The sequence below is a fragment of the Dactylosporangium salmoneum genome (assembly GCF_039532525.1).
Taxonomy (GTDB): Bacteria; Actinomycetota; Actinomycetes; order Mycobacteriales; family Micromonosporaceae; genus Dactylosporangium; species Dactylosporangium salmoneum.
On the sequence record NZ_BAAARV010000079.1, the window covers coordinates 21,050 to 76,823 of the forward strand.

At 71.9% G+C, this 55,774-nt stretch carries 59 protein-coding genes and 1 tRNA gene (1 of these 60 only partly in view); 31 read left to right on the top strand and 29 right to left on the bottom strand.

Going from position 1 to position 55,774, the window contains the following annotated elements; all coding sequences use genetic code 11:
* The 3 genes from ABD352_RS40235 to ABD352_RS40245 form a co-directional block, all read right to left on the bottom strand.
* The coding region (locus ABD352_RS40235; protein ID WP_425553856.1) for an alpha/beta hydrolase family protein at window positions 1-1,355 on the bottom strand (1,355 nt) is incomplete at its 3' end.
* Window positions 1,356-1,591: 236 nt separating this feature from the next.
* Window positions 1,592-2,254, bottom strand: coding sequence for a response regulator (locus ABD352_RS40240; protein WP_344617839.1), 663 nt, complete (start codon window positions 2,252-2,254; stop codon window positions 1,592-1,594).
* Window positions 2,251-3,384: a sensor histidine kinase gene (locus ABD352_RS40245; RefSeq protein WP_344617840.1), complete on the bottom strand. Its 1,134-nt coding sequence runs from the start codon at window positions 3,382-3,384 to the stop codon at window positions 2,251-2,253. The genes ABD352_RS40240 and ABD352_RS40245 overlap by 4 nt, the downstream gene beginning before the upstream one ends.
* Window positions 3,385-3,561: 177 nt before the next feature.
* On the opposite strand from ABD352_RS40245, the gene ABD352_RS40250 reads away from it, so the two are divergent.
* The 3 genes from ABD352_RS40250 to ABD352_RS40260 are packed head-to-tail and all read left to right on the top strand — an operon-like array spanning window position 3,562 to window position 5,887.
* Window positions 3,562-3,963, top strand: coding sequence for a hypothetical protein (locus ABD352_RS40250; protein WP_344617841.1), 402 nt, complete (start codon window positions 3,562-3,564; stop codon window positions 3,961-3,963).
* Between the two features lie 38 nt (window positions 3,964-4,001).
* The gene (locus ABD352_RS40255; RefSeq protein ID WP_344617842.1) at window positions 4,002-4,418 is read left to right on the top strand and encodes a hypothetical protein; all 417 of its coding nucleotides are present in this window, start codon (window positions 4,002-4,004) and stop codon (window positions 4,416-4,418) included.
* Window positions 4,419-4,447: 29 nt separating this feature from the next.
* Window positions 4,448-5,887 carry a multicopper oxidase family protein gene (locus ABD352_RS40260; RefSeq protein WP_344617843.1) on the top strand — a complete coding sequence of 480 codons (1,440 nt, stop codon included), beginning with the start codon at window positions 4,448-4,450 and terminating at the stop codon, window positions 5,885-5,887.
* 102 nt (window positions 5,888-5,989) lie between these two features.
* Here ABD352_RS40260 and ABD352_RS40265 read toward each other — a convergent pair whose 3' ends face one another.
* From ABD352_RS40265 to ABD352_RS40295, 7 genes are all read right to left on the bottom strand, one after another.
* Window positions 5,990-7,864: an adenylyl cyclase gene (locus tag ABD352_RS40265; RefSeq protein WP_344617913.1), complete on the bottom strand. Its 1,875-nt coding sequence runs from the start codon at window positions 7,862-7,864 to the stop codon at window positions 5,990-5,992.
* Window positions 7,865-8,693: 829 nt separating this feature from the next.
* A tRNA-Ala gene (locus ABD352_RS40270) sits at window positions 8,694-8,770 on the bottom strand.
* Between the two features lie 71 nt (window positions 8,771-8,841).
* On the bottom strand, window positions 8,842-9,525 hold the full coding sequence (gene sepX / locus ABD352_RS40275; RefSeq protein WP_344617844.1) for a divisome protein SepX/GlpR: 684 nt from the start codon (window positions 9,523-9,525) through the stop codon (window positions 8,842-8,844).
* A gap of 191 nt (window positions 9,526-9,716) precedes the next feature.
* Complete coding sequence (locus ABD352_RS40280) at window positions 9,717-10,334, bottom strand: GNAT family N-acetyltransferase (protein ID WP_344617845.1); 618 nt, start codon at window positions 10,332-10,334, stop codon at window positions 9,717-9,719.
* On the bottom strand, window positions 10,331-11,617 hold the full coding sequence (locus ABD352_RS40285) for a molybdopterin molybdotransferase MoeA (RefSeq protein WP_344617846.1): 1,287 nt from the start codon (window positions 11,615-11,617) through the stop codon (window positions 10,331-10,333). Before ABD352_RS40285 ends, ABD352_RS40280 begins: the two co-directional genes overlap by 4 nt.
* Entirely contained in the window at window positions 11,614-12,546 is a 933-nt protein-coding gene (locus tag ABD352_RS40290) for a UTP--glucose-1-phosphate uridylyltransferase (protein ID WP_344617847.1), read from the bottom strand. The genes ABD352_RS40285 and ABD352_RS40290 overlap by 4 nt, the downstream gene beginning before the upstream one ends.
* Before the next feature lie 9 nt (window positions 12,547-12,555).
* Complete coding sequence (locus ABD352_RS40295) at window positions 12,556-14,610, bottom strand: GGDEF domain-containing protein (RefSeq protein ID WP_344617848.1); 2,055 nt, start codon at window positions 14,608-14,610, stop codon at window positions 12,556-12,558.
* A gap of 29 nt (window positions 14,611-14,639) precedes the next feature.
* Here ABD352_RS40295 and ABD352_RS40300 point away from each other — a divergent pair, with 29 nt between their 5' ends.
* On the top strand, window positions 14,640-15,317 hold the full coding sequence (locus ABD352_RS40300) for a 5-formyltetrahydrofolate cyclo-ligase (protein WP_344617849.1): 678 nt from the start codon (window positions 14,640-14,642) through the stop codon (window positions 15,315-15,317).
* A 3-nt stretch (window positions 15,318-15,320) separates the two neighbouring features.
* Window positions 15,321-15,623, top strand: coding sequence for an FmdB family zinc ribbon protein (locus tag ABD352_RS40305; RefSeq protein ID WP_344617850.1), 303 nt, complete (start codon window positions 15,321-15,323; stop codon window positions 15,621-15,623).
* 63 nt (window positions 15,624-15,686) lie between these two features.
* Here the strand turns inward: ABD352_RS40305 and ABD352_RS40310 are convergent, their stop codons facing one another.
* A complete protein-coding gene (locus ABD352_RS40310) occupies window positions 15,687-15,869 on the bottom strand; it encodes a hypothetical protein (protein WP_344617915.1) in 183 nt (60 codons plus the stop codon).
* Window positions 15,870-15,955: 86 nt separating this feature from the next.
* Here ABD352_RS40310 and ABD352_RS40315 point away from each other — a divergent pair, with 86 nt between their 5' ends.
* Together ABD352_RS40315 and ABD352_RS40320 are read left to right on the top strand one after the other, a co-directional pair.
* On the top strand, window positions 15,956-16,105 hold the full coding sequence (locus ABD352_RS40315) for a hypothetical protein (RefSeq protein WP_344617851.1): 150 nt from the start codon (window positions 15,956-15,958) through the stop codon (window positions 16,103-16,105).
* A gap of 69 nt (window positions 16,106-16,174) precedes the next feature.
* On the top strand, window positions 16,175-16,474 hold the full coding sequence (locus tag ABD352_RS40320) for a translation initiation factor 2 (RefSeq protein WP_344617852.1): 300 nt from the start codon (window positions 16,175-16,177) through the stop codon (window positions 16,472-16,474).
* A gap of 6 nt (window positions 16,475-16,480) precedes the next feature.
* Here ABD352_RS40320 and ABD352_RS40325 read toward each other — a convergent pair whose 3' ends face one another.
* Window positions 16,481-16,963 (bottom strand): hypothetical protein, encoded by a 483-nt coding sequence (locus ABD352_RS40325; RefSeq protein ID WP_344617853.1) that lies wholly within the window; start codon window positions 16,961-16,963, stop codon window positions 16,481-16,483.
* 132 nt (window positions 16,964-17,095) lie between these two features.
* Between ABD352_RS40325 and ABD352_RS40330 the strand changes: the two genes are divergently transcribed.
* From ABD352_RS40330 to ABD352_RS40340, 3 genes are read left to right on the top strand one after another with little or no spacing between them, the layout of a single operon-like run.
* The gene (locus ABD352_RS40330; protein ID WP_344617854.1) at window positions 17,096-17,527 is read left to right on the top strand and encodes a Fur family transcriptional regulator; all 432 of its coding nucleotides are present in this window, start codon (window positions 17,096-17,098) and stop codon (window positions 17,525-17,527) included.
* Window positions 17,524-18,345 (top strand): oxygenase MpaB family protein, encoded by an 822-nt coding sequence (locus ABD352_RS40335; RefSeq protein WP_344617855.1) that lies wholly within the window; start codon window positions 17,524-17,526, stop codon window positions 18,343-18,345. The genes ABD352_RS40330 and ABD352_RS40335 overlap by 4 nt, the downstream gene beginning before the upstream one ends.
* 27 nt (window positions 18,346-18,372) lie before the next feature.
* The gene (locus ABD352_RS40340; RefSeq protein ID WP_344617856.1) at window positions 18,373-20,448 is read left to right on the top strand and encodes a hypothetical protein; all 2,076 of its coding nucleotides are present in this window, start codon (window positions 18,373-18,375) and stop codon (window positions 20,446-20,448) included.
* Here ABD352_RS40340 and ABD352_RS40345 read toward each other — a convergent pair.
* Together ABD352_RS40345 and ABD352_RS40350 are read right to left on the bottom strand one after the other, a co-directional pair.
* A complete protein-coding gene (locus tag ABD352_RS40345) occupies window positions 20,397-23,192 on the bottom strand; it encodes a glycoside hydrolase family 9 protein (protein ID WP_344617857.1) in 2,796 nt (931 codons plus the stop codon). The genes ABD352_RS40340 and ABD352_RS40345 overlap by 52 nt on opposite strands.
* Before the next feature lie 321 nt (window positions 23,193-23,513).
* A complete protein-coding gene (locus tag ABD352_RS40350; RefSeq protein WP_344617858.1) occupies window positions 23,514-23,900 on the bottom strand; it encodes a thiol-disulfide oxidoreductase DCC family protein in 387 nt (128 codons plus the stop codon).
* Between the two features lie 105 nt (window positions 23,901-24,005).
* On the opposite strand from ABD352_RS40350, the gene trxA reads away from it, so the two are divergent.
* Window positions 24,006-24,389 (top strand): thioredoxin, encoded by a 384-nt coding sequence (gene trxA / locus ABD352_RS40355; protein WP_344617859.1) that lies wholly within the window; start codon window positions 24,006-24,008, stop codon window positions 24,387-24,389.
* Between the two features lie 61 nt (window positions 24,390-24,450).
* A complete protein-coding gene (locus tag ABD352_RS40360) occupies window positions 24,451-26,415 on the top strand; it encodes an intein-containing Rv2578c family radical SAM protein (protein ID WP_344617860.1) in 1,965 nt (654 codons plus the stop codon).
* A 317-nt stretch (window positions 26,416-26,732) separates the two neighbouring features.
* Here the strand turns inward: ABD352_RS40360 and ABD352_RS40365 are convergent, their stop codons facing one another.
* From ABD352_RS40365 to ABD352_RS40375, 3 genes are all read right to left on the bottom strand, one after another.
* Window positions 26,733-27,233, bottom strand: a complete 501-nt coding sequence (locus ABD352_RS40365; RefSeq protein ID WP_344617861.1) for a hypothetical protein — start codon at window positions 27,231-27,233, stop codon at window positions 26,733-26,735.
* Between the two features lie 564 nt (window positions 27,234-27,797).
* Window positions 27,798-28,562 carry a DUF695 domain-containing protein gene (locus tag ABD352_RS40370; protein WP_344617862.1) on the bottom strand — a complete coding sequence of 255 codons (765 nt, stop codon included), beginning with the start codon at window positions 28,560-28,562 and terminating at the stop codon, window positions 27,798-27,800.
* Between the two features lie 30 nt (window positions 28,563-28,592).
* Window positions 28,593-29,087, bottom strand: a complete 495-nt coding sequence (locus tag ABD352_RS40375) for a MaoC family dehydratase (RefSeq protein ID WP_344617863.1) — start codon at window positions 29,085-29,087, stop codon at window positions 28,593-28,595.
* Between the two features lie 285 nt (window positions 29,088-29,372).
* Between ABD352_RS40375 and ABD352_RS40380 the strand changes: the two genes are divergently transcribed.
* The 10 genes from ABD352_RS40380 (at window position 29,373) to ABD352_RS40425 (ending at window position 36,870) form a co-directional block, all read left to right on the top strand.
* Window positions 29,373-29,807, top strand: a complete 435-nt coding sequence (locus ABD352_RS40380) for a hypothetical protein (RefSeq protein WP_344617864.1) — start codon at window positions 29,373-29,375, stop codon at window positions 29,805-29,807.
* A complete protein-coding gene (locus tag ABD352_RS40385) occupies window positions 29,804-30,658 on the top strand; it encodes an MFS transporter permease (protein ID WP_344617865.1) in 855 nt (284 codons plus the stop codon). The genes ABD352_RS40380 and ABD352_RS40385 overlap by 4 nt, the downstream gene beginning before the upstream one ends.
* A gap of 12 nt (window positions 30,659-30,670) precedes the next feature.
* Entirely contained in the window at window positions 30,671-31,300 is a 630-nt protein-coding gene (locus ABD352_RS40390) for a TrmH family RNA methyltransferase (protein WP_344617866.1), read from the top strand.
* A 19-nt stretch (window positions 31,301-31,319) separates the two neighbouring features.
* Window positions 31,320-32,000 carry a DUF6758 family protein gene (locus ABD352_RS40395; protein ID WP_344617867.1) on the top strand — a complete coding sequence of 227 codons (681 nt, stop codon included), beginning with the start codon at window positions 31,320-31,322 and terminating at the stop codon, window positions 31,998-32,000.
* Between the two features lie 97 nt (window positions 32,001-32,097).
* Entirely contained in the window at window positions 32,098-32,289 is a 192-nt protein-coding gene (locus ABD352_RS40400) for a hypothetical protein (RefSeq protein WP_344617916.1), read from the top strand.
* Between the two features lie 6 nt (window positions 32,290-32,295).
* Complete coding sequence (locus ABD352_RS40405; protein ID WP_344617868.1) at window positions 32,296-33,252, top strand: PH domain-containing protein; 957 nt, start codon at window positions 32,296-32,298, stop codon at window positions 33,250-33,252.
* Between the two features lie 85 nt (window positions 33,253-33,337).
* Window positions 33,338-33,997 carry a SigE family RNA polymerase sigma factor gene (locus ABD352_RS40410; RefSeq protein ID WP_344617869.1) on the top strand — a complete coding sequence of 220 codons (660 nt, stop codon included), beginning with the start codon at window positions 33,338-33,340 and terminating at the stop codon, window positions 33,995-33,997.
* Window positions 33,998-34,005: 8 nt separating this feature from the next.
* Complete coding sequence (locus tag ABD352_RS40415) at window positions 34,006-35,235, top strand: hypothetical protein (RefSeq protein ID WP_344617870.1); 1,230 nt, start codon at window positions 34,006-34,008, stop codon at window positions 35,233-35,235.
* Window positions 35,236-35,254: 19 nt separating this feature from the next.
* Window positions 35,255-36,103: a PHP domain-containing protein gene (locus tag ABD352_RS40420; protein ID WP_344617871.1), complete on the top strand. Its 849-nt coding sequence runs from the start codon at window positions 35,255-35,257 to the stop codon at window positions 36,101-36,103.
* The gene (locus ABD352_RS40425; RefSeq protein WP_344617872.1) at window positions 36,100-36,870 is read left to right on the top strand and encodes a TetR/AcrR family transcriptional regulator; all 771 of its coding nucleotides are present in this window, start codon (window positions 36,100-36,102) and stop codon (window positions 36,868-36,870) included. The genes ABD352_RS40420 and ABD352_RS40425 overlap by 4 nt, the downstream gene beginning before the upstream one ends.
* Window positions 36,871-37,248: 378 nt before the next feature.
* Here ABD352_RS40425 and ABD352_RS40430 read toward each other — a convergent pair whose 3' ends face one another.
* Window positions 37,249-38,493: a glycoside hydrolase family 18 protein gene (locus ABD352_RS40430; RefSeq protein ID WP_344617873.1), complete on the bottom strand. Its 1,245-nt coding sequence runs from the start codon at window positions 38,491-38,493 to the stop codon at window positions 37,249-37,251.
* A gap of 116 nt (window positions 38,494-38,609) precedes the next feature.
* Here ABD352_RS40430 and ABD352_RS40435 point away from each other — a divergent pair, with 116 nt between their 5' ends.
* The 3 genes from ABD352_RS40435 to ABD352_RS40445 all read left to right on the top strand — a co-directional run bounded on the left by ABD352_RS40435 (window position 38,610) and on the right by ABD352_RS40445 (window position 41,401).
* A complete protein-coding gene (locus ABD352_RS40435) occupies window positions 38,610-39,227 on the top strand; it encodes a MarC family protein (RefSeq protein ID WP_344617874.1) in 618 nt (205 codons plus the stop codon).
* Window positions 39,228-39,266: 39 nt separating this feature from the next.
* Complete coding sequence (locus ABD352_RS40440; RefSeq protein WP_425553857.1) at window positions 39,267-40,100, top strand: RecB family exonuclease; 834 nt, start codon at window positions 39,267-39,269, stop codon at window positions 40,098-40,100.
* Between the two features lie 95 nt (window positions 40,101-40,195).
* Entirely contained in the window at window positions 40,196-41,401 is a 1,206-nt protein-coding gene (locus tag ABD352_RS40445; protein WP_344617876.1) for an acyl-CoA dehydrogenase family protein, read from the top strand.
* On the opposite strand, the gene ABD352_RS40450 is transcribed toward ABD352_RS40445, so the two are convergent.
* The 5 genes from ABD352_RS40450 to ABD352_RS40470 form a co-directional block, all read right to left on the bottom strand.
* Window positions 41,379-41,792 carry a CoA-binding protein gene (locus tag ABD352_RS40450; protein WP_344617877.1) on the bottom strand — a complete coding sequence of 138 codons (414 nt, stop codon included), beginning with the start codon at window positions 41,790-41,792 and terminating at the stop codon, window positions 41,379-41,381. The two genes, ABD352_RS40445 and ABD352_RS40450, sit on opposite strands and share 23 nt — an antisense overlap.
* A gap of 24 nt (window positions 41,793-41,816) precedes the next feature.
* The gene (locus ABD352_RS40455) at window positions 41,817-42,518 is read right to left on the bottom strand and encodes a hypothetical protein (protein ID WP_344617878.1); all 702 of its coding nucleotides are present in this window, start codon (window positions 42,516-42,518) and stop codon (window positions 41,817-41,819) included.
* A 43-nt stretch (window positions 42,519-42,561) separates the two neighbouring features.
* Entirely contained in the window at window positions 42,562-43,281 is a 720-nt protein-coding gene (locus tag ABD352_RS40460; protein ID WP_344617879.1) for a hypothetical protein, read from the bottom strand.
* Between the two features lie 67 nt (window positions 43,282-43,348).
* Window positions 43,349-44,260, bottom strand: coding sequence for an SDR family NAD(P)-dependent oxidoreductase (locus ABD352_RS40465; RefSeq protein WP_344617880.1), 912 nt, complete (start codon window positions 44,258-44,260; stop codon window positions 43,349-43,351).
* 53 nt (window positions 44,261-44,313) lie between these two features.
* Entirely contained in the window at window positions 44,314-45,267 is a 954-nt protein-coding gene (locus ABD352_RS40470) for an HpcH/HpaI aldolase/citrate lyase family protein (protein ID WP_344617881.1), read from the bottom strand.
* A 75-nt stretch (window positions 45,268-45,342) separates the two neighbouring features.
* Here ABD352_RS40470 and ABD352_RS40475 point away from each other — a divergent pair, with 75 nt between their 5' ends.
* Entirely contained in the window at window positions 45,343-46,167 is an 825-nt protein-coding gene (locus ABD352_RS40475) for an SDR family NAD(P)-dependent oxidoreductase (protein WP_344617882.1), read from the top strand.
* Here the strand turns inward: ABD352_RS40475 and ABD352_RS40480 are convergent.
* The 3 genes from ABD352_RS40480 to ABD352_RS40490 are packed head-to-tail and all read right to left on the bottom strand — an operon-like array spanning window position 46,145 to window position 47,921.
* Entirely contained in the window at window positions 46,145-46,639 is a 495-nt protein-coding gene (locus ABD352_RS40480; protein ID WP_344617883.1) for a hypothetical protein, read from the bottom strand. The two genes, ABD352_RS40475 and ABD352_RS40480, sit on opposite strands and share 23 nt — an antisense overlap.
* Window positions 46,640-46,644: 5 nt before the next feature.
* Complete coding sequence (amrA, locus tag ABD352_RS40485; protein ID WP_344617884.1) at window positions 46,645-47,232, bottom strand: AmmeMemoRadiSam system protein A; 588 nt, start codon at window positions 47,230-47,232, stop codon at window positions 46,645-46,647.
* The gene (locus tag ABD352_RS40490) at window positions 47,229-47,921 is read right to left on the bottom strand and encodes an HAD family hydrolase (protein WP_344617885.1); all 693 of its coding nucleotides are present in this window, start codon (window positions 47,919-47,921) and stop codon (window positions 47,229-47,231) included. The genes amrA and ABD352_RS40490 overlap by 4 nt, the downstream gene beginning before the upstream one ends.
* 80 nt (window positions 47,922-48,001) lie before the next feature.
* On the opposite strand from ABD352_RS40490, the gene ABD352_RS40495 reads away from it, so the two are divergent.
* Window positions 48,002-48,955 (top strand): DMT family transporter, encoded by a 954-nt coding sequence (locus tag ABD352_RS40495; RefSeq protein WP_344617886.1) that lies wholly within the window; start codon window positions 48,002-48,004, stop codon window positions 48,953-48,955.
* On the opposite strand, the gene ABD352_RS40500 is transcribed toward ABD352_RS40495, so the two are convergent.
* The gene (locus tag ABD352_RS40500) at window positions 48,901-49,758 is read right to left on the bottom strand and encodes a PhzF family phenazine biosynthesis protein (RefSeq protein WP_344617887.1); all 858 of its coding nucleotides are present in this window, start codon (window positions 49,756-49,758) and stop codon (window positions 48,901-48,903) included. The two genes, ABD352_RS40495 and ABD352_RS40500, sit on opposite strands and share 55 nt — an antisense overlap.
* Window positions 49,759-49,840: 82 nt before the next feature.
* Here ABD352_RS40500 and ABD352_RS40505 point away from each other — a divergent pair, with 82 nt between their 5' ends.
* The 3 genes from ABD352_RS40505 to ABD352_RS40515 all read left to right on the top strand — a co-directional run bounded on the left by ABD352_RS40505 (window position 49,841) and on the right by ABD352_RS40515 (window position 53,029).
* A complete protein-coding gene (locus tag ABD352_RS40505) occupies window positions 49,841-51,127 on the top strand; it encodes a magnesium transporter MgtE N-terminal domain-containing protein (protein WP_344617888.1) in 1,287 nt (428 codons plus the stop codon).
* A complete protein-coding gene (locus ABD352_RS40510) occupies window positions 51,120-51,719 on the top strand; it encodes a DUF1003 domain-containing protein (RefSeq protein ID WP_344617889.1) in 600 nt (199 codons plus the stop codon). The genes ABD352_RS40505 and ABD352_RS40510 overlap by 8 nt, the downstream gene beginning before the upstream one ends.
* 167 nt (window positions 51,720-51,886) lie before the next feature.
* Entirely contained in the window at window positions 51,887-53,029 is a 1,143-nt protein-coding gene (locus ABD352_RS40515) for a P-loop NTPase (RefSeq protein WP_344617890.1), read from the top strand.
* 473 nt (window positions 53,030-53,502) lie between these two features.
* On the opposite strand, the gene ABD352_RS40520 is transcribed toward ABD352_RS40515, so the two are convergent.
* Both ABD352_RS40520 and ABD352_RS40525 read right to left on the bottom strand, forming a co-directional pair.
* A complete protein-coding gene (locus tag ABD352_RS40520; protein WP_344617891.1) occupies window positions 53,503-53,931 on the bottom strand; it encodes a Sec-independent protein translocase subunit TatB in 429 nt (142 codons plus the stop codon).
* Window positions 53,932-54,001: 70 nt separating this feature from the next.
* Entirely contained in the window at window positions 54,002-55,321 is a 1,320-nt protein-coding gene (locus ABD352_RS40525) for a S1C family serine protease (protein ID WP_344617892.1), read from the bottom strand.
* Between the two features lie 175 nt (window positions 55,322-55,496).
* Between ABD352_RS40525 and ABD352_RS40530 the strand changes: the two genes are divergently transcribed.
* Window positions 55,497-55,774, top strand: the start of a protein-coding gene (locus ABD352_RS40530) for an O-methyltransferase (protein ID WP_344617893.1). Its footprint extends 313 nt past the window's final position; the window shows 278 of its 591 coding nt (coding positions 1-278); its start codon is at window positions 55,497-55,499; the stop codon falls past the right edge of the window.

A 55,774-nucleotide genomic window follows, 5' to 3' on the forward strand; every position in this document is an offset into this window, starting at 1 on the left:
CCGGCCATGTACGCGGTGCCGACGGCGCGCTGCTCGGCGCTCGTCAGCCGGGTCGGGGCGCTGCTGCCGCAGACCCCGTCGGTGGAGGCCGACCAGTCGTCGCTCGAAGGCGCGACGGAGACGCCCGGGGTCCACTCGGTGTTGAAGAAGTTGTGGTCGGCTCCCATGACCATGAGGGAGGAGCGCAGCACGTCGTCCTGCACCGAGTAGCGGGTGTCGTCGTAGAAGTGCTGCCCCTGCTGGTTGGAGACGTCGCCGTCGCAGTACGGCAGCATCACCAGCATCGGCACGTCGGGCAGCGTCGGCCGGCCGAAGTCGACCGGGGCGAGCGGCAGGACGGCGCGGATGCCGTAGGGGTGCGCCCGGTCGGCGTTGAGCAGCGCGGCCTCGACCACGCCCTCGCCGCCCCGCGAGTGCCCCATCAGGCCGACGTTGGTCAGGTCCAGCCGGCCGGCCAGCGGGTTCTTGCCCGGGCCGGTTTCGGCGTTCCACTTCGCGAGCAGGTCGAGGTGGTCCATGACCAGCTGACCGCGGGCCACGGCGCCGTTGTCGTCGGTGAAGCTCGCGTCCTTGGCGTTGATGCCGTCGGCGCTGACGGACACGACGACGTACCCGTGCGTCGCCAGGGCCTGGGCGGTCTCGGTGTAGCCGAGGTAGCTGTCGATGGGCTGGAAGCCGGTCGCGCAGGGCCAGTTGGTGTTGTTGGTCTGCCGCGTGGCCGGGTTGTAACACGCCGAGTGCCGGCCGTGCAGGAAGATCACGACCGGGCGGGCGCCCTTCGCTCCGGCCGGCGCGTAGACCGCGGCGCGCATCTCGACGGGCAGGTCGCTGAGGCCGGACAGGGTCACGGCGGTGTCGCCGAGGTTGTAGTCGAGCCGCTCGACCTGGAACGGCCCCGGCTGCGCGGGGTCGGTGTAGAGCTGCTTGCGGGCCAGCCCCTTCGGGGTGGTGGGCGCGGCGGCCGACTTCGGCGGCGCCGCCTGGGAGCCGGGCACCACGCCGTTCCAGGCGACGTCGACGCGCTTGGCGGCGGCTACGCCGGTGTCGGTGGTCTCCACGGTGAGGGTGAGACCGTCGGCGGACTCCTTGGCCGCGCCGATGACGCGACCGTCGACGGCGAGCTCCGGCACGGCGTCGCGGACCGGCAGCGGCTCGTCGAGGCGCAGCGACACCCGCGCGCCGCCGTCCGCGAGCTTGTCGACGGTGAAGCCGTCGGTTTTCACGGTCTCTTCGCCGGGGTCGGCGCCGGCGGGCGTGGCGGTGAGGCCGGTTGCGGCGATGCAGCCGGCGAGGATCGCGAGCGGAACCGCGGCCGCCATTCGGCGTCGAGCCGGTGACGGGGCGAAACGAAACATATGCGCTCTCCTTCACGCACTGAAATCTTTCAGTGCGCGAGGGAACCTATGAGCGTCGTGTTCCAGAATGCCGCCGGTGATGCGACGGAACGGTTACCGGGGGGCACGGAATTGTTTCCCGCTCCCCGAATTCACGACGCACGGCAAAATGCCAGGTGGCAATGCCTCGCGAATCATTTCGTCGGCCCCGCGAGGAGCCCCCAGAAATGTAACGCAAATACGTCGCGTCCCGCTTCTTAACCAATTCCGGCGGAGCCGGGAGTGACCAGGCCGGTCTCGTAGGCGAGGACGACGGCCTGGGCACGGTCGCGGAGGTCGAGCTTCTGCAACAGGTGCCGGACGTGGGTCTTCACCGTGGCCATCGAGATCACCAGTTCCGCGGCGATGTCGGTGTTCGACAGGCCGCGGCCGATGAGCTGGAGGATCTCGCGTTCGCGGGGCGTCAGGTCGGCGAGGCCGGTGGCCGTCGGCGGGGCCGGTGGGCGGTTGACGTAGTGGCTGACCAGGCGGCGCAGCACGGTCGGGGCGAACAGGGCCTCACCGGCGGCCACGACCCGCACCGCCTCCACCAGCTGCTGCCGGCCGACGTCCTTGAGCAGGAAGCCGCTGGCGCCCGCCCGGAGGGCCGCGAAGACGTGCTCGTCCAGGTCGAACGTCGTCAGGATGAGGACCCTCGTGTCGAGGCCGGCGTCGACGATGCGGCGGGTCGCCGCGATGCCGTCGGTCCCGGGCATCCGGATGTCCATCAGCGCCACGTCCGGCCGCAGGCGCTCCGCCTCCGCGAACGCCTCGGCGCCGTCCACGGCCTCGGCGACCACCTCCAGGCCGGCGACCTCGAGCACGAAGCGGAGGCCGGAGCGGACGAGGTCCTGGTCGTCCGCGATGAGGACGCGCGTCATGTCGCCTCGATCGGCAGCAGCGCGTGGACGGCGAACCCGCCGTCCGGGGCATTGCCGGCCTGGAGGCTGCCGCCGTGAATCCGCACCCGCTCACGCATGCCGACCAGGCCGTGCGCGTCGGGTGAGGGCACGCCGCTGGCTCCGGGGCCGCGGTCGCACACCTCGATCCGCAGCGCGTCGGGCACCCAGCGCAGGCTGACCGACACCGGCGCGCCGGGTGCGTGCTTGGTCGCGTTGGTCAACGCCTCCTGCACGATGCGATACGCGGAGAGGTCGAGGCTCGGTGGCAGCGGTACCGGCGTGCCGTCCACGGCCAGGTCCACCGCCTGGCCGCCGTCGCGGGCCCGGCCCACCAGCGCGGGCAGCTGGGCCAGCCCCGGCAGCGGCTCCCGGTCCGTGTCGCCGGCGTCGGCGCGCAGGACGCCGAGCAGCCGGCGCATCTCGGTGAGCGCCTCGACGGCGGAGCCGCGGATCACGGCGATCGGCCGCTTCGCGAGCTCGGGATCGTACTCGAGCGCCGCCTCCGCGGCGTCGGCCTGCACGGCGATGACGCTCACCGCGTGGGCGACCAGATCGTGCAGCTCGCGGGCGATGCGGGCACGCTCGTCCGCGACCGCCGACCGTTCGCGCCGGTCGCGCTCCTGTTCCAGGTGCTGGGTCAGCTCCTCCAGCAGGCGGTTGCGCCCGCGCTGGCGGCGCACCAGCACCCCGACCCCGGCCGGGGCCAGGACGACGAGGACGGCGCCGACGTACTCCCCCACGACCACCCGCTGCTCGGCGGAGGCGACGATGCCGAAGATGGTCCCGATGAGGACCGTCGCGGCCGCCAGGTGCCGGTCGTTCACGTGCGCGGTCACCGCGTAGAACAGCAGCAGCGCGGCGGGGTAGCCGACCAGCAGGAACCCGTCGGTCGGAATCAGCCAGACGGCCGAGCCGACGAGCGCGGCAACCACCGGGTGGATGCGGCGCCAGGCGATCGGCGCGGTCGAGCCGACGGCCACGAGCACGCCGATCGGGGCGGGCGCGATCGGCAGGAACACGAGGACCTGCGCCAGCGCAACGACCGCCAGCAGCGTCGCGACCACCCTGTCCGTGGTCCCGAGCTGCACGAACCGCCGCCATGGTGACACGTGGCCACGGTAGGCGGGCGGCGCGTTGCGTGTCATCAGCCCCTGGGCTGAGGCCGCACTCCGCCCGCCGGATCGGCGACGGTTCCGCCCGTGGGTCGATGAACGGAGGCCCTGCCGGGCCGCACGATCAGCGGCGACAAACGCACCGACTTCAAATTCGAATTTCCGGAGGTTCCCATGACCACGACCACCACCACCGAGGCGCCCACCACCGCGCGGCGCCGGGTTCCGATCGCCGTCCGCGGGGCCCAGCTCCTGCTGCTGGTGCCGCTCGGCGCGTTCCAGCTCGTCGCGACGATCGTCTTCTCGATCGTCATGCCGCTGCACGGCAAGGACTACATCGCCGCCGGCTGGGCGCCCGTCATGGCGCTCGCCTGCATCGTCACGGCGCTGCGCCTCGGCCGCGGCTCCGCACGGACGCTGCGCACGGCGCTGATCCTGCTCGCCGCGCAGACCGCGTTCTGCCTGCTCAAGCTCATCGCGTTCGGCGAGTCGGCCGCCCTGGTGTTCCTGGCCGTGACCGCGGCCTGCGCCGGCCTGCTCGCGCTGCCGGCCGCCCGGCGGCACTTCCGCGCCTAGCACCCACTCGCCCCCACAACCTTCCAGGAGACAGAGCCATGCGATCCACCTACCGAGTCTTCGCCTATCTCGTCGCGGCCGGGGTACTGGTGCAGGCGGCCAGCGTCGCCTACGCCTGGTTCGCGGTCCTGCAGACCATTGATGCCGGCGGAGTCTTCGACAAGAACGCCGGCGCCAATCCCGGCCACTTTGCGCACGGCATCATCGGCATGGCGGTCATCCCGCTCATCGCGCTGATATTCCTGATCCTGTCCTTCTTCGCCGGGATTCCCGGCGGCGCCAAATGGGCGGGGATCGCCTTCGGCCTGACGGCCCTGCAGGTGGCGTTGGCGTTCGTGTCGTTCAGCGCGCCGCTGGTCGGCACGCTGCACGGCCTCAACGCCCTCGCCCTGCTGGCCGCCGCGCTCGTCGCCGCGCGCCGAGTTCAGCGTCCCGCCGTGCCCGCCACAGCGTGACCATGGGACGCAGGCGTTGGAGAGCCGCCGTGCCGATCGCGGCGGCTCTGGCCGTTCTGGGCCCGCTGGGCTGGTGGTGGCAGGACAGCTTGATGCCGGACACCTACTCCGTCATGGACATGGGGTACCCCGACTACGGCGGCGGCGCCCGCGTCGACCACGCCACCATGCATCACGGCGGCGCCGAGGTCACCGCCCTCACCGGCCCGCGCGACCGGGCCGCCGACGTGTCGATCACGCTGGTGGCCCGCGCCGAGCGGATCGGCCTTCCCGACGGTCGCGGCGTGGCGGGGTACACGCTCAACCACGCCTCGCCGGGGCCGGAGATCCGCGCCCGGCAAGGGCAGCTGGTCGAGGTACGGCTGGTCAACGAGTCCGTGCCGGACGGCGTCACCCTGCACTGGCACGGCTACGACGTGCCGAACGCGGAGGACGGCGTGGCCGGCGTGACCCAGGACGCCGTCGCCCCGGGCCAGTCCCACGTGTACCGGTTCGTCGCCGCGGACGCCGGCACCTACTGGTACCACTCCCACCAGGTCTCGCACGAACAGGTGCGGCTGGGGCTGTTCGGCGCGCTCGTGGTCGACCCGCCGACCGGCGCGCCCGCCGCCGTCGACCGGCTCGCGCTGGTGCACACCTATGGCGGCCGTCGCACCATCGCCGGCCGCCCGGACGAGACCAGCGTCGCCGCCGCCCCCGGCAGCACGGTGCGGGTCCGCCTGGTCAACACCGACCAGGGCACCGCGCGCGCATGGGTGTCCGGCGCGGCCTTCCGACTCGTCGCCGTCGACGGCCGGGACCGCAACGCGCCGCCACCGGTCACCGGCGCCGCCATCGTGCTGCCGGCGGGTGGCCGGGCCGACGTGGAGTTCGCGGTGCCGGACGCGGGCGGCGCCGTGCGGGTCGACGTCGGCGCGGGAACGGCGCTCGTGGTGGGCCCCGAAGGCGCCGTGGCCCCGGTGACGCCGGAGCCCAAGGCCTCGATCGATCTGCTGTCGTACGGCACCCCGGCGCCCATCGGCTTCGACCCCGCCACCGCGACGCGGCGGTTCGACTACCGCATCGGCCGGCGCTTCGGTTTCCTCGACGGGCGCCCCGGACTGTGGTGGACCATCAACGGCAAGCTGTACCCGGACGTGCCCATGTACATGGTCAGCACCGGAGACGTCGTCCGCATGACGATCGCCAACAGCAGCGGCGAGACCCACCCGATGCACCTGCACGGCCACCACGCGGTGGTGCTCAGCCGCAACGGCGTCGCCGCGACCGGCAGCCCGTGGTGGACGGACTCACTGGAGGTCGCCGACGGCGAGACCTACGAGATCGCGTTCATCGCCGACAACCCCGGCGTGTGGGTCGACCACTGCCACAACCTGTCCCACGCCGCGGAGGGACTCCTGGCCCACCTCGCCTACACGGGCGTCACCACCCCGTACCGCATAGGCAGCGCCCACAATCACCCCGAGTAGACCCGACGTAGGGCTCGGCGAGGCTCCCCCACTGCGTCGCGAACGGAACAGGGCCGCAGCGCGGAGGCTGCGGCCCTGCCGGTGGTTCGGTGGTGCTGCCGCTTACGGGGTCGGGTAGTCGTTCACGAAGACCGGCGACCCGATCCTGGTCGTGTCGGCCGGGCCGCCCACGCCGTTGACGACGTGGTCGATCGTTCCAGCGCTCAGGTTGACCGTCATGATGTGGTGCAGCTGGACGCCCGGGGTCTGCGGGACCTCGAAGCCGTTCTCGGTGTGGATCGACGGGTTGTTCTGGTTGAACACGTAGGCGCCGCCGCCGTAGAGGTGGTGCGACTTCACGTTGCCGGCGATCTTGTACGCGGCCCAGCCCTTGATGTTGCCGTTCATCCAGTCGGCCTGGGTCGGCGGGTCGTAGGCCAGCTCGTTCTGGAAGAAGACCGTCGTGCCGCCGTTGCCGTTCCAGACGACGTTGTGCTGCTGGAAGTGCTCGACGAACAGGCCGGTCGCGGTGACGTTGTCGCCGTTGACGACCACGCCGTTGCGGCTGGTGTTGGTCTTCCAGCGCTGGGTGTCGGTGAGGCCCTCGACGCCGTGGTCGGCGCGCCACACCCAGGTGTGGTCGATGAGGACGTTGTCGCTGTTGATCTCGAGCGCGACGTCGGTCTTGCCCACGTGCGGGCCGCCGACGCGGAAGTACACGTCGGACAGCGTCGTCGGGTTGCCGGCCGAGGTCTGGCGGTTGCCGTGCGGCTTGCCGACCCGCAGCAGCGCCGGCGAGTTGGTCAGGCCCGCGTCGAACGAGACGCCGGCGACGACCACGCCGGAGACGTCGGCGACGTCAAGCGGGACCGCGCCGTTGACGGAGGTGAGCGTCGCGTGGCCGAGGCCGAGGACGACCGTGTCGGCCCGCTTGACCTCGATGCTGCGCGCGATGTCGTACATGCCGGGGGTGAGCAGCAGGTTCAGGCCGCGGGCGAGCTGGTTGTTGATGACCTGCACCGAGTCGGCCGGGGTCGCGACGAAGAAGTCCGTCAGCGGGACCGTGCGGCCCGGCGTCATGCCGTTGGCCCACGAGACGCCGCGGCTGTTCTTCTGGGCGGACGGCACGCGGACGTTGTACTTGCCCTGCGCGTCGACGAACAGGTACGGCTTCTCCCGGCTCACCGGGGTGGTGTCCAGCGTCGTGTACGGCGGGTCGGGGAACCCGGCCTCGCTGGGCGCGCCGACGACACCGGAGAAGACCTGGTTCCACACGCCGTTGGACCAGCCGGCGACCTCGCTGTTACGGGTCAGCCACTGCTGCTGCGATCCGCTGATGACGAACGGCAGCTTGGAGTCGGCGATGAAGCCACCGCTGGCGTACTGCGGGCCGTCGGTGCAGTAGTCCATCAGCGACAGGTTGGCGCCCGTGATGTTGAGGCGGCGCATGGACACGGCCTGGGAGACCGCCCAGAAGTCCGCCGAGCCGCGGCAGCCGTCCTGCCCGGCGCTGTTGACGTTGATGGACAGGTTGGACAGCGTCCGCCAGAAGTTGACGAGCGCGAGGCAGTTGCTCGTGCCCCCGTTCTCCAGGCAGCGGTTGTAGACCTCGACCTTGCCGTTGATGACCACGTCGGTGGGCGACGCGCCCAGACCGCTGATCTCGGTGTAGTAGCCGACCTTGATCTGCAGCGGCTGCTGCGCCGTGCCGTACGTGCCCGGCTTGAAGAGGTAGGCGTGGCGGGCGGTGCCCATCTCGTTGTCGACCTGCGCGGCGTTCGCCGCGTCGAGGGTCGCCTGGATGCTACTGACGGGCATGCTGGGGTCGAAGACGGTGACGTTCGATCCGAGGTCCCAGCTGCTGGGCGGCGGCGCGGCGGCGGCCGCTCCCGCGGTCGTGATGGCGGTGGTCAGCACGAGCCCGGCCGTGAACGCCCGGCCGAGTTGCCGACGACCGGACCGCAGGCTTGCCAGACCCCGTCTACCAGGGGCGTGCATTGTCATGCAGTTCGTCCTTCCTGCTGGGGGGGCAGTGGTACGTAACGAAGCGTCGGATCCGGTGAAGTGGCCTGAACAGGCGGCGAGGGTGGTCACCGGACGGGCGAGCGCTCTCTCATCCCGTCGGGTTCGCGACCCTCATGGAGCCGCCTATTCAGGGGACTTGCGGCCCGATTTGGGCGGCTCGGCACGGAGAGCGCTCTCACCGCACCGACACTTGTATCAGGGCCTGAAAGAAGTGGGTGGAATGTTTCTACCGTGTAAACGGGCTCGGCGCTACGTCAGGCGGCCCTTGACTTTCGCGCAGTAGCCCTGGTGGCCCATCTCCACGGCGGCGAATGAGCACCAGAATCGGACGCAATGGTGTCGACCACCCTCAACGCCGACCATATGGGGCGCCCGACCCACGCAAATCCTCAAACATATCGATGCCTTCCCACCACCCGCCGATCCGCGTGAAGCGAAGCGAGCGCGAAGCAGGCCGCACCGTGCGGTTTCGGGGCCGCGGGTGGAGCCGAGCAAGCGCGAGCCAGGCCAACTCAAACCCCGACGTAGAACGCGCCAAGCAGTTTCGGGGCCGCGGGTGGAGCCGAGCAAGCGCGAGCCAGGCCAACTCAAACCCCGACGCAGGCCGCACCGTGCAGTTCCGGAGGCGCGGGTGAAGCCGAGCAAGCGCGAGCCAGGCCAACTCAAACCCCGACGTAGAACGCGCCGAGCGGTTTCGGGGGCGTGGGTGGCGAAGCCCCCACTGGGGAGCGAGCGAAGCGAGCGCGAAAAATGACGGAACCACAAACGCAAGCGGCCCCCGCCGCGAAGCAGGAGCCGCCAGTGGTGGAGTTGAGGGGACTCGAACCCCTGACCCCCTCGATGCGAACGAGGTGCGCTACCAGACTGCGCCACAACCCCTGGTCATCGGTTCGCTTTGCAGCGGACCGGCGCTAAGAGTAACAGGTCGCCTGGAGGGTTCGCGAATCAGATCACTGCCCCGAGGCCCGCGTGTCGTACGGGCGCCCCCGCAAGGCGGACAGGCGGGCCGCCTCACGCCGGGCGCGGTCGCGTTCGGCCAGCTGGCGGGCCACGGCCTCGCGGCGGGCGGCGGCGCGGCGCAGCTGCTCGCGGCGGACCTGGGCCTGGCGGCGGGCGATCCAGGCGGCGTAGCGGGCCTCCTCGCGGCGGCGCCGGCGGTCGGCCAGGGCGCGGGTGCGCAGGTGGGCCAGGTAGGTGACCAGCAGGACGCCGGTGACCGCGAAGCTCACCCAGAAGCCCGGGCTCACCAGCGTGATCCCGCACACCTCCACCAGGTTGAGCAGCACCAGGGCGAGCAGCACCCGGCGGCGGCGGTACATCGCGCGCGGGCCGCGGCGGCGGGGCGGGCGGCGGCGGACCGTGGGCGGAACCGGGGTCAGGTTGCGCCGGGGCGGCGGCAGCGGGCCCGACGCCGACGAGACGCGCGTGACCAGCAGGCGCGGCGGGTTCACCGGGCGGCGGCCGGGCACGGTACGGCGGCGCCGGTCCACGCGGGACAGCACCCGCGCGGTCGACAACGCCCGCTCCGCCACCAGCCGCTCTGTTGCGTCGTATCGGCGCACCAGTGCGGGCGCCAGGGCGAGGAGCCCAGCAGCGGCGAGGACGGCGAGGAGCACCGAGGTCGGCACCCTCACGCCTCCTTGTTCAGCCTTCCGCGTCCCCCCGGGCGCGGAAGTCAATCGAAGTCTATGGAAGTTACACAGTGGTAACTCCGACTCATGACCATACGTCGCGGCGGGGCTTCTACCACGTCAACACGCAGGGCGACACGCCCGTTCGAGCTAACCGGGCGTAAACGGAAAGTCGGGAAAAGCTCCCCAAACGGTCAGGCGTTGGCCTTGGTCTTGTGCCAGCGCTCGAGCAGGCCGCCCTCGGTGGCCAGGTCCTCGGTCGTCATCGCGTAGCCGAGGTGGTCGCGCCAGTCGCCGTCGATGTGGAGGTACCGGTGGTGGTACGCCTCCTGGCGGAAGCCCAGCTTCTCGACGACCCGGCGGCTGGCCAGGTTGTCGGGGCGGATGTTCACCTCGATGCGGTGCAGCCCGCCGGCCCGGAACGCGTGGTCGACGACCAGGGCCAGGGCGGTGGGGATGATGCCCTTGCCGGCCTGGCGGGAGTCGACCCAGTAGCCGGCGTACCCCGAGCAGAAGGCCCGCCGCACGATGTTGCCCAGCGTCAGCTGCCCCACGAGCTGGTCCTCGTAGCAGACCGCGAACGGCATCGCGGTGCCGTGCCGGGCGGCCCGGCGCAGGTCGGCGTGCACGGCCCGGAAGGCGGCCACGGAGTTGAGGTCGTGCCAGGTGCCGTAGGGGGTCGGCTCCCACTTGCCCAGCCACTGCTCGTTGGCCCTGCGCACCTCGGACCAGGTCCGCGCGTCGGAGCGCCGATACGGGCGCAGCGTGACCGGCCCGTCCGAGAGGACTGCGGGCCATCCGGGCTGACTCATCGCCGCCTATCCAAAAGTATGACGTCCACGGTGGAGCCGGCGGCCGCGCTGATCACCTTCTCGCCCAGCACCATGAGGCCGTTGGCGTCGGCCAGGCCGGAGAGGGTGTACGGACCACCGGCAAGCGGAGCGACAGTGTACCCGCCGCCGCGGCGCTCCGTGATGTACGCCGGCCGGAACTCGCGCATCCCGGACGGAGAGTTGACGGTTTCCAGCAGGTGGGCGCGCACGCTCGGGCGGAAAACCGGGTCGGCGCCGGCGAGCAGCTGGATGACCGGGCGGGCGAGGACCTCGAAGCCGATGAGCGCGGCGCCGGGGTCGCCGGGCAGGCAGACGATCGGCACGCCGTTGGGGCCGCCGACGTTGCCGTAGCCGAGGGAGGAGCACGGGTACACCGACAGGTCGGAGAAGACGACCGTGCGCGAGAGGATGCGCCGCACCATGTCGCCCGGGCCGTGGCCGGTGCCGCCCGTGGTGATGATGAGGTCGGCCCGCAGCATCTGGTCATCGAGCAGGCCGCGCAGGCCTTCGGGGTCGTCGTCGCAGATGCCGACCCGGTAGGCGTGGGCGCCGGCCTCGGCCGCGGCCGCCGTGAGGGCGTGCGAGTTGGCGTCGACCACCTGGCCCGGCTGGCTCGCCCGGCCCACGTCGACGAGCTCGTCACCGGTGGCGATGACCACGACCCGCGGGCTGGGGCGGACCACGACGTGGCCGATGCCGCTGGCCGCGAGGACCGACACCAGCGGCGGGGTGACGTAGGCGCCGGCCCGGGCCAGGATCGCGCCGGCCGGCAGCTCGTCGCCGGCCCGCCGCACGCCGTGCCCGCGCTTGGTCGGGTGGTAGACCTCGACCGCGGCCATCCCTTGGTCGGTGAGGCCGGGCGGCACCACCACGTCGGCGGAGACCGGCATGAGCGCGCCGGCGGCGACCGAGAAGCAGGTGCCGGGGGTGAGGCGGACCGGCCGCCAGCTGGACGCGACCAGGTCACCGACGACGCTCAGCCGGACCGGCCGGCCCGGCTGAGCGTCGCTGATGTCGTCGAAGCGCGCGGCGTAGCCGTCGATGGCGGCGTGGTCGAACGCGGGCACGGGGCCCGGTCCGACCACGTCCTCGGCCAGCACGTTGCCGTGCGCGGCGGTGATCTCCAGGTCCAGCGGGGGCAACGGGCGCAGCCCTCGGAGCACGCCGGCGAGGTAGTCGGCGAGTGGGACGCGCGCGTTCGACCCGACGCCGGCGTCGCGCGCCGCGTCGTGGTGGGAGCCCGTCGCTGGAACCGCTGTCACCCGAGCAAATCCTTCTCCACGAACTGGGTCAGCCACTCGCTGAACGCCTTCCCGAGGTCGTCGCGCTTCACGGCGAGCTGGACGACCGTCTGCAGATACCCCAATGGCATGCCGGTGTCGTACCGCGTGCCTCGGTAGACGATGCCGTGCACGGGCGTGCCCTCCGCCAGCAGCAGCGCCATGGCGTCGGTGAGCTGGATCTCCCCGCCGGCGCCGGGGCCGATGCGGCGGATCGCGTCGAAGATCTCCGGGGGCAGGATGTAGCGGCCGACGATGGCCAGGTTGCTGGGGGCGTCCGCCGGCTGGGGCTTCTCGACCAGTGCGGTGACCTTCACCGTCTCGCCGGCCTCGACGGTGAACTCGGACGGCTCTACGGCGGCGATGCCGTATCGGTTGGTCTCCTCCGGCTCGACCTCGATGAACGCGAGCACGATGCCGCCGGTGCGCGCCTGCAGGTCGAGCATCGCCGGCAGCAGCGGCTCGTTCTCGTCGACGAACTCGTCACCCAGCAGCACCGCGAACGGCTCGTTGCCGACGTGCGACTCGCCGTACGACACCGCGTGCCCGAGGCCGAGGGGTTCGCCCTGCCGGCACGTGTAAATTTCGGCGAGCTCGGCCGGGCGCTTGATCGCCTCCAGGCGCTTGGTGTCGCCCTTCTCGGCGAGGCGGGCCTCCAGGTCGGGGCGGCGGTCGAAGTGGTCGACCATCGAGGTCTTGCCGCGGCCGGTCACCAGGAGGATGTCCCGGATGCCGGAGTCGGCGGCCTCCTCGACGATGTACTGCAGGACCGGCCGGTCGACCACCGGCAGCAGTTCCTTCGGGACGGCTTTGGTCGCAGGGAGGAAGCGGGTGGCTAGCCCCGCCGCCGGGATCACGGCTTTGACAGCCCGCTGGCGCGGTGCGGACTGGTGAGGAGTCGTGTCAGGCATGTAGAAAGGCTAGCCGCCGCGGCTCTGTCGCGGTGGTTGCGCCGCCTTCGCCGCGCCGGGCGTCACCTCGGCACTCGCCTTCCCGCTGGTCGCGCTGCCCGCCAGGCGATATGTGTCCCGACCTCCCGCCTTGGCCGCGTAAAGGGCGTCGTCAGCCGCCTCCAGCACCGCCGCCCCGGTCGCGCCGTGCACCGGAAATACCGCGATGCCGATCGATACGGTGACCGGAATCCGGCGCGGCGGCTGGCCGGCGGTGGAAGAAATCACAAGGACCGGGCTGCGCCGCACGGCCGCGCCCAGCCGCTCGGCGAGCACGGCCGCGCCGCCCGCGTCGGTCTCCGGCAGCAGCACCACGAACTCCTCGCCGCCCTGCCGGAACGCGAAGTCGACCTCGCGGATCTCGGCCCGCAGCCGGCGGGCGAACTCGGCCAGCACGGCGTCACCCGCGGCGTGCCCGTGGGTGTCGTTGACCTCCTTGAAGTGGTCCAGGTCCAGCGCCAGCACGGCCAGCGCGCGGCCGAAGCGGCTGGCCCGCTCGACCTCCCGGCGCAGCGACTCGCGCAGGTAGCGGTAGTTGGACAGGCCGGTCAGCGGGTCGGTGAGGGAGAGCCGCTGGGCCTCCTCGTGCACCCGCACGTTGTCGACCGCGACCGCGGCCTGGCCGGCGAAGGTGCGCAGGGTGACGAGGTCGGCGTCGTCGAACTCGTCGAAGCCGTGCCGGTCGTAGAGGGCCAGTACCCCGCGGGCGGCCGGCGGGCGGTCCGACTGCGGCTCCAGCCCGGTGGTCGGGCCGGCCGCCGGGGCCGCGATCGGCACGGCCACGTAGGTCACGCAGCGCGGCTCCTGCGGCGAGAGCGCCGGTCCGTCGCGGTCGACCCGCCCCCGCATCGGTTCGCCGGTCGCGGCGACCGTGCCGAGCAGCCCCTCCCCCGGCGAGAGCCGCAGCTCGGTCACGTCGATCCCGGCGAGGCCCTCGCCGACCTGGCCGCGCAGGTCCACCCCGGCCTGGTCGACCATGAGCACGACGCCGGCCTGCGCGCCGGTCGCGGCGGTCGCGGTCTGCAGGATCACCTGCAGGATGCGGTCGAGGTCGTGGGTGCCGGCCAGGGTGTCGCCGAGCACGCCGAGCTGACCGCGCAGCTGGTCGCGGCTGGCCGTGAGGGCCTGAACGTACCCCTGCATCTCCCGCGTCATGCGGTTGAACGTCTGCCCGAGCCGTCCGACCTCGTCCTGGCTGCGCACGGGCACCCGGGCCCCCAGGTCGCCGCCGGCCACCCGCTCGACCGCCTGGGCGAGCTCGGTCAGCGGCTGGGTGGTCGAGCGGGCCAGCCACCAGGCCACGCTGATCGCGACGAGGCCGGCGCAGACCACCACGGCCACGAGCACCGCGTAGAGCCCCTGCATGTCGGGCTCCGGCACGCTGACGGCGAGGGTGAGCGGCTGGCCGGGCTGGGGATCGAGGCGGCGGACCAGCAGCCCGGCCTCGGTGGTGCCGGTCGTGCCCGGCACCAGGTCGCGGGCCAGGTTCACGACCTTGGTGTCGTCCGCGGTGAGCTGCGGGCCGGCGAGCGAGCTGACCCGGACCCCGGTGGCCGCGCCCAGCCACTGCAGCAGGGTGGCGTCGACCGGCTCGACGGCGGACGCGCGGCCGACGCGCCGGCCCTGGGCGTCGAGCACGTCGACCGAGGCGGCGATGGCGGCGAAGGCGGAGCCGGTCGGGGCGGCGCAGTCGGCCCACGGCCGGGCCGGCAGGTCGCCGGCGACCGCGACGGGGGTCCCGTTGGCCCCGGCGACCTCGATCGCGCGGGCCAGGCCCCGGCCGACGGCCACCTGGGCCGCGTCGGGGCGCTCGCCGAGCAGCGCCGCGGCCTCGGCCGCGATGCGCAGCCGCTGGCAGGTGACGCCGAGGGCGGCGCGCAGGTTGTCGGCGCCGGCGGTGAGCCGCTCGGTGGCCCGCTGGTCGCTCACCGCGGCCACGGCGACCCCGACGAACACCGCGCCCAGCAGCACCGGACCGAGCACGACGGCGAGGAAGGCAGCGGTGAGCCGCGCACGCAGCGTCACGTCCGTCCTCCCGTACTTCGGTTGATGCGATGCTGTCACAGAGAGGAGGAATTCGAGTGGTGCTGCCCGGGGTGTCCCCCAAATCCGAGCTCAGAGCGCACATCCGGTCCGTCCGGCGGGCCCTTCCCGAACACGTGCGGGGCAACGCCGATCGTTCCCTGGCTGTCGCGGCTGTCGATCTGGTACGGCAGTCAGCCGCCGAAACCGTGGCCGCCTACGTCCCGCGCCGCTTCGAGCCGGGCGGCGACCTGCTCGTGCCCGCCCTGGCCGCGGCCGCCCCACGCCTCCTGCTGCCCGTCCTGCTGGACGACGACGACCTGGACTGGGCCGCCTACGACGGCCGCCTGGCCCCCGGCCGGCTCGGCCTGCTGGAGCCGGTCGGCCCGCGCCTGGGCCCGGAGGCGGTCGCCGAGGCCGGGCTGGTCCTGCTGCCCGGGCTCGCCGCCGCGCCGGACGGCACCCGGCTGGGCCAGGGCGGGGGCTCCTACGACCGGGTCCTGCGCCGGGTCGAGGCGCCGGCGGTCGTTCTGCTTCACCCGGGGGAGTTTCTGGCCGATGTCCCCTCGGAGCCGCACGACCAGCGCGTCTGCGGGGCCGTGGAGGGTGCCCGTGAGGGTTATGACACCGCGCACGTCCACTGGACGAAGGGGTGTCCGATGCCGCAACATTGGCACTCGAAGTATCGGAGTGCCAATGATGGAGGCTGAGCGTTGCCTACCTACCAGTACGCCTGCACAGAGTGCGGCCACCAGCTGGAAGCTGTGCAGTCGTTCACCGACGAGTCGCTGACCGTGTGCCCGGAGTGCCAGGGCCTGCTGCGCAAGCAGTTCTCGGCGGTGGGTGTGGTGTTCAAGGGCTCCGGTTTCTACCGCACCGACTCGCGCTCGTCGTCCTCGAAGTCGCCCAACGGCTCGTCCTCGTCCGCCAAGACGGAGACCAAGACCGAGACGAAGTCCGAGAGCACGACCAGCACCACGACCAAGCCGGCGGCCAGCTCGACGCCGGCCGCCTGACCGACACGCAAAAGCGCCCGGGCCCTCATGGAGAGGGCGCCGGGCGCTTTTTACGAGTAGGACTCAGTCCCAGTGCGGCGGGCGGTCCGACAGCAGGCGGTCGTCGTTGGTCGACGCGCGCTCGCCCCAGCCCGAGTCCGTGTCGTCGGTCGTGTGGTCCGGAAGCACGACCAGTTCGTCGGCGAAGTCCTCGAAGGACACTTCACGCTGCTCATCGGTGGGAGCCCACCCGTTGGTACCTGCCACGGCAGCGAGACTACTCCTGGCAGTTTGCGGGAAAGTGGCCGAATGACGACAGTCGCCTTCGCGGTAGACGGGTCACACTCGGCGGCATGACACAACCCACGCCGGACCCGGCCCTCGACCTCCCCCTCGGCGAGGCGCCCGCGGACGACCAGGAGACCCAGCGCCTGGACGCGCCCGACCCCGACTCGACCCGACCCATGTCCCTGGCGGAGCTGCGCGAGCTGAACCTCGGCTAGCCGCTCCTCCTCCCGGCCCGGGCGTACCACCCGGGCCGGGACAGGGCAACGATGGGTAATGTCGTTGACGTGAGCGACGACGCGTACTGGCGACGCCCGGCCGAGGGCGCCGAGGCGGCCCCTCCTCCGCCCGCCGCCCCGCCGAGCGTCCCGTACACGGGTGCCCCGCGCAGCACCCCGCCCCCGCACGGCTGGCGGCCGCCGGTGGTCGAGAACCCGGCGCCGCCACGCAAGCTGCCCGCCCAGGACGTCGAGCGGGTCGAGCGCGAGGAGCAGGCCGCGACGATCCTCACCAAGGGCATGGGGATCTTCGCGGGCGCGGTGATGCTGGTGCTGCTGCTGATCCTCTGCGGCCGGGCCCTCTTCTAGCCGGCTCTAGAAGCCCGACCAGACCATGTGGGCGCCGCTGTCCCCGGTCTTGTAGACGTAGTACGCCGCGGCGATCGCCAGCACGACCGACAGGCCGGACGCGGCCCAGTGCGCCGGCGTCGGGGCCTTGATCCGGGCGCGGCCGCCGGCCGCCGCCGGGATCATGAACGCCATCACCAGGGCCACCACGGCCAGGGCGGCGATCACCAGGAACAGCGTGTCGGCGTAGTCCTCGTGCTCGGTGATCAGCGCCTTCACCTGCGGCGCCTGGAACGCCCGGTTGGCGCTGAACGACTCGCCGGACTCCTTCGCGAAGAACACCGCGCCCGGGGCGGTCAGCGCGAACGCGACGAGCGGCCAGCGGATGTGCCTCCGGCTGGCCGGCCACACCGCGTACAGCACCGCGGTCAGGGCCAGCAGCGGCACCAGTACGACGGCCGCATGGATGTACAGCGGGTGGGCCGGAATACCCAGGACACGATCGAACACGGGGCCTCCTCCTCCAGATGCGATCCTCCCCCGCCGGGGCGTACCCGCGGTGAAGATCCAAGGTTCAAGAGTCCAGAAACATTTGAACGGTTCCAGTTGGCTTGCTCTGATCGTCGTGGTGTTATGGAAACTGTGTCGGGTGAGGATCTGCTGCGCGCCCGGGGTCTGCGGGTGACGCGACCCCGGCTGGCCGTGCTGGAGGTCCTCGAGGGCTCCCACGGCCACCTCGATGTCGAACAGATCGCGGCCCGGGTGCGCCTGCGCCTGGACACGGTTTCCACCCAGGCGGTGTATGACGTGCTCGGCGCGCTGTCCAGGGCCGGGCTGGCCCGCCGGATCGAGCCGGCCGGCAGCCCGGCGCGGTTCGAGTCCCGGGTCGGCGACAACCACCACCACGTGGTCTGCCGAGGCTGCGGGGAGATCGCCGACGTCGACTGCGCGGTCGGCGACGCGCCCTGCCTGACCCCGTCCCAGGCCCACGGCTTCGTGCTCGACGAGGCCGAGGTCACCTTCTGGGGCCTGTGCCCCGCCTGCCAGCAGAAGCGCGACGAAGAAACCCCGTGAGCGAGTCCGACCCAGGGCTCTTCGGGCCCGATTCGATCACCTGGCGTGTGCACCGCGAGCCGATCGTCTCCGTCGGCGGGCTGCGCAGCCTGTACCTCCAGGCGCTGCACCCCCGCGCGGTGGCCGGCGTCGAGCAGAACAGCCGCTACCGCCAGGACCCGTGGGGCCGCCTGGCCCGCACCTCGACCTACGTGACCACGGTGATCTACGGCACCACGGAGGAGGCCGAGCGGGCCGGCCGGCGGGTCCGGGCGATCCACTCCCGGATGACCGCGGTCGACCGGCGCACCGGCGAGCGGTTCCGGGTCGACGAGCCCGAGCTGCTGCGCTGGGTGCACATCACCGAGGTCGAGTCGTTCCTGACCGCGGCCCGGCGCGGCGGCCTGCGGCTCACCGCGGCCGAGGCCGACGCCTACTACGCCGAGCAGACCCGCACGGCCGCGCTCGTCGGGCTCGACCCGGCCACCGTGCCCGACTCGGTGGCCGCGGTCGAGGACTACTACGCCGAGATGCTGCCGTCGCTGGAGCTCACCGTCGACTCGGCGGCGACCGGGCTGTTCCTGACGGTGCCGCCGTTGCCGTACGGCCTCGGCCTGACCCCCGTCCGCGGGTTCTCCCTCGGCGTGTCGGCGCTGGCCATCGGCCTGCTGCCGGGCTGGGCCCGGCGGCTCTACGGGCTGCCGCCGCTGCCCGGCGCCGACGGCCTGACCTCGATGAACACCCTGTTCCTGGGCCGTCTGCTGCGCTCCGTGCCGATCGAGTGGATCCAGTCCCCGGCCCGCAAGCGCGCCATGGAGCGGCTCGGCCTGCGCAACTGATCCGCCGTCGCCCGCGTTCAACCGGGCGTGACCCGGTGGTTGCCCGCGCTCGTCGTCGCCGCGGTGGTCGCCTGGATCGCTGGGACCGATATTTCGGACATAGTGCGGTACGCCGCTTATGTCGTTTTCTACGTCGTCCTCCCGGGGACCCTCGTCTACCGGGCACTGCGCCGCGATCCGCACAGCCTCGTGGAAGACCTGGCGTTCGGCACCGCGACCGGGCTCGTCGCCGAGACGCTGCTGCGGCCCGTGCTCCTGGTCTGGCCCGTGGTGGCGGTCGTCCTGCTGCGCCGCCACCTCAGGACGCCGCACTATCCGCACCGGCCGGCGAGGGGCTGGTCGTGGGCGGTGGCGGCCGTCGCGGTGGGGTTCGTCGGGTACCTCGCCAAGGCCTTCATCCGGGCCAACCCGCCGGTGCCGGTCGACGGGCCGCACGAGTACATGATCGACCAGCTCAACCTGCTGGCCGTCGCCGCCGACCTCGAGCACCACTTCCCGCTCGCGGTGCCCGACCTCGGCGCCGAGCCGCTGCCCTACCACTGGTTCGCCTACGCGCACCTGGCCTCGGCCGCCCGCCTGAGCGGCGTCGACCTGCCGGTGCTGTGGTTCCGGCTGGACCTCCCGGCCCTCGCCGTGCTCGCGGTCGTGCTGCTGGCCGTGGCCGCCTGGCGGGTCACCGGCCGCGCCTGGGCGGGCCCGGTCGCCGCGGCGCTCACCTACACCGTCGGCGAGACGCTCCTGCCGGGCCGGGCGCCCGCGTTCTTCGGCTCGATCACGGCGTACTACTCCTGGTCGAGCCGCTCCGTGCTGTACGCCTCGGCCTTGTCCATGCCCCTGATCGCGGTGCTGGCCCAGATCCTGCGGCGCGGGCACACGCGCCGGACCTGGCTCCTGCTGACCGTGCTGGCCGTGGGCGTGGCCGGGGCCAAGTCGACGGTGCTGCCGGTCGCGCTGGCCGGCCTGCTGTGCGCGGGTCCCCGCCGCGCCTGGCGCCCGGCCGCCGTGCTCCTCGGCGTGTTCGCGCTGGCCGTCGCGCTGCTCTACGGCACCGGCGGCGGTGGCCTGGCCTGGTCCCCGTTCGGCATCATGGCCGACTTCGCGCACGGCCGCCCCGCGGTGATCGCCGTGGGCCTCGGCGCCTACGGGCTCGCGATGGGCGCCCGGCTGGCCGGTGCCGTCTTCCCGCCGCGCGCGTGGGGTCCGGTCGAGCGGATGCTGGCCGGCGCCGCGCTGGCCGGGTTCGCCGGCGCCGCGCTGCTCTGGCACAACGCCTGGGGCCAGCACTTCTTCGCCATCGCCGGGTGGCCCTTCGGCGCGATCCTGTCCGCCGACGGGCTGGCCCGGGTCGTCTCGCGGCGAGCCCTGCGCGCGGGCCTCCCGGCGGCCGCAGCGCTCTCGGCGTTCGCCTTCGTCGCATCGGTACCGCATGTGCACTACCCCTGGGACGCGGTGTTCCCGGTGTACCTGTTCGCCGCGCTGGTCCTCGCTGTCGCGCTGGCGTTCCTGGCCACGCGCCGGCGGGCCGCCGCCCTGGTGGTGGTGCTGTTCGCCGGCGGCGCCGCGCTGCCCTACGACGCCGCGCACCACGCCAACCTCGGCTCGGCCTACCACGTGCGGGTCACCCCCGACCAGGCGGCCGGCGCGCGGTGGCTGCGCGCGCACAGCTCGCCGGATGAGTACGTGGCCACCAACGTGCACCGGATCGGCTCCGGCGCGCAGGCCGGGCAGAGCCTGACGTACTGGATCGCGGCCTTCTCGGAGCGCCGGGTGCTGCTCGGCAGCTGGGGCTACTCCCCCGAGTCGACCCGCGAGCAGACCGCCCGGCGCCGGATCGGCCCGGCACCGGACTACTGGGACCCGGCCCGGCTGGCCGCCAACGACCTGGCCGTCTACGAGCCGACGGCGCAGCGCCTGCGGTGGCTGTGGGACCAGCGGGTCCGCTGGATCCTGGTGGACCGGGCGCAGGGCCGCGAGTCCCCGCGCCTGGCGGACCAGGCGACCTGCGCCTGGTCCGCCGGCGACATCGTGATCTATCGCCTACGTCCGCCCGCTCAACGGGCGGCGCAGGTGAGCGTGGCGGGCGACGTGTTGGTGCCCGAGTAGCTCGCGCTGAACCCGGGGGCGACCGACGCGGACGGGGCCAGGGTCCCGTTCCAGTCGGCGTTCTTCACCGTCACCGCGGCGCCCGACTGGGTCCACACCCCGGACCAGCCGTTGGTGACCTTCTGGTTGCCGGGGAAGGTGAACGTCACGGTCCAGCCGGTCAGCGACGTGGTGCCGGTGTTGACGACCGTCACCTCGCCGTTGAAGCCGTCGCCCCACTGGTTCGTGACCTTGTACGTCGCCGTGCACGACGCCCCGGTGGTGCCGCCCGTCGTGGTCACCGACACCGGGTCGGAGAGCACCGAGAGGTTCCCGGCGGCGTCCTTGGCCCGCACCGCGAACTGGTACGCGGTGCTCGCGGTCAGCCCGGTGATCGCCAGCGACGTCGTCGCGCTGGAGCCGACAAGGGTGCTGCCGTTGTACACGTTGTAGCCCGTCACCCCGACGTTGTCCGTGGACGCGGCCCAGGAGAGGGTCACCCCGCTGGAGGTGATCCCCGAGGCGACCGGCGTGCCCGGCTTGCTCGGCGGGGTCACGTCCCCGGTCTGCGCCGAGGTGGTGACCGTCCCGGCCGGCGAGGCGGCCGAGGCGTTGCCGGCGGCGTCGAGCGCGACGACCGTGAACGAGTACGCGGTCGACGGGGTCAGCCCGGTGATCGCCAGCGACGTCGTCGCGCTGGAGCCCACGAGGGTGCTGCCGTTGTACACGTTGTAGCCCGTCACCCCGACGTTGTCCGTGGACGCGGCCCACGTCGCGGTGACTCCGGTCGCGGTGACGTTGGTGAACGCCGGCTTCCCGGGCGCGCTCGGCGGAGTGGTGTCGACCGGGCCGGAGCCCGGCGCGTCGCCCCAGACCTTGGTCGCGCCGTCGAAGAGCGTCATGTGGCTGTTGGCCGCTTGGGTGGTGCCGGCCGGCAGCGACCAGTCGTTGGACGGGTCCCAGGTGCCGGCCGAGGCGATGCGGAACTGCACCTCGCGCCGCCACGCGGACTGCCCGGCGGGCGCGATCGTCTGCCCGGCGCAGCTCACCGTGACGTAGTAGGTGCTGCCGCTGACCAGGGTCGGGCCGGTCGGGGCCGAGCACTGGTTGTAGGCGCTGGTCAGGGTGATCTGGCTCGGCGTGGTGGCGCCGTCGAGGGTGAAGTAGTAGCGGAACGAGCCCTGGGTCAGCGCCCGGGCGGGCCAGGCCGACTTGTTGTAGACCAGCGCCTTGACCTCGGTGAAGCCCGGGCCGGAGGCGTTGATCGAGGACTCGATGTACATCTCGGGCCCGTCCGGGGTCTCGGTGCCCGGGAAGCCCGCCAGCGGGGTGCCGCCGTACTCGCTGTACATGCGGGCCAGCGCGCCGGTGAAGCCGGCGTTGTAGTCCGTGGCGACCTCGTTCATCACGTAGTCCTGGCGGCTGTCGGTGTACGCGTCGTTGGGCGCGGACGGGCCGCCGACCAGGGCGCCGTAGAGCGTGTGCCGGGACTGGGCCGGTTCCTGGATGTTGTCCGTCCACGAGCCGTGCGCGGTGCGGTGGTGCGGGTTCTTCGGCGGGTTGGCCCCGAAGCCGATCATGTAGCTGGAGCTGCGGGGGTTGTCGCCGAGGATGTAGTTGATCTGCCGGACGCCGAAGTCGTGGTATCGCGCCTTGCGGGTCGCGTCGGTGAGCCAGTCGCTGTAGAGCAGCGCGACGAAGGAGGTGTTGGCGGCGTACCGCAGCGATCCCCAGCTGTCGAGGACGGCCTCGCCGCCCGGGGACGTGGGCACCTTCTGGCCGTTGACGCCCACGGTCCAGTAGTCCAGCCAGCGGTTGGCGTCATCGACGTAGCGCTGCTTGCCGGTGAGCCTGGCCAGCAGCACGTAGCAGCCGTAGGACTTGTCGTCCCAGGCGATCGTCCACTTGTAGGACTTCGTCGTGGTCTGGTTCTCGTTGCTGAGGTTGTCGTAGCCCGCCTCGGCCTTGGCCAGGTAGGAGGCGTCGTTGGTGGCCCGGTAGAGCCAGATCGCGCCCCAGACCAGCTCGTCGTTGTAGCCGCTCCACGAGTTGTAGTAGCTCGCGGCGTCGGTGATGCAGTCGGAGTACTTCTTGCGGACCGTGTCGGCGAAGGAGTACAGCTGCTTGGCGTGCGCGAGCAGGGTGTCGGCGTAGGCCGGGTCGGTCGGGCGCAGCACGATCGAGGAGGCGGCCATGGCGGCGGCGGTCTCGCCGGCCAGGTCCGACCCGCCGCAGCTGGCGTCGATCTTGTACGACGGGCGGGCCATCGGCATCACCTCGGCCGGACCCCACCAGGCGTGGTCCGTCGTGCCGGTGCCGACCTGCCCGTAGAGGACGTTGGGGGCCGGGTTCGCCTTGAGCAGGTAGTCGTTGACGAACTTCAGGTTGTTCAGCAGGTACGACAGCTGGCCCGACTTCGTGTAGGCGTCGCGGTAGTCGACCGCGCCCCAGGCCAGCATGGTGGTGGAGAAGGCCATCGGGAAGCCGAACTTGACGTGGTCGCCCGCGTCGAACCAGCCCCCGGTCAGGTCGAGCCCGGCGTCCTGGCCGTCGGTCATGGCCGAGTTGCCCCGCCAGCTCACCCGGCTCCAGGACGGCTTCGGGCCGGACTGCTGGGCCTCGTAGAACCAGATCGACTTCTGCAGCGCCTCGGCGTAGTTGAACGTCGTGGCGGCATGGGCAGCGGGCTGTTGCACGGCTATGGCGAGCGCCGAGGCGGCCGCGACCCCCACGGCCACGACGGCGCTCAGAATCCTTTTACGCATCGACTTCCCTCCCTGCGGCGGCGTGCTGGGATTGAACCCGTCGCGGGAGGGTTTGTTACAGGAACATCGACGCCTTGGCGGTGTTGGCCCAGGTGGGGGTCTGAAAGTTGCACTCTGCCACTTCGCGCGGGCCTGGCGATTGGGCTGCTTCCCGCGGGCCTGGCGGTTGGCTACTTCGCGCGGGCGGGGTAGTTGGCTACTTCCCGCGGGTCTGGCGATTGGGCTGCCTCCCGCGGGCCTGGCGGTTGGCTAATTCGCGCGGGCGGGGTAGTTGGCTACTTCGCGCGGGCCTGGCGATTGGGCTGCTTCCCGCGGGCCTGGCTACTTCGCGCGGGCCGGGTGGTTGGGCGGGAGGGCGCAGGCGGCCGTGCCGCCGGGCATGCGGTGCCTGTTCTTGGCGACCCAGCGGTACACCGGCCAGGCCATCGCGGTGATCGGGCGCAGGCCCAGGAAGGACCCGGCGGCGCGCCACGGCCATCCGGCGGTGCGCAACATGTCGGCGATCGCGACCGGGCCGCCGGTGCTGCGGCCGGGCGCCACGTAGTACACGGCGGAGCTCACCTGCTCCTCGGTGAGCCCCAACTCGTCGAGGTCGGTGAACTGCCACGCCACGACCTCCGCGGCGGGCCGGATGCGCCGCTCGATGAAGCGGGCGCATGATGAACAGAAGGCACAGTCACCGTCGAACACGAAGGTCGGGCGTTCCACGTTCCCTATCATCCCGCACGTCCGGGGAGTGGGAATGCCCGTAAGGGGTATGTGGTTATGACGGTGCATACCTGATGCGACGCCATGAGGATCGGAGCTGAAAGCATGGCAACCGTAGAGCTGACCGCGGAGAACTTCGCCGAGAAGATCGGTGGCGAGGGCATCACCCTCGTCGACTTCTGGGCGTCCTGGTGCGGCCCGTGCCGGATGTTTGCGCCGATCTACGAGCGGGTGTCCGAGGACAACCCCGACATCGTGTTCGGCAAGGTCGACACCGAGGCCGAGCAGGCGCTGGCGGCGGAGTTCAACATCCGCTCGATCCCGACGCTGATGATCGTGCGGGACGGCGTGGCGCTGTACTCCGAGCCCGGCGCGCTGCCCCAGCAGGCCCTGGAGTCCCTGATCCAGCAGGCCCGCGACATCGACATGGTCGACGTCAAGGCCAAGGTCGCCGAGGCGCAGGCGGCCCAGGGTGAAGTCAGCGCGTAACCCGGCGTAGTCCCCGCCGCGTTTCCTTGAAATCCGTTCGTACGCGTGTTCGAATGAACCCGTGCGTTGGGACAACCTCAAGGCGACTGGCGGTCCTGGCACCGGCGACACCGGGCAGCCGCGAGTCCTGCCACTCGCGCTGCCCGGGGCAGTCGTGCGAACCTTCGACACCCCGGAGTTCCGCGGCGTCACCTTCTACGAGGTGCACGCCAAGTCGATGATCAACCGGGTCCCGGGCGCCTCCCGGGTGCCCTTCCAGTGGACGCTGAACCCCTATCGCGGCTGCTCGCACGCCTGCGTCTACTGCCTGACCGGCGACACCGCGATCCTGATGGCCGACGGCACCACCCGCCCGCTGGCCGAGCTCCGGGTGGGCGACGAGATCGTCGGCACCGTGCGCGACGGGCGCCTGCGCCGCTACACGACCACCCGGGTGCTCGCGCACTGGTCGACGGTCAAGCCGGCCTACCGGGTCACCCTCGCCGACGGCACCACGCTGGTCGCCTCGGGCGAGCACCGCTTCCTCACCGACCGCGGCTGGAAGCACGTGACCGGCACCCGGCACGGCCGCAGCCGCCGCCCCCACCTCACCACCGCCAACCGCCTGGCCGGATTCGGCGCCCTGCCGGCCCCGCCGCCCCTGGACTCGCCCTTGTACCGCCGCGGCTACCTGTGCGGCTTCATCAACGGCGACGGCCACGCGGCGCCCGTGTCCTCTGCGCGGGCCGCGCTGTATGCGCAGAGCCTCGGCGGCCTGCACGCGCTGGCCACCGAGGGCCGCGAGTTCTCCGGGGCGAGCGTCCGCGACGCCAGCGCCGTGCTCGACTGGCCCGAGACCCCCTCGCGCGCCTGGCGGCTGGGCTTCGTCGCCGGCCTCTACGACGCCACCGGCTCCGTCGCGGCCGGCCTGCCCCGCTTCGACGTCATCGACAAGGTCGTCGTCGACTGGCTGGTGGAGTGCCTGGCCGTCGCCGGCTTCGCGGCCGAGCTCGAGCACGCCTACGGCGACCTGACCGGCGTGCGGGTCCTGGGCGGCCCCCGCGAGCGCGTCCGCTTCGCCCTGGCCTTCGGCGCCACCAGCCCGCCGTTCGCCGTGACCGGCGACCTGGTCCGCGGCGACGACGCCCTGCGCGTGGCGTCGGTCGAGCCGCTGGGCGTCGACCTGCCGATGTTCGACATCACCACCGGCACCGGCGACTTCATCGCCAACGGCGTGGTCAGCCACAACTGCTTCGCCCGCCGCACCCACACCTACCTCGACCTCGACGCCGGCCACGACTTCGACTCCCAGATCGTCGTCAAGGTCAACGCGGGCGAGGTCCTGCGCCGCGAGCTCTCCGCCCGCTCCTGGTCCGGCGCCCACCTCGCCATGGGCACCAACGTCGACTGCTACCAGCGCGCCGAGGGCCGCTACCGCCTGATGCGCGACATCCTGGCCGCCCTGCGCGACCACGCCAACCCGTTCTCGATCCTCACCAAGGGCACCCTGATCGCCCGCGACCTGGACCTCCTGCGCGAGGCCGCCTCGGTCACGACGGTGGGCCTGTCCATGTCGGTCGGCTTCGTCGACGAGCGACTGTGGCGCTCGGTCGAGCCCGGCACCCCGAGCCCGCTGCGCCGCCTGGAGACCATCCGCCGCCTGACCGACGCCGGCTTCGAGGTGGGCGTCCTGATGGCCCCCATCCTCCCGGGCCTGACCGACACGGAGGAGTCCATCGACGCCACCGTCGCCGCACTGGCCGCCGCGGGGGCGACGAGCATCGTCCCGTTGGTGCTGCACCTGCGCCACGGCGCTCGCCAGTGGTACCGCGCGTGGCTGACCCGCGAGCACCCGGGCCTGGTGCAGCGCTACCGGGATCTCTACGCCACGGGGTCCTACGCGCCGCAGCCCTACCAGCGGGAGGTCACGGCGCGGGTCCGGCTGGCCGCGCGGCGCCACGGCATGCCCACGGGCGGCATCGGCACCACTCGCATCCCGGACCCCGTGGAGCCCCCGGCCGAGCCCGAGCAACTGACACTGCTGTGACCGGGGCGCGATCGGAGGCCACCCTCGTTGGCGCGCCGGACCCCGCCCACCCGAGCAACCCGGGGCGCGACCGGAGGCCACCCTCGTTGGCGCGCCGGACCCCGCCCACCCGAGCAACCCGGGCGCGATCGGAGGCCACCCTCGTTGGCTCGCCGGGTCTCGCTCACCTGAGCAACTGACGCTGGTGTGACCGGGGTGTAGTTGACGGCCGACCGGCAGCGCGCCGGTCCCTGTTGTTACCGGCTGCGGTTGGAGGCCGGTCGGGTGAGAAGGCTGAACCAGCCCACCCGACCGGCGCTCATGGCGCCGGGTCCCGCTCAGCGGTGCAGGGCGCGCGCCAGCTCCCGGGCGATGCCGTTGACGAAGCGCCGCTCCGCCAGCGGGATCTCCACGCCGCCGAGCCGGATGTGCCCGGGCTCCCAGGCGGTCCGGCCGACGCTGGCCGCAATGTCCATCAGCCACTCGCCGTAGGCGAGGGCGACGTCCGGGCCGAGGCGCTCGACCAGCAGCCGCACGGCATAGCCGCAGTCGGCGAGCACGGCGGCCGGTCGGGCACTCGTGGCGTCGATGTCGTTGTCGGTCAACTGCTCGGCGAAGATGGCCGCCACCACCCCGCGCACGAGCAACGCCCGGGACCGCTGCCCCGCGGCGATGGCCTCGACCCCGGCGACGGCGTCCACGCGATCATCCCCGGCGCAGGCCGCGACGAGCACGCTGCGGGGCAACCTGACGAGCAGATCCCACTCCGGCCGCCGCAGCGGCAGGTCCACCCCTACGGCCGGACGGCCGGACGGGCCGGATGCGGGTTGGCTCGGCATGGCAACCTCCCACCGCCGAGCGTATGCCGAAATTTCGGCTTATCGCGGGCTTTCAGCGCTCTTTCCCGACCTGCCCGGCTCGGACTCGCCCGCGGCTCGGACGGCTCACCCGAACCTCCGGCACCAACCCGGCCAGCCGCGCCGACCAGGCCGTGGCGAACCAGGGCGTTCGCCCGAAATCCAGCTCGGCCAGCCACGCCGACCAGGCCGCCGCGAGCCCCTACCGAACTAGGCCGTTTGCCCGAACTCCAGCCCGGCAGCCACCGCGACCCGGCCGCCGCGAGCCCTGCCGAACCAGGGCGTTTGCCCGAACTCCAGCCCGGCAGCCACCGCGACCCGGCCGCCGCGAGCCCTGCCGAACCAGGGCGTTTGCCCGAACTCCAGCCCGGCCGGTCACACCGACCCGGCCCCGGCGAGCCTTGGCGAACTAGGGCGTTTGCCCGAAATGTCGGGCACAGCACCCCGCCGCGACATTTCGGATTTTTATCCTGGCGGGGTATAAATCCGATAAGTCGTGGCGCGGAGCGCCCGACTTATCGCTTTCGCGGCTATCGATCGAGCGGGTCAGGCGCCGGTCTGGACCATGCAGCCCCAGCCGTCATAGATGCCGTCGTGGCCCTCCACGATGCCGCGCACCTTCCAGGTCACCTCGTGCACGGCCGGCGGCTCGACCGAGTCCCGGCGGATGGCCTGCAGCACGAAGTCTCCCTCGTCACCGCGCTCCACCGTGACCGCGAAGCCGTCCCCGCGCAGATCCTGGGCCGACGCCTCGGCCCGGTCCGGGTCCGGGAAGTAGGCGAGGAACTCCACCGCCCGCGGCAGGTTCAGCCGGTCGCCGTGCGCCTCGAGCTCCTGGACCACCTGGTTGTCGTCCATGATGTTGCGCTGCCAGGCGTCGGGCGTGAGCTCCTCGCGCACCCGGGTCCAGCCCGGGTCCGAGGCCACCGCCACGGTCGGGGCCAGGCCGTCGACCTGCGGGAGCGGGGGCGGGGTGGCCTCGGCCGGCAGGTACCCGGTGATCCGCCCGGCACGGTCGGACAGCCTGCGGCCGACGAGGGCCCCGCCGGCGGAGCGGAGCACCTGCCGTACCGCGGCATCCAGAGCGTGAATGGAGGACAGCTCGTCGGCGGCCGGCATGCCGCTGGCCCCGTCCCCGGTGTAGGCGAACTCGACGTCGTACCGCTGGGGGAACCTCGCCACCGGGGCGGCCTCGACAGCGCCGAGGTCGATGTTGTACATCGCGAGCCGGCCGCCGACCTCGCCCGGGTACACCGCCCAGCGCTCGACCCAAGCCTGTTCCCGACCCAGCAGCCTGCGGAGCCAACCCACGCCGTCCTCCTTGACGCGTCGCCTAGGTTCTCACGATTTCGGCACGGGAAAACTCGGCGTTTCCGGGCCGGCGTGCGACTTCTTCGGCACCATCACGCGGCGCTTGAACACGCACACGAGGGTGCCGTCCTGCTTGTAGCCCTTGGTCTCCACGGTCACGACGCCGCGGTCGTCCTTCGACTCCGACTCGCGCTTGTCCAGCACGACCGTCTCGCCGTAGATGGTGTCGCCGTGGAAGGTCGGGGCAGTGTGGCGCAGCGACTCGACCTCGAGGTTGGCGATGGCCTTGCCCGAGACGTCGGGCACGGACATGCCGAGCAGGATCGAGTAGATGTAGTTGCCGACCACCACGTTGCGGCCGAACTGCGTCGACGTCTCCGCGTAGTGCGCGTCGAGGTGCAGCGGGTGATGGTTCATGGTCAGCAGGCAGAACAGGTGGTCGTCGGACTCGGTGACCGTCTTGCCTGGCCAGTGGCGGTAGACCGCCCCGACCTCGAACTCCTCGAAGTACCGGCCGAACTGCATCTTCGCCCCCTCTGTCAGGTGTCTGGGCAGCATGCCGGGCCGAAAGGGGGGCTCGTAAGAGGGATGAGGATAACTGTGACAAAACGCAGCGAGCGGCGGGGCTCAATGGCGCCCGCCGCCCACGCTTTGTGTTGAGTATCTTGGTACCGCTACCGGCACCATCGCAACGCTCCGTATAGAGACGCGCGTCACATTCCTGAGATATTGAGTGTCGCCACTACGCAGTGTGACGGGAGTCTCACTACGGAGAGTGATATTGTTGCCGTACGGTAAAGTCTGGCGCCGATGGAACGGTTGACCACTCGGGGGCGCGTGCTGCGGGTCGCGGCGGCGCTGGTCGTGGCCGCTTTGACGCTGGCCGGCACCTTCTTCGCCGACGACTCGGTGTTCCCCTTCGCGCCGTTCCGGATGTTCTCCACCGCCGACAACCCGAACGAGCCGGTTCTGGTCCTGCGCACCGACGGCATCGACACCACGGGCCGCCGCCTGGAGCTCGACGAGCGCAACGCGGGCGTGCGGCGGGCCGAGATCGAGGCCCAGATCGAGCGCTTCAAGGCCGACCCGTCCCTGCTGCGCTCGGTCCGGGAGGCATACGCCCAGCGCAACCCGGGCAAGCCCCCGCTCGTGGAGGTCGACATCGTCGAGGTCCAGCACCACCTGCGCCACGCCCAGCCGACGGGCGAGATCACCGAGGTCGTGCTGGCGAGGTACCGCCCGTGAAATGGCTGTTCGCCCCCGTCCCGAAGGCGCGCGTCGCCGCCTTCCGGACGCTGCTGTACCTCTTCGTCCCGCTGGACCTGGTTTTCTTCAGCGCCTGGATCAAGAGCCACGGCAACCTGCCGGGCAACCTGTACCAGCCGCTGGTCGTCGGCCGTCTGCTGCACCTGCCGACCCCGACCCACCTGCTGGTCAACTCGATCTACTACGCGCTCATCCCGCTCTCGCTGCTGGCCGCCACGGGAAGGGCCCATCGCCTGCTCGGCTGGACGGTGTTCGCCCTCTACTTCGAGTGGATGATCATCGCGATGAGCTACGGGAAGATCGACCACGACCGGTACGCCATCCTGGTCGCCCTGGCCGTGCTGCCCACCGCCGGCAAGGCCCGCCACGGCGACCAGACCCCGTCGGAGGCGGGCGGCTTCGCACTGCGGGCCACGCAGGTCGCCGTCATCGCGACGTACTTCCTGGCCTCCATCGCCAAGCTGCGCTACGGCGGCCTGGCCTGGCTGACCGGCGCCACCCTGACGCGGTCCTTCATCCGCCGCGGCACGATGCTGGCCCAGTGGCTGCTGAAGGTCCCGTACTTCACCACGGCCTCGCAGTTCGGCATCGTGGCCTTCGAGATCTTCAGCCCGGTCGTCTTCTTCGTGAAGCCCAAGTGGCGCTACCTCATCGTGGCCGGCTTCTACGTCTTCCACCTGCTGACGTTCAGCCTCATCACGATCTCCTTCATCCCGCACCAGATCGCCATGGCGGCGTTCCTGCCCCTGGAGAAGGTCACCCCGATCCGCTGGCTGCGCCGCGACCGGACGACCCCGGCCGTGCTCGAGCCGGCCGCAGCGGAAGTCTGACCTGTGGAACCTGTGGAAACAGAACCCGAGATCGAGATCGAGGTCGGAGTCGGCCCGTGGGAGGGCCCCTGGCCGGCCGGGGAGCACTACGACCCGCAGCTGCTCGCCGAGGGCGACCGCCGCAACGTCGTGGACCGGTACCGCTACTGGCGGCTCGACGCGATCGTGGCCGACCTCGACACCCGCCGGCACCCGTTCCACGTGGCGGTGGAGAACTGGCGGCACGACCTGAACATCGGCACGGTCGTGCGGACCGCCAACGCGTTCCTGGCCGCCGAGGTGCACATCGTCGGGCGGCGACGCTGGAACCGGCGGGGCGCCATGGTGACGGACCGCTACCAACACATCCGCCACCATCCCGATGTCGAGGCCTTCCTGGACTGGACCCGGCGGCACGACCTGCCGCTGATCGGCATCGACAACCTGCCCGGCGCGCGGCCGCTGGAGCTCGCCGTGCTGCCCGAGCGGTGCGCGTTCCTCTTCGGCCAGGAGGGCCCTGGCCTGTCAGAACCCGCCCGGCTGGCCTGTGCCTCGGTGTACTCGATCGCCCAGTTCGGCTCGACCCGCTCGATCAACGCCGGGGTGGCCAGCGGCATCGCCATGCATGCTTGGATTCGCCAGTACGGGGTCGCAAACCCCTGACCGGCCTTACCGTGGGTATATGGGCGTCGCAGTCAGCTGTCCCCGCTGTGGTGGTCCGGTGCGACCGCCGGACCTCATGCACTCCGAGTGGCGCTGTGACACCGACGGCGGGGTTCTGCCGTTGCACGTCGCGCAGCACATCGGGGCCGAGATCGTCGAGGCGGCCAGAGCCCGGCTCGTCTCCGCCGCGCAACGGGTGGGCGCGCAGCGGCCGACGCCGCTGTGGTGCCCGTGGCCGCTGCCCAGCGGCTGGACGGTCACCGGCGTCGGGTGGGTCGGCGACGAGCGCTCGGGCGTGCGGGCCACCGTGCTCGCCTGCAGCGGGCCGGGGCCGGTCGAGCACGGGCCGGCCGACTGCGTGATCGTCGCGGAGGAGCCCGGGGTCGGGCTCGGCACCCGCTTCGCCGGCATCCCGGGCACCGACCCGGGGCCGTTCTTCGACGGCGACCTCGCCACCACCACCGCGCACGCCAAGGTCCGGACCGCCGGCTGGCCGACCCCACTGTGGATGGCGAAGACCCCCGAGGACCGGTGCGCCTACATCGGCGAGGCGGCCGGCATGTGGCTGTACGTGGTGACCTGGCCCGCGGCCGCCGGATACCTCCTCGAAGAAGGGCTCGATCTGCACGATCTGTCCGATGACGTGCCAACCCATCTCGTGTACGGCGCGCCGTCGCCCTATCTTCACGGCAAGGCGTAGACAGCCGCGACTAGGATCAAGGTCCGAGTCGATGCTCGGCGCGGCACAACTGCACCCAGAGCCGCGCAGCTGATACGCTGAGTTGGCCGGGGCGTTGGTGCGCAACGTCACGGGGAGGGGATTGACGGCAATGGTCAAAAAGGTCCTCACCTGGGGAAGCATTGCCTTCCTCATTTTCTTCGTGGCATATCGGCCACAGTCGGCCGCCCAGGTGTTCAAGTCCCTAGGCGGCGGCATCATGGACATCGCCACCGGATTCGGCGACTTCTTCTCCAGCCTGGTTGCCTGACGTCCCATGACCACCGGCGCCGAGCCCCCCGAGGACGACCCGAATCTCCGCCGTAACCAGGACCGGGACACGGAGCCGATTCCCCGCGCCCGGCCGGAGTCACGTCCCGAGCCGCTCTCGGACGCCTACCCGTCGCACGACGACGCGGGCGACTTCAGCGACCCGGCCGACTACGCCGGGCCGTCCGACTACGCCATCCCGGCGTCGAGCTCGTCGGCCAGTTACACCACGGACGGTGACGACTACGCGTCCGAGGCGTACGCCGACCCGCTCACCGACGGCTCGTATGCGCGCGGCGCCTCCGGCCGGCAGTACAGCGACGCCCCGCCGACGTTCTCGCAGGACGAGTTCGCCCGGCTGCAGGGCGGCGACGCCGGCCCCTCGGTGCCGCCGGGCAGCCGCATGGCGCCCCTGGAGGACGAGGCCAGCCGGCACGCGGCCCGCTATCTGTTCCCCACCGAGAAGTTCCGGGGCGAGTGGAAGCGGCACTGGATTCAGCTGGCGAAAGAGGGCCTGATCGCGATCTTCGCGACGATCGCGATGGGCTATATCGCGGGCTGGCTGACCAAGCACAATCAGACCCAGTTGCGCACTGCGGTGCTGGTCATCTGGGCCGTCGTGATCCTGTGGTGCGCGTGGCGGGTCGCCGATTGGTGGTACGACCGCTTCATTCTCACCAACAAGCGGGTCATGGTCGTGTCGGGCATCTTCACGCGCAATGTGGCGATGATGCCGCTGCTGCGGGTGACCGACATGAAATACGTGCAGTCATTGACGGGTCGCATGTTCGGATACGGGCATTTCGAGCTCGAGTCGGCGGGCCAGGACCAGGCCCTTCGCAATATCCGCAACCTGCCCAACCCGAACGAGCTCTACCTGCGGATCGTCGAGGAGATGTACGAGCCGGAGGCCGTCGAGGCGCGCCTCGGCCGCGCGGCCGGCGCCGAGGACGACGGAACCTGAGAGTTAGCTGAGAAATCCGGCCCGGGTGCAACCCGCGGGGCCCCTCATGGCGTCTTCGTACGTGGGCGGAGGGGGAGGGGGCGGCGTGCCGGACGACGCAGCAGGGTTCCGCGAGGAAGACTTCCGGGAGTTCGTCGCGCTGCGCTCAAAGGCGCTGCTGCGCACCGCCTACCTGCTGGCCGGCGACTGGGCGACCGCCGAGGACCTGCTCCAGATCGCGCTGACCAAGACCTTCCTGGCCTGGAAGCGGCTCGGCCACATCGAGGCCGTCGAGCCGTACGCCCGCCGCGTGCTCGTCAACACGTCCACCAGTTGGTGGCGGCGCCGCTGGCACGGCGAGCGCCCCACCGAGGTGCTGCCCGAGGGGGCGGCCGCCGACCAGCTGGAGGAGAGCCTCGAGCGCGACGCCATGTGGCGGCACGTGCGCGCGCTGCCCAACCGCCAGCGGGCCGTGCTCGTCCTGCGGTACTACGAGGACCAGTCCGAGGCCGAGACCGCCCGGCTGCTGGGCGTGTCCGTCGGCACCGTCAAGAGCCAGACCTCGCGCGCCCTGGCCACCCTCCGGGAGCGGCTGTCGGCCGAGGGCGTCCGGCCGCCGACCCCACCGAAGACCCCCGCGGCGACGCGGGAAAAAGCCCCCGACCCGCCCCCAGCGGAGCCGGAACAACCTTTTGACGAGGCTGAGGCGCTTCTACCCACGGAGACCATCACGCACGCCATGGTCGAAGAGCCGGTGGAAGTCTGACTGGGGACGTGACGAACATGCTGGAAGACGAGCTCCGCGCGACGTTCGCGGCCAAGGCGGGCAGCCCCCCGCCGGGGTCGGTGTCAGCGCTGCACGGGGCCGCCGACGCCGCCATAGCCGGGGCCATTCGGGTCCGTCGGCGGCGGCGCACCGCGGTCACCGGGCTGTCCGGGTTCGTCGCCTTCGCCGCCGCCTCCGTGGCGGTGCTGCACACCCTGACCGCGGGCGGCCCGGCCGGCCAGCCCCAGGCGGGCAGCTCGATCGAGCGGCCGCACACCGAGCAGCGCCCGTCGGCCGGGACGGTCACCCTCTCCTCACCCACGCCGACGGGAATGCATGAGGTCGAGGCGATCGGCCCGAGCGCCCAGGCGGCCACCCGGGTCCGGCTGCAACTGCCGGCGGCCAGCACCGTCACCGCCGCCTACCAGGCCAGGGACGGCTACCTGGTGGTCAACACCCAGCCGGACGGCGACAAGCAGCTACTCCTGCAGGACGACTCGGACCAGCAGCAGGTGCTGGTCGACAATGCCGCCGACATCGCCGTGGCCAAGGACGGCAAGACCGTCGCCTGGGCCGAGCAGGGCAAGATGAACGTCGGCAGCCGCGCCGCGGGCGACGGCAAGAGGGACGAGACCAAGAAGATCACCAAGAACGTCACCGCGGACGTCCCCCAGGACACCCAGCCGGTCGCCTTCGTCGGCACGAACCTGGTCATGAGCAACGGCGACAAGGGCTTCGATGTCTGGCACACCGAGCGGAAGTACGACCCGTCGTGGGACAACACCGTGGTGCGGGTCTTCGGCGGCACGGCCGACAACTCCGGCGTCTACGCCGAGGTGACCGCGGTCGGCCGCGACACCCCGATGTGCCTGGCCCTGCTGAAGTTCGGGCAGCCGTTCACGATCCAGAACAAGATCTGCGGGCTGCCGGCGGCGGCCAAGCTCGGCGGCCGGATCTCACCGGACGGCCGGTGGCTGGCCTATCCCGTCGCAGGGCTCAAGCAGGTGGCCATGCTGGACCTCGCCGCGGTGTTCACCGGAGCCAAGCCCAAGCTCTGGAACCTCACGGTCACCACGAAGACCGTCTGGCTCAACGCCACCACGTTCGTCGTGGACAACGGCAAGAAGTTCCTGAAGCTCAATCCGACCGACGGGGGCTCCGACCCCGAGCCGCTGGACCAGGACTCGGGCCAGGAGAGCGACCAGGTCGTCCTGATCGAGCCTCTCGAGGGCCAGTAGCGCTCTATAGGCTGAAAGCGTGCAGATCGATCTCCACGCCCACTCCACGGCCAGCGACGGCACCTCGACCCCGGCCGCACTGGTCGCCGAGGCGGCCGCGGCCGGGCTCGACGTCGTCGCGCTGACCGACCACGACACCACCGCGGGCTGGTCGGCGGCAGCCGAGGCCAGGCCGGACGGGCTCGCCCTGGTGCGGGGGGCCGAGCTGTCCTGCCGGTGGCGCGGTGGCCCGTGGCCGATCTCGCTCCACCTGCTGGCCTACCTGTTCGACCCGAACGAGCCCACGCTGGACGACGAGCTGGCGAGGGTCCGCATGGCCCGGGAGACCCGCGCCGAGCGCATGGTCCAGCTGATGCACGCCGACGGCATCGACGTGACCTGGGAAGAGGTACTGCAGGACGCGGCCGGCGGCACCGTCGGCCGCCCGCACCTCGCCCAGGCCCTGATCCGCCGGGGGCTGGTCACGTCGGTCACCGAGGCGTTCGAGCCGCAGTGGCTGGGTCACCGGTACCGGGTGCCCAAGGAGGACCTCGACGTCTTCACCGCGCTGCGCCTGGTGCTCGACGCCGGCGGCGTGCCCGTCTTCGCCCACCCGCGGGCCAGCGTCCGTGGCCCGGTCGTCCCGGACTCGCTCATCGTCGAGATGGCCGGCGCCGGGCTCTTCGGCCTGGAGGCCGACCACACCGACCACACCCCCGAGGAGCGGGCGCAGATCCGGAGGCTGGCCGCCGAGCTGGGCCTCGTGGTCACCGGCAGCAGCGACTACCACGGCACCAACAAGACGGTCCGGCTCGGCGCCCGCACCACCGCGCCGGAGGTGCTCGAGCGGATCGCGGCGGCCGGCCACGGAAGCGACGTGCTCGGGTGAGCACCGAGTACAGCGGGGCAGGCGATCCGCGCCGCAGCATCGAACTGCTGTGGGGGCGGGTGTCGACCCCCTCGGCCCGGCGGGGGCCGCGGCCGAAGTTCACGGTGCCCGGAATCGTCGCGGTGGCGGTCGCGCTGGCCGACACCGAGGGGCTGGCCGCGGTGTCCATGCGGCGGGTCGCCGAGCAGCTCGGGGTGACCGCCATGTCGCTGTACACGTACGTGCCGAGCAAGGCCGAGCTGATCGACGTCATGGTCGACGCGGTCGCCGGGGAGGCCGTCCAGAACTCCTACACCGGACCGGGGTGGCGGGAGCGGCTGGCCGAGGTGGCCCGCGACAACTGGGAGCTCTACCGCCGGCATCCCTGGCTGCTGCAGGTGGCATCGAGCCGTCCGGTGCTCGGGCCGAACACGATCGCGAAGTACGACTTCGAGCTGCGCGCCTTCGAGAACACCGGAATCGGGGACCTGGAGCGCGACCAGCTGCTGAGCCTCGTGCTCGACTACGTCACCGGGGCCGCGCGGGCGGCGGTGCTGGCCGACCAGGCCGAGCAGCGCACCGGGCGGAGCGACGCGGAGTGGTGGGCCGCCTATGCGCCGCTGCTGAGCGAGGTCCTCGACCCGGCCCGGTTCCCGACGGCGGCCCGGATCGGGCAGGCGGCCGGGGAGGAGTACGGGGCGGGCGACCCGCAGCGGGCCTTCGCCTTCGGGCTGCAGCGGGTCCTCGACGGGATCGCCCTGTTCGTGGACCGCGCCGACTCGCCCTGATCCGGCCGATTTCCGACATGTCGGGCGCTGGCGCGCCACGACATGTCGGATTTATACCCCGACAGGCGATTCATTGGCCATCGTGCGGCAATCCTCCTGGCAATTACGAAATATCAGGCACTCTCCGCTGCAACAACATTTCGGACTTATGCCCTGTCCCCGGTCCGCAGCGCCCGGTGCTGCTCTTGGCACGGCGGAGCCGGCAGGAAGGCCCCCAGGGCCGACCGGTTCGCCCAGTCTGGCTCGATGCGGCTTCGCTCTGATCGACCCAGACCAGGCGCTGACGGGAGCAACGGCCGTCAGTTGCGCGGACCGGAGCCATCAAAAGAACCGGCCGCGAACCCATGACACACGGGTCCGCGGCCGGCTGGTCTTCGGTTAGTGCAGGGTCGAGTAGATGGTCTTGGTCAGGGTGCCGTTGGCGTCGTCACCGTCGAGCGACCAGATCATCGCGCCGCCATAGCCGGACAGGCGCACGAACAGGCCCTTCTGGGCCACGACGACCGGGTCGTCGAAGGTCCAGAACGTGGTGCCGTTGAACAGCCACGCGTGACCGGTGAGCAGGTCGTGGTAGACCTTGTAGCCCTGCTGCGTCAGCGTCGCGAGGACCTTGTAGTCCTCGTTGCCGGCCGCCCAGGTGCCCTGCGCCGGGCCGGTGGCCGGCTGGAACAGGCCGTGGTTGGCGTTCGTGACGCCGGTCCAGCCCTGGCCGTAGTACGGCACGCCCAGCACGAGCTGCTTCTTCGGTGCGCCGCGGTCGGTCCAGGCCTTGAGCGCGCTGGCCCCGCTGAAGTCCGGCGTGGTCGGGGCGCCGCGCGGCACGAACAGCGCGGACTGCTGGTTGGTGGTCGCCTCCCACGTGCCGTGGAAGTCGTAGCCCTGGACGGAGCCGAAGTCGAGGTACTTGAAGATCTTGTTGGCCTCGAAGCCGGCGTCGATCTTGGCCGGGGCGGCCGGCAGGAACGCGGTCAGCGTCGCCGACTTGCCCAGCTGCTTGCGGAACTCCGCGACGAGCAGGGTGAAGTTCTGCTTGTCCTCGGGGCGGATCACGTTGCCCGGGTTGCCCTCGGAGCCGGGCCACTCCCAGTCGAAGTCGAAGCCGTCGAAGACGCCGGTCGACATGAACGTGTCAATGCAGGACTGGACCAGCGCCTTGCGCGACGCGTCGGTCCGCGCGGCGTCGGAGAAGTTGGCCGAGAGGGTCCAGCCGCCCAGCGACATGAGGACCTTGAGGCCGGGGTGCATCTTCTTGAGCTTGCGCAGCTGGTTGAAGTTGCCGTTGAGGGCCTGGCCCGGCGCGTCGGCGACGCCGTCCACACTCTCCTCGGCGGAGACCGGCCGCTGGTAGTCGGCCCACGGGTCGGCGGAGGCGCACTTGCCCGTCGCGTCGACGTTGCCGAATGCGTAGTTGATGTGGGTCAGCCGGGCGGCCTGCCCGCTCGTCTCGAGGTTCTTGACGAAGTACTGCCGGCCGTAGATGCCCCACTGGATGAAGTATCCGACCCTGTTGAACTGGTCCTGGTGCGCGGCGCCGTGGGCGCCCGCCGCGGTCCCGGGCACGAGCGCGAGCGACGTGGCCGCCAGCGCGGCCGCCAACCCGGCCAGGACACTGCGTTTGCCCATACAACCCTCCATCTGTAAGGAAAGTTTGCTGTTCTCCCAGGCAACGTAGGTGTGACGTTCGACGGCGTCAAGACCCTGGTTTCCGCTCGATATAGGGCGGCCACGACAATCCGGTCGTGGATTTGAAGCTCTTCGGGGAAGTATTCGTAACGCTGCTCGTCATCCTGGACCCCCCGGGAGCGGTGCCGATCTTCCTCGCGCTCACCCGCCAGATGGAGCGGCGCAGCCGGAACCGGGCCGCGCTGCAGGCGGTGGCGCTGGCCTGCGGCGTGGTGGTGGCGTTCGCGGTGCTGGGCAGACAGATCCTCGGCTATCTGCACATCGAGCTGCCGGCGCTGCAGGGCGCGGGCGGCCTGCTGCTGCTCCTCGTCGCCCTCGAGCTGCTGACCGGCAAGACCGACGACCCCCGCGAGCAGGCCACGACCAACGTGGCGCTCGTGCCGCTGGGCACGCCGCTGCTGGCCGGGCCGGGCGCGATCGTGGCCACGATGCTGTTCGTGCGCCGGGCTCACCACTTCTCGGGGTACTTCGCCGTCGCCGTCGGCATCATCGCCGTGATGGTCGTGGTGTACCTCGTGCTGCGCTTCTCCGGCGTGCTCGTACGCATCCTGCGGCCGAGCGGCATCGAGGTCGTGACCCGGATCGCCGGCCTGCTGGTGGCGGCGATCGCGGTGCAGCTGCTGGCCGACGCGATCGGGGCGTTCGTGACGACGTATCTGCACGCGCCGCACTGAGGATCGACGGTTCCGGTTTTGTCGTACCCGGGTGGCAGGATGCATCCCGTGGAGCAATTGGGTCTGTTCGCAGCGCCGCAGCGGCTGTTCACCTGCACCCCCAGCAAGCTGGGCAGCTACGAGGACTGCCCGCGCCTCTACCGCTACTCCTACATCGACCGGCCGGCCCCGCCGAAGGGGCCGCCGTGGGCGCACAACTCGCTCGGCGCCTCGGTGCACAACGCCCTGAAGAACTGGTATGCGCTCGACCCCGAGCGGCGCACGCCCGGCGCGCTGCCGACGCTGCTCAAGGCCACGTGGGTGCGCGAGGGCTACCGGGACGAGGAGCAGGAGCAGAAGGCGTACCGCCGGGCGCTGGACTGGCTGGAGGCGTATGTGGCCGGCCTCGACCCAGCGGACGACCCGGTCGGCGTGGAGCGCACGGTGGCGACCCGGACCGAGACCCTGGCCCTGTCCGGGCGGGTGGACCGCATCGACCAGCGCGGCGGCGAGCTGGTCATCGTCGACTACAAGACCGGGCGTTCGGAGTTGTCGGAGGACGACGCCCGGGGCTCACGGGCGCTGGCGCTCTACGCGATCGCGGCCTCGCGGGTGTTCCGCAAGGAGTGCCGGCGGGTCGAGCTGCACCACCTGCCGACCGGCCGCGTGGCGGCCCACGAGCACACGGAGGAGTCGCTGGGGCGGCACCTGCGCCGGGCCGAGCAGACGGCGGCGGACATCGTGGAGGCCGAGGCGGTGATGGCGGCGGGCGGCGCGGCGGACGAGGCGTTCCCGGCCGTCGCGTCCGGGCGGTGCCGGTGGTGCGACTATCGGAGTGTCTGCCCCGTCGGCAGGTCGACGGATCCGGCCGAGCCCTGGGCCGCGGTGGATTAATTCACAGGGCGCTGTGGGGCCATCACATTGGCCCGGGGTACGAAAGCTCAGATACTTCGAGGATACCCGCCGGTAACTTCTGGAGGTCTTCCGTCATGGCTCGTCTCGCCCAGACGCCCGGGCTCACCGATGTACAGCAGGCGATGCTCGAGACCGTGCGGGCGTTCGTCGAGAAGGAGATCATCCCGCACGCCCAGCGGCTCGAGCACGACGACGTGTATCCCACCGACATCGTGGCCGGGATGCGGGAGATGGGGCTGTTCGGGCTCACCATCGCCGAGGAGTTCGGCGGGCTCGGCGAGTCGCTGCTGACCTACGCGCTCGTGGTCGAGGAGCTCTCCCGCGGCTGGATGTCGATCTCCGGCATCGTCAACACACACTTCATCGTGGCCTACCTGGTGTCGCAGCACGGGTCGGAGGAGCAGAAGCGGCGGCTGCTGCCGAAGATGGCCACCGGGGAGGTGCGCGGCGCGTTCTCCATGTCCGAGCCCGGCACCGGGTCCGACGTGGCGGCGATCCGGACCAAGGCGGTCGCCGACGGGGACTCCTGGGTGCTCGACGGTCAGAAGATGTGGCTGACCAACGGCGCGCAGTCCTCCGTCGTGGCCACGCTGGTCAAGACCGATCTCGGGGCCGAGTCGGTGTACGGCAACATGACGACCTTCCTGCTGGAGAAGGAGCCCGGGTTCGGGCTCAACGAGCAGCTGCCGGGGCTCAACATCCCCGGGAAGATCGAGAAGATGGGGTACAAGGGCGTCGAGACCACCGAGATGGTGCTCGACGGCGTCCGGGTGCCCGCCGACGCGATCCTCGGCGGCGCGCAGAAGGCCGGGCGCGGCTTCTACCAGATGATGGACGGGATCGAGGTCGGGCGGGTCAACGTGGCCGCCCGGGCCTGCGGGATCTCGATCCGGGCGTTCGAGCTGGCCATCGCCTACGCGCAGCAGCGCCACACGTTCGGGCAGCCGCTGGTCAAGCACCAGGCGATCGCGTTCAAGCTGGCCGAGATGGCGACCAAGATCGAGGCGGCGCACGGGCTGATGGTCAGCGCGGCCCGGCTCAAGGACGCCGGCCAGCGCAACGACGTCGAGGCCGGCATGGCGAAGCTGCTGGCCAGCGAATACTGCGCCGAGGTGGTGCAGGAGGCGTTCCGCATCCACGGCGGGTACGGGTACTCGAAGGAGTACGAGATCGAGCGGCTGATGCGCGAGGCGCCGTTCCTGCTGATCGGCGAGGGCACCTCGGAGATTCAGAAGACCATCATCAGCCGTGGGCTGCTCAGGGAGTACGGGGTCCGCTGATCGCGTGCACCGCCCGGACCACCGCGATGCAGGTGTCCTCGACGTAGTCGACGCCGGCCGCCTCGGCCAGGGCGCGCCCCTCCGGGGAGAAGATGTCCTGCTGCAGCCAGATCGCGGGCGCGCCGATGGCCAGGGCCTCCTTGACCACGGCGGTGGCGTCGGCGGACGGGCGGAAGACGTTGACCAGGTCGACCGGGAACGGGATGTCGGCGAGCGTGCGGTAGGCACGCTCGCCGAAGATCTCGTCGGCGTAGGGGTTGACCGGCACGATGCGCCAGCCGTGGCGCTGGATCTGCTGCGGTACCGCATGGGCGGTCTTGGTGCGGTCCCGCGAGGCGCCCACGACCGCGATGGTCCGGGCCTCGCGCAGAATCTGCTCGGCGCTGCGCATGCCGTCGACGGTAGCTCGCAACGGTCAGCCCGTGCTCACGATGGGGTGCGGGCCGCCCCTCAGGCCGGCCGCCAGCCGGGCCTGCAACAGCAGGGCGTGGACCCGCTCGGCCTCCGCGGGGTCGCCGATCAGCGGCCGGGCGGCCGGATTGGCGTGGTAGTACCCCAGCAGGTCGAGCAGGAAGAGCAGGCTCGCGTCGACGCCCTGCGGGCGCAGGGTGACCGAGTTGCGACGGCCGGTCAGCAGCACGTCCAGGCGCGGGTTGGCCCGGTCGCCGTTGAGCTCTACGGCGGCGATGCGCTCCCAGGGGTACGGGGTGCCCCGCACCTCGATTCCGGCGGGGCTCAGTCGCAGCGCGGGGGTGCGCCGGACCAGCCGGGCGAGCAGCTGCACCCCGACGGCGAGCGCGACCGCGGCCCCGACGGCGGCGGCGACGATCAAGAGAGGATCGGTGGTGACGAGCGTCATCAGGATGACGAGGACCGCGGCGACGCCGAAGGCATGGCCGGGCCGGGCCGCGGCCAGGCGGGCCGGCGGCGGGAAGCTCCAGCCGGGACGGGCCGGCGGGTCCGCCCGGCGGCGCACGTCGGTCAGCAGGTGGACGGCGACGAGGCCGGCGAGGACCAGCGCGCCGAACACGAAGTAGCGGGCCGGCTGGAGGGCGTGCGCCAGCGCCCCGGCGGCGAGGACGTACAGCGGCGGGACGACGACCCAGGGCCAGCGCATGCCTCGATGCTAGAAGGGAGCCGCACCAGGCCGCGTCGGACGATCAGGGCGATCGCGTGACCTGGCGGGCGAGGGTGCCGCGCAGGCGCTCGAGCTCCTCCGGCGTGCCGATGGCGGCCCGGCGCTCGGGGTGATCCAGGTACGAGTGGATGGAGCGGAACAGGAACCACAGCGAGACGTCCAGCGGCACCACCTGGCCGGGCTGGAAGCGCTTGATCGGGCGGCCCTGCACCAGCTCCGGGTGGGCCAGCGTCCACTGGGGACTGTCCGGGCCGGCCTCCAGCGCGGCCCACGGCACGAAGGTGCGGCCGCCGTCGATCGCGACGCCGTCGATGGTGATGAGCAGCGGGCCGCTGCGGATCATCCGGAAGAGCAGCAGCGCCATGGCGAAGGCGTTCAGGGCCAGGATCGCCCAGGCCAGCGCCGGCACCACCCGGCCCGGGACGCGCAGGCCGTTGATGGCCATGAGCAGCAGCGCGGCGCTGAGCAGGCCGTTGAAGACGCACTGGCGGCGGAACGTGGGCGGCGCGCCGAAGGCCACCCGCCCCTTGTACACCACCAGCCGGAAGGTCGACGGGCCCCGCGTGGTGCGGGTGAGCTGCACCAGCCCGACGACGATGCCCAGCGTGGTCAGCGGCTGCAGGACCAGCAGGAGGGGCAGGAACGCCTCGGGCTCGCCGGCGAGCAGCACGACGCCGACGGCCGACCCGACGGCGACCGGCGGGCCGAGCAGCACCGCATAGTCGCCGGCCCGAGCCTTCATGCCGCCGAGCGTAGCCAGCCAACCTGATGATTCGCTGACCGCAGGCTTGTGAGAAAGACACCGCGACTCAGCGGTACTGCGCCTCCCGCACGCTGTTGCCGCCGTCCACCACGAGCATCTGACCCGTGATGTAGGAGGCGCCGGGCGAGCACAGGAAGGCGATGGTCGCGGCGACCTCCTCCGGCGTGCCGGGGCGCCCCATCGGCGTGCCGAAGCCCTGCTTGAGCTCCACGAGCGTGGACGCTCCGGTGTGGATGATTCCGGGGGCGACCGCGTTGACCGTGATGCCGTCGGCGACCAGCTCCATGGCCAGGGCCCGGGTGAGCCCGACGACGCCGGCCTTGGCGGCCGCGTAGCCGGCCTCGGCGGGAAGGGCGTTGACCGGGCCGGCGGTGGCGGCGAGGTTGACGATGCGGCCCCAGCCGTGCTCGGCCATGCCGCCCACGAAGGCCCGGCTGACCAGGAACGCCGTGGTCAGGTTGCGGTCGATCTCGGCCCGCCACTCCTCGTAGGTGAGCTGCGCGACCGGGCGCAGCACCTCGGGGCTGGCCTTGCTGGCCAGGCCGGCGTTGTTGACCAGGATGTCCACCGCGCCGAGCTGGTCGGCGATGGCGTCGGCCAGGGCGCCGACCTCGGCCTCGACGGTGAGGTCGGCGACGAAGCCGATGACGCCGAGCTCGCTGGCCCGGTCGTGGATACGCCGGGTGGTGGAGACGATCGCGACCGCGGCACCCATCTGCTTGAGCCGCCGGGCGGTGGCGTAGCCGATGCCGTCCGGGCTGCCCGCGCCGGTGACCAGGGCGATGCGGCCGTCGAGCCGATCGACGGCGGTCGGGGACTCCTCGTCGGCGGGGAGCCCGTCGACGTCGGGACCGCTGGACGGTACGGCTCGCAGGGTGCGCCGCGCGGAGGACGGACGGCTCGCGTCGCGCCGGCCGCTCTTACCGGCGGGGCCGCTGGAACGTAGGTCGGGTGCCATAGGGCAAATCCTGCCTTCCGGACCGCACGGCGGGCAATGCGACGCGCGTTTTCTCAGTTCGGCGGGGTGAATGCGGTGGTGCGATTCATCCCGGCGGCCCGGCCCTTGGCCGAGATGACCAGGGCCATCTTCCGGGAGGCCTCGTCGATCATCTCGTCGCCCAGCATGACGGCGCCGAGGCGGCCGCCCTGCTCGGAGGTGTAGTAGTCGTACGCGTCGAGGATGAGCTCGGCGTGGTCGTAGTCCTCCTGGGCGGGCGAGTAGACGTCGTTGGCCGCGTCGATCTGGCCCGGGTGCAGCACCCACTTGCCGTCGAAGCCCAGCGCGGCGCTGCGCTTGGCCACCTCCCGGAACGCGTCGACGTCGCGGATCTGCAGGAACGGGCCGTCGATGGCCTGCAGGTCGTGCATGCGGGCGGCCATGAGGATGCGCATGAGGATGTAGTGGTACGGGTCGCCCGGGTAGTCAGGGATCAGCGCGCCGACGACCAGCGACTTCATGTTGATCGAGGCCATGAAGTCGGCCGGGCCGAAGATGATGGTCTCGATCCGGGGGCTGGCGGCGGCGATGGCGTCGACGTTGACCAGGCCGGCCGCGTTCTCGATCTGGGCCTCGATCCCGATGCCGCCGACCGGCAGGCCGATGGTCTTCTCGATCTGGGTCAGGGTCAGGTCGAGCCACTGCACCTGGGCGGCGTTCTGCACCTTGGGCAGCATGATGCAGTCGAGGTTCGCGCCGGCGCCCTCGACGACCTCGATGACGTCGCGGTACGTCCACGGCGTGGTCAGGTCGTTGACCCGCACGACCCGGGTCTTGCCGGCCCAGTCCCCGTCGTTGAGGGCGGCCACGATGTTCTTGCGCGCCTCGGGCTTGGCCAGCGGCGCGACGGCGTCCTCCAGGTCGAGGAAGACCTGGTCGGCCGGGAGCCCCTGGGCCTTGCCGAGCATCTTGACGCTCGATCCGGGCACGGCGAGGCACGAGCGGCGCGGGCGACCAAGTGCAGCCATGGCGGGGCTCCTTAGCGAAGGTTCAGGGCGGCTACCAAACGGTAGCCTCGACGCGTGAGTGCACAGAATGCCCCTGTGGGAGATCTCACCGGGCGTACGGTGGTCATCACCGGCGCCTCATCCGGAATTGGCCTCGCCGCCGCCATTGACATGGCCAGGCGCGGCGCGAACACGGTGCTCGTCGGCCGCAATCCCGCCCGGCTGGAGGCCGCCGCGGCGGCCGTGCGGGGGGTGGCGGGCGGGCGCGCGGTCCCGGCGTACCGCAGCGACTTCGCCAAACTCGACGACGTCCACGTGCTCGTGGACCACCTCCGCCAGCGCTACGAGCGCATCGACGTGCTCGCGAACAACGCCGGCGGCGTGGTGCGCGGCCACCAGGTGACCGCCGACGGGCTCGACGCCACGCTGCAGACCAACCACCTGGCCGCGTTCCTGCTCAGCAACCTGCTGCGCGAGCAGCTGCGCGGCGGGCGGATCATCAACACCGCCTCCGGGGCGCACGCGATGGGCGCGCTGGACCCGGCCGACCTGCGCGGCGCCCACCGGCGCGGGCTCTGGCGGCAGTACGGCTCGGCCAAGCAGGCCAACATCCTGTTCGCGGCCGAGGCGGCCCGGCGCTGGCCGGACATCATGTCGGCGGCGTACCACCCGGGCTTCGTGCGCAGCCGCTTCGGCTCGAACATCGGGGTCAGCGCGATCGCCAAGGTGCTGCCCTTCGCCCGCAGCCCGGAGCAGGGCGCCGACACGCTCGTCTGGCTGGCCGCGACGCCGCGGGTCCAGCTCACCTCGGGCGCCTACTACAGCGACCGCAAGGTGGCCCGGCCGACGAAGGAGACGGCCGACCCGGCGCTGGCCGCGCGGCTGTGGGAGGCGAGCCTCAGCGCCGTGGGTCTCGGCTAGCGCCCCGGACCTTGTGCAACCGGAACGGGCGGCGCGGGATGCGCGTCGCCGGGGTCGGGCGGGGCGGGGCGGCCTGGCTGTCCTCGGGCATCGCGGCCGAGGCACCCGCCGGGGTGAGCCGGCTGACGATGCACCGCTCGGCCCAGGCGGCGGCCAGGTCCTCGGCGCCGCCGGCCCCGTTGAGCCGCTTGCCGGCCAGCTGGGGCACGAACTCGGCCCAGGCCTCGTCGCCGGGGGCGATCCGGGTCACCTCGGCCGGGAACGTCACGATCCGCCCCCCGTGGTCGCCGCGCAGGCTCACCTCGGCCGCGGCGGCCTCGGCCAGGCCGGGCACGGCCTGCTCGCCCTCGCCGCTCACGACCAGCAGCGCGCCGCCGAGCCAGGCGCACCAGACCAGCGTCGCCGGGCGGCCGCCGACGGCGACCCAGGCCACGGCGGCCTTCTTCGCCGCCTCTTCGACCAGCGCTTCCATGGGACTCATCCAATCACGGGGCGAGGGCCGTAATCGTGGTACTCCGTGGAGCCGTACCGCAGCGCGCTCAGCCCGGCCGGCCACTCCCCCGCCGGCCAGCCGCCCTTGCGCAGCAACGCGGCCAGGAACTGCTCGGGCTCGGGCAGCTTGGCCCAGACCGAGGGCAGGAAGGTGGCCCGCCGCCCGTCCGCGACGAGGATCAGCCCGTCGACCCCGGGTCGCAGCGTGGCCAGCAGCTCCTCGCGGCCGTCCGCCGCCACCCGCTCCGGCCGGTCCAGCACCGAGACCTTGACGTCCAGGTCGGGCCAGTCGGCCGCGGTGACCGGCGGCAGCCGCGGGTCGTGCATCGCCCGCATGGCGTTGCGGACCACGTCGCGGTGCAGCGCCTGGACCGGCTCCAGGCTGCCGACGCAGCCGCGCAGGGCGCCGGCCCGCTCGAGCGTCACGAAGGAGGCGCCGTCGTCGTGCAGCGGGCTGCCGGACGGGATCCGCGCGGTGAGGCGGACGCCGGTGAGCTGCGCATGGACCGCGTCCGCCGCCAGGCGGGCGAGGAAGAGTCCCTGCGTTGGCGACAGCGTCGCCGTCACGGTCACCCCACCAGCATAGGCGCCCCGGCCAGGGCCAGGACCTCCTCGAGTGACTCGATCGACGGCCCTCGCCAGTCGGGCTCGGCGTGGAAGGTGAGGTGGCCGCCGAGGTCGGGGGCGCGCAGCTGGACGGCGGCCATGCCGAACCGGGTGGCCCCGGACAGCTCGCGGCCGCCGCCGTCACCGACGTAGAGGCACCGGGCCGGGTCGACGCCGAGCTGGGCGCAGGCGGTGGCGTACATCACCGGGTGCGGCTTGGCGTGGCCGACCTGCACGGAGTAGACGGCCGCGTCGAAGAACTCGGCCAGCGGGGTGCGGGGCAGCGCCGCCGGGAGCTCCCACCAGCAGTCGCTGACGACCGCGACGCGCAGCCCGGCATCCCGCAGGGAGCGCATGACGGGTATGGTCTCCGGACGCAGTGGCGCGTCGTCCATGAGTGTGGCCAGCCGCAGCTCGGCCGCGGCCCGCAGCTGCGCGAGGCTCGGCTCGACCCCGAGCTCGCCGCAGAGCCGGCGCAGGCCGGCGAGGTGGCTGCCGTACGCGCCGCGGACGCGGTCGTCGTACGTCCGGTCCAGCGTCGCGACCCAGGCGGCGGAGTCGACGCCGAGCACCTCGGCGGTCCAGCGGTGGCCGCTGCCTCGGCGAACAGCGCTGGTACACGTGTTGAAGTAGTCAAAACAGACGGCTTCGAGCACCGTTCGGCCCCCCTCATATCCTCCGAACGGTCTACACGCCCACAGGAACGACTTGTGTCGGATCAACGACAATTCGCACCATGCGCCAGGTCGGTCTTTCCACGTTTACCGCGCTCGCGATCGCGATCGTCGCCGTCTCCTCGTCGGCGCCGCTCATCGCGTTCGCCGCCGCGCCGGCCCTCGGCATCGCCTTCTGGCGCAACGCGGCGGGCGCGGCCGCCCTGGCCACACCGGCTCTGACCCACCGCCGTGGGCAGCTGCGCGACCTGCTGCGCCCGGGCGCCGGACGGCGCACCCTCGCCGTCACCGCGCTGTCCGGGGCGTGCCTGGCCGTGCACTTCGGCGCCTGGGTGCCCAGCGCCAAGCTGACCAGCGTGGCGATGTCCGTGGCGCTGGTCAGCACCACGCCGGTCTGGACCGCGCTGATCGCGGCGGCCCGCGGGGTGCGGTCGCCGGCCAGCACCTGGGTCGGCATCGCGATCGCGGTCGCCGGGGTGGCACTGGCCACCGGGGCGGACCCGCAGCTGTCCGGGCGGGCGCTGCTCGGCGACGCCCTGGCGCTGACCGGCGGGATCGCCGCCGCCGGCTACACACTGCTCGGCGAGCGGGCGCGGGCCAGCCTGGCCACGACGGCGTACGCCACGGTCTGCTACTCGGTCTGCGCCGCGCTGCTGCTGATCGCCGGGCTGGCGGCGGGGGTGCGGCTGTGGGGGTACGACCGCGGAACCGTCCTGGCCATCGCGGCCATGGTGGCCGGGCCCCAGCTGCTCGGCCACACGCTGGTCAGCTACGCCCTGCACCGGGTGAGCGCCACGACGGTCGCCGTGCTGCTCCTGCTGGAGGTGCCGGGCGCCCTGGTCATCGCCTGGCTGCTGCTGGGCCAGCTGCCCGCGGCGCGCACGCTGCCGGGCATCGCGGTGCTGCTGGCCGGCGTGGCGGTGGTGCTGCTGGGCGGTCGCCGCCGTCGGGGCGGTCCCGATCAGCCGACGAAGGGCGGGACGACCATCTCGCCCGAGGCGATCGGCACCACGTGACCGGAGACGGTGGCCGACACCGCCTCGCCTCCGCTTGCTGTCACGGTGCAGTGCAGCGCCGACGGGCGGTGCATTTCCAAACCCTGGCCGATTTCGTACCGCGTGAGCCCATCGCCCGGCACCAGCCCGCTGCCGACCAGCCACACGCCCAGCCCGAGCGCGGCGGAGCCGGTCGCCGGGTCCTCGGCCACGCCGACGTCCGGCACGAGCACCCGCACGTGCGCGACGCCCCGCTCGGCGTCCCAGTGGAACACGCTGAGGTTGTCCACCGGCCGCAGCAGGCGCAGCTTGCCTACGGCCTCGTCGGTCACCGACAGGAACGTGAACTCCAGCCCGCACCCGGCCTTGCGCGGCGCCGGGCCGACGTAGTCCGCCTCGGTGAGCCCGATCGACTCCAGCAGCGGCAGGGGGTCGAGCGCGGGGCCGATCGTCGGGGTGCCGCCGGTCACCGTGGCCGCGCCGTGCACCTCGTCCACGTGCACCGGCAGGAGCCCCGCACCGCACTCCTGCACCACGTCGGGCCCCTTGATCACGCCGTTGCGGACCAGGGTCACCGCGCAGCCGACCGTCGGATGGCCGGCGAAGGGCAGCTCGGTGCCCGGGGTGAAGATCCGGACGCGGTACGTCGCCTGCTCGGTCGACGGCGGCAGCACGAAGATCGTCTCGCTGAGATTGAACTCACGCGCGATCGCCTGCATCTGCTCGCCGGCCAGGTCCTGCGCGTCGTGGACGATCGCCAGGGGGTTGCCGGTGAATGGGCGGTCCGTGAAGACGTCGACGATGGAGTACCGCAGCATGCTCATATCCGCAAAGCCTAGGCGGCGCGGGGCCGCGGGGTTCGGTCCAACCGCAACGCGGTGGATTCCTTAAGTAGGCTTGAGCCTCGTGAGCACTGCGCCGAGGGTCTACATCGCGCGCCTGGCGACCCTGACCGTGTTCGATCCGAACGGTGACCAGGTCGGCCGGGTGCGCGACGCCGTCGTGCGGCCCCGGGCCGGCGGCCAGCCGCCCCGGGTGGTCGGACTCGTCGCCGAGATGCCGATGCGCCGGCGCATCTTCCTGCCGATCGGGCGGATCACCGCGATCGAGCCCGACGCCGTGGTGCTCAACACCGGCACGCTCAACCTGCGCCGCTTCGAGCGGCGCCCGGGCGAGCTGCTGGTGCTGGAGGACTTCGTGGACCGGCACGTCACCGTGGCCGCCACCGGGCGCACCGGCGCCGTGGTGGACGTGGCCATGGACGCCGACCGGGCCGGGGAGTGGTGGCTGTCGCGGGTCGCGGTCCGGGAGTTCACCGGCCGGCTCACCCGCCGCGGCCACCTCAACCAGCTCGAGTGGGCCGAGGTGACCGGGCTGGCCGGCGAGCCGGAGACCCAGGGCACCGCCGGGCTGCTCGCCGTGCTGGACAACATGCGCCCCGCCGACCTGGCCAACGTGCTGCAGGACCTGTCGGAGACCCGGCGGGTCGAGGTGGCCGCCGCGCTGGACGACGAGCGCCTCGCCGACGTGCTCGAGGAGCTGCCCGAGCACGACCAGCTGGAGATCATCACCGCGCTGGAGCCGCAGCGGGCCGCCGACGTGCTCGAGGAGATGGACCCGGACGACGCCGCCGACCTGCTCGCCGAGATGCCCAAGCCCGAGCAGGAGGTGCTGCTCGACCTGATGGAGCCGGACGAGGCCTCGCCGGTGCGGGCTCTGCTGGAGTACGCCCCGGGCACCGCCGGCGCCGTCATGACCTCCGAGCCGATCATCATGGCCCCCGACGCCACCGTGGCCGAGGCGCTCGCCCGGATCCGGGAGCCGCAGCTGGCCCCGGCCGTGGCCGCGGGCGTCTTCGTCACGCGGCCGCCGATGGCCACGCCGACCGGGCGGTACCTCGGGGTCGTGCACTTCCAGCGGCTGCTGCGGGAGCCACCTTCGGCGCTGCTGGGCGGGGTGGTCGACAACGACATCGACCCGCTCGGGCCGGCTACGCCGCTCGCCGAGATCACCCGTCGCATGGCGACCTACAACCTGGTGGTGATGCCCGTGGTCGACGACAACGACAAGCTGGTCGGCGCGGTCACCGTGGACGACGTGCTCGACCACCTGTTGCCGGAGGACTGGCGCGACCGCGATCACGTCGAGACCCTGAACATCGCCCTGCCCGGCAGCGGCGGACCCCGTGCTTGAGCGCCGGCGGCTGGACCAGCCGCGGGAGGTTCGCATCACGCTGCCCCGCTTCGACCCCGAGGCCTTCGGGCAGTGGTCGGAGGGCATCGCGCGGTTCATGGGGACGGCGAAGTTCCTCGTCTACATGACGATCGTGATCCTTGCCTGGATCGCCTGGAACACGCTCACCCCGCGCAGCTGGCAGTTCGACCCCTACACGTTCACGTTCCTCACCCTGATCCTGTCGCTGCAGGCGTCGTACGCCGCGCCGCTCATCCTGCTCGCGCAGAACCGGCAGGCCGACCGGGACCGGCTGGCGTCCGAGGAGGACCGGCGGCGGGCGGCGGCGCAGAAGGCGGACACGGAGTACCTGGCCCGGGAGATCGCGGCGCTGCGCATCGCCCTCGGCGAGGTGGCAACCCGCGACTTCCTGCGTTCGGAGCTGGCCCGGGTGGCCGAGGAGCTCGACGAGGCGGCCGATCGGCGGGCCAAGGCGGAGCGCAAGAAGGTCCGCAAGGCGCTCGGCACACTGGGCGACCCCCTCGCACCGGACCCCCTCGGCGAACCGGACGATGCGGTGGACTCCGACGAACCGCCGCGCCGGCGGCGCTGAGCATGCATAACGCCGCGTGCCTCAAGGGGCGAGGCGCGCGGCGTGTAAACGATGTTCGCACCGGCTTGGGCACGGGGACAACCCCCATTCGTGTGCCACGTGTGATGCGTTCCTCCCGTCGGGCTTCTCGTCGGGGTCCGGGCCGGTCCCGACGTACCATGGCACCCATGTCAGCCCCGGCCACCACCGTCAAGGACGCGATCACCGCCGCGCTCGCGACCGTCGACGACCCCGAGATCCGCCGGCCCATCACCGAGTTGGGCATGGTCCGCGACGTCACGCTGCGCGAAGACGGCGTCGCCGCGATCGGCATCCTGCTCACGGTGGCCGGCTGCCCCCTGAAGGACAAACTGCGCACGGACATCACCCGCGCGGTCGGCGCCGTCGCGGGCGTCACCGCCGTCGAGATCGACTTCGGCGTGATGACCCCGGAGCAGCGCAAGGCCCTCCAGACGAGCCTCCGCGGCGACGTCCAGGAGCCGATCATCCCGTTCTCCCAGCCCGGCTCGCGCACCCGCGTCTACGCCGTGGCCAGCGGCAAGGGCGGCGTCGGCAAGTCCAGCGTCACGGTCAACCTGGCCGCCGCCCTGGCCGCCCGCGGCCTCTCGGTGGGCGTGGTCGACGCCGACATCTACGGCCACTCGGTCCCCCGCATGCTCGGCGCCGACGGCCGCCCCACCCAGGTCGAGAACATGATCATGCCGCCCTCCGCCCACGGCGTGAAGGTCATCTCCATCGGCATGTTCACCCCGGGCAACGCCGCCGTCGTCTGGCGCGGCCCGATGCTGCACCGCGCCCTGCAGCAGTTCCTCGCCGACGTGTACTGGGGCGAGCTCGACGTCCTGCTGCTCGACCTCCCGCCGGGCACCGGTGACGTGGCCATCTCGCTGGCCCAGCTCCTCCCGTCGGCCGAGATCCTGGTGGTGACCACCCCGCAGGCCGCCGCCGCGGAGGTGGCCGAGCGGGCCGGCTCGATCGCCCTGCAGACCCACCAGCGCATCGTGGGGGTCGTGGAGAACATGTCCTGGCTGGAGCTCCCGGACGGCACGCGCATGGAGGTCTTCGGCGCGGGCGGGGGCCAGACGGTGGCGGACTCGCTGAGCCGCTCGGTCGGCGCGAACGTGCCGCTGCTCGGCCAGATTCCGCTCGACACCCGGCTGCGGGAGGCTGGCGACACCGGGCTGCCGCTCGTGCTGGCCACTCCGGACGCGCCGGCTGCGGCCGCCCTCTCCGCCGTGGCCGACAAGCTGGCGCTGCGCCGCGAGAGCCTGGTCGGCAAGCCGCTGGGCCTGAAGCCCGCCGGCCGCTGACGTCCTGACCGGCCGCCGCTTTCGTCGGCGGCCGGCTCTGCCTGCCAAACGGTTCGCTTTTGCGGGCGTTTTCGACATGTCGGGCACTTCGTGCCGCGACATGTCGGATTTATACCCTGACGGGCGGCATGGCGGAGGGAAGCGACATGTCGGGCGCTGGCGCGCCACGACATGTCCGACTTATACCCTGTCCGGGGAAAGATCGGATCTGGCCCTTACCCACGCCGCCATGTCATCGGATGTCGGACTTGGCGTCCGTCAGGGTATAAATCGGATAAGTCGGGCGCGCCAGCGCCCGACTTATCCGGGGTGATCTTGGCGCCACGGACTCGGCAGGCGTGTTCCAGGGTGTGTGGCGATGAGCGGGCGCTGCTCTTGGCACGACGGCGCTGGCAGGGAGGCCCCCCAGGGCCGACCGGTGTCTGACGGGAGCAACGGTGCCCTGGTTGCGCGGACCGGAGTCCCGAAAAGAATCAGGTGACGTCGTCCCAGGAGGCCTTGATCGCGGGCTGCTGCGGAGCCGGGGTCGGGACCGGCGCGGGCGCCGGGGCGGTGACCGACTTCGCGGCCGACGCGGCCGACTCGGCGTCGCGCTTCACCTGGTCGGCGACGCCGCGCACGTCGTCGTAGATGCCCTGCAGCGGCTTACGCAGCGCGGCCTCGTCCTCTTCGCTCAGCAGGTGCTTGCGCAGGAAGGTCTTCGGGTGGAGGTCTTCCAGCTGGATGTCGGTGCCCAGCTCCTTGCTCAGGTCCCCCGTCGCGTTGCGCGCCATCTGGCGGAGCTGCCGCAGCATCTTCACGCCGTCGCTGATCGCCTTCGGCAAGCGGTCGGGGCCGAAGATGAACAGCCCGACCAGGATGATCACGACGAACTCCCAGCCGCCGATGTTCTCCAAGCCCATGTGCCGGCCCTCTCTGCTCTCTCGGGCTAGATTACGCACTCACCCGGGGGTTCGGGGAGGGCCGGTCAGGTCACTTCGCGTCGGCCACCAAGGTCACGGAGGCCTTGGCCCTCGCCGTGCCGCGCAGGTATCGGATTTCCACGGTGTCCCCGGGCGCGTACCTGCGCACCAGGGCGGTGAGGTCCCACGACTCCTCGATCGGCTTGCCGTTGACCGCCAGGACCACGTCGCCGGCCTTGAGCCCGCCCGCCTCGGCCGGGCCGCCGGCCTCGACCTGGGTGAGCCGGGCGCCGCCGAGCGGGTTCTGGTAGGACGCGTCGACCTGCACGCCCATCACCGTGCGCCGGGCCTTGCCGGTGTTGATGATGTCGGTGGCGATGCGCCGGGCGTGGTTGATCGGGATGGCGAAGGCCAGGCCGACGTTGCCGGCGCTGGACTGGTCCTCGGACAGGGTGCCGATCACGGAGTTGATGCCGACCACGCGGCCGGCGGCGTCGAAGAGCGGGCCGCCGGAGTTGCCCTGGTTGACCGCCGCGTCGGTCTGGATGGCCGCGTAGTAGCGCGAGGTGCCGCCCTCGCTGGTGCGGATCGGGCGGTCGAGGTAGCTGACCACGCCGTAGGTCACCGTGCTGGTCAGCCCGAGCGGCGCGCCGACGGCGACCACCGGGTCGCCGACCTGGACCTGGTCGGAGTTGCCGAACTCGACAGGCGCCAGCTCGCTGTCGGGCAGGCCGTTGGTGTCGATCTTCAGGACCGCGATGTCGGACTCCGGGTCGCTGCCGATCACCTTTGCCGTGGCCACCGTGGCGTCGCTGAAGCGGATCGTGGCGGTGTCGTTGCCGCCCTCCACCACGTGGTTGTTGGTGATGACGTGGCCGTCGGAGGAGACCACGAAGCCGGAGCCGAGCGACGTGCCGTTGCCGACCCGCACGCTGATCGTGACCACGCTCGGGAGCACCTTCTTGGCCAGCGCCGCGAGGGACTCGGGCGGCCGGTTGTTCAGCGGCGCGTTCCCGCCGATCTGGCCGCCGAGGCTGCCGCCCCCGCCGACCGCGAAGACGTACCCGAGCGTGCCGCCGAGGGCCCCGGCGAGCAGCGCCGTGACGATCGACACGACCAGCACGAGCCCGATGCCCACCCGCGGGCCGCTGGAGGGCGGAGGCGGCTTCTCCAGCTCCGGGGCTTCGTCCGACGGGGTCTTGACCACCACGACGGGGGCGTCGGGGTCGCGCCACGGGTCTGCCAGCGCGTCGGACCACCAGCTGTTGGGCGCTGGCTGCGGCCCTGCCTGGGGTGCGCCGGGTGTGGCCCACGTGGGGCGCGCTCCCCAGCCGCTGCTGCTGGTCGGCGCGCCGGGGCCCGGCTGCCGCCAGGCCGAACCGTCTGTCACGATCGGCTCCTCCGTCCGTTTCGCATCCAGCATTACACGACCCGGCATCAAGCATGTGCGGGCGAGGTCTCCTAGGCTTGCGGTCGATCGATTTCTTCTGGACCTTGCGCCAAATCCTCATAAGGGGTGTCCCATTACCGCTTCCGCCCGGACCGCTGACTTCATCGACGGGTACGTGTCCGAGGACCCGGTGCTGACGGCCGCCCGCGAGGGGGCCTACGAGCTGGGCATCACTGCGGTGAGCCGGGGCTGCGGTGCGGCGCTGCGGGTGATCGCGGCGGTGAGCAACGCCAAGGCCGTGGTCGAGGTCGGCACCGGCACCGGGGTGAGCGGCGGCTGGCTGCTGCGCGGGATGCGCCGCGACGGGGTGCTCACCACGATCGACTTCGAGGCGGAGCACCAGCGGGTCGCGCGCCGCGTGTTCTCGGCCGCCGGCAACCCGCCCTCGCGCAC

Excerpts from the sequence above, each read along its gene's own strand:
- ABD352_RS40345 (WP_344617857.1), bottom strand. The coding sequence starts at position 23,192 with ATGCGTAAAAGGATTCTGAGCGCCGTCGTGGCCGTGGGGGTCGCGGCC.
- ABD352_RS40460 (WP_344617879.1), bottom strand. The coding sequence starts at position 43,281 with ATGAAGGCTCGGGCCGGCGACTATGCGGTGCTGCTCGGCCCGCCGGTC.
- ABD352_RS40280 (WP_344617845.1), bottom strand. The coding sequence starts at position 10,334 with ATGAGTCAGCCCGGATGGCCCGCAGTCCTCTCGGACGGGCCGGTCACG.
- ABD352_RS40455 (WP_344617878.1), bottom strand. The coding sequence starts at position 42,518 with ATGCGCTGGCCCTGGGTCGTCGTCCCGCCGCTGTACGTCCTCGCCGCC.
- ABD352_RS40405 (WP_344617868.1), top strand. The coding sequence starts at position 32,296 with ATGACCACCGGCGCCGAGCCCCCCGAGGACGACCCGAATCTCCGCCGT.
- ABD352_RS40300 (WP_344617849.1), top strand. The coding sequence starts at position 14,640 with ATGCTGTCACAGAGAGGAGGAATTCGAGTGGTGCTGCCCGGGGTGTCC.
- ABD352_RS40440 (WP_425553857.1), top strand. The coding sequence starts at position 39,267 with ATGCATCCCGTGGAGCAATTGGGTCTGTTCGCAGCGCCGCAGCGGCTG.
- ABD352_RS40445 (WP_344617876.1), top strand. The coding sequence starts at position 40,196 with ATGGCTCGTCTCGCCCAGACGCCCGGGCTCACCGATGTACAGCAGGCG.
- ABD352_RS40520 (WP_344617891.1), bottom strand. The coding sequence starts at position 53,931 with ATGGGCTTGGAGAACATCGGCGGCTGGGAGTTCGTCGTGATCATCCTG.
- ABD352_RS40395 (WP_344617867.1), top strand. The coding sequence starts at position 31,320 with ATGGGCGTCGCAGTCAGCTGTCCCCGCTGTGGTGGTCCGGTGCGACCG.
- ABD352_RS40495 (WP_344617886.1), top strand. The coding sequence starts at position 48,002 with ATGCGCCAGGTCGGTCTTTCCACGTTTACCGCGCTCGCGATCGCGATC.
- ABD352_RS40480 (WP_344617883.1), bottom strand. The coding sequence starts at position 46,639 with ATGGAAGCGCTGGTCGAAGAGGCGGCGAAGAAGGCCGCCGTGGCCTGG.
- ABD352_RS40430 (WP_344617873.1), bottom strand. The coding sequence starts at position 38,493 with ATGGGCAAACGCAGTGTCCTGGCCGGGTTGGCGGCCGCGCTGGCGGCC.
- ABD352_RS40255 (WP_344617842.1), top strand. The coding sequence starts at position 4,002 with ATGCGATCCACCTACCGAGTCTTCGCCTATCTCGTCGCGGCCGGGGTA.
- ABD352_RS40290 (WP_344617847.1), bottom strand. The coding sequence starts at position 12,546 with ATGCCTGACACGACTCCTCACCAGTCCGCACCGCGCCAGCGGGCTGTC.
- ABD352_RS40375 (WP_344617863.1), bottom strand. The coding sequence starts at position 29,087 with ATGCAGTTCGGCCGGTACTTCGAGGAGTTCGAGGTCGGGGCGGTCTAC.
- ABD352_RS40450 (WP_344617877.1), bottom strand. The coding sequence starts at position 41,792 with ATGCGCAGCGCCGAGCAGATTCTGCGCGAGGCCCGGACCATCGCGGTC.
- ABD352_RS40380 (WP_344617864.1), top strand. The coding sequence starts at position 29,373 with ATGGAACGGTTGACCACTCGGGGGCGCGTGCTGCGGGTCGCGGCGGCG.
- ABD352_RS40265 (WP_344617913.1), bottom strand. The coding sequence starts at position 7,864 with ATGCACGCCCCTGGTAGACGGGGTCTGGCAAGCCTGCGGTCCGGTCGT.
- ABD352_RS40465 (WP_344617880.1), bottom strand. The coding sequence starts at position 44,260 with ATGGCACCCGACCTACGTTCCAGCGGCCCCGCCGGTAAGAGCGGCCGG.
- ABD352_RS40315 (WP_344617851.1), top strand. The coding sequence starts at position 15,956 with ATGACACAACCCACGCCGGACCCGGCCCTCGACCTCCCCCTCGGCGAG.
- trxA (WP_344617859.1), top strand. The coding sequence starts at position 24,006 with ATGGCAACCGTAGAGCTGACCGCGGAGAACTTCGCCGAGAAGATCGGT.
- ABD352_RS40250 (WP_344617841.1), top strand. The coding sequence starts at position 3,562 with ATGACCACGACCACCACCACCGAGGCGCCCACCACCGCGCGGCGCCGG.
- ABD352_RS40365 (WP_344617861.1), bottom strand. The coding sequence starts at position 27,233 with ATGCCGAGCCAACCCGCATCCGGCCCGTCCGGCCGTCCGGCCGTAGGG.
- ABD352_RS40515 (WP_344617890.1), top strand. The coding sequence starts at position 51,887 with ATGTCAGCCCCGGCCACCACCGTCAAGGACGCGATCACCGCCGCGCTC.
- ABD352_RS40470 (WP_344617881.1), bottom strand. The coding sequence starts at position 45,267 with ATGGCTGCACTTGGTCGCCCGCGCCGCTCGTGCCTCGCCGTGCCCGGA.
- ABD352_RS40500 (WP_344617887.1), bottom strand. The coding sequence starts at position 49,758 with ATGAGCATGCTGCGGTACTCCATCGTCGACGTCTTCACGGACCGCCCA.
- ABD352_RS40240 (WP_344617839.1), bottom strand. The coding sequence starts at position 2,254 with ATGACGCGCGTCCTCATCGCGGACGACCAGGACCTCGTCCGCTCCGGC.